General features: G+C 47.4%; 50 protein-coding genes and 2 tRNA genes (1 of these 52 running past the window's edge). 27 read left to right on the plus strand and 25 right to left on the minus strand.

The genetic code is table 11. The annotated features are described in order from the left end of the window. Positions 1-126: 126 nt before the first annotated feature. From rplT to thrS, 4 genes are all read right to left on the minus strand, one after another. Complete coding sequence (rplT, locus tag PY479_RS08685; protein ID WP_133039520.1) at positions 127-486, minus strand: 50S ribosomal protein L20; 360 nt, start codon at positions 484-486, stop codon at positions 127-129. Between the two features lie 15 nt (positions 487-501). Further along, the gene (gene rpmI, locus PY479_RS08690; protein WP_011759880.1) at positions 502-696 is read right to left on the minus strand and encodes a 50S ribosomal protein L35; all 195 of its coding nucleotides are present in this window, start codon (positions 694-696) and stop codon (positions 502-504) included. A gap of 77 nt (positions 697-773) precedes the next feature. Then, on the minus strand, positions 774-1,316 hold the full coding sequence (gene infC, locus PY479_RS08695) for a translation initiation factor IF-3 (RefSeq protein ID WP_212596584.1): 543 nt from the start codon (positions 1,314-1,316) through the stop codon (positions 774-776). Between the two features lie 3 nt (positions 1,317-1,319). Then, positions 1,320-3,248 (minus strand): threonine--tRNA ligase, encoded by a 1,929-nt coding sequence (gene thrS / locus PY479_RS08700; RefSeq protein WP_275483509.1) that lies wholly within the window; start codon positions 3,246-3,248, stop codon positions 1,320-1,322. Positions 3,249-3,643: 395 nt separating this feature from the next. Here thrS and PY479_RS08705 point away from each other — a divergent pair, with 395 nt between their 5' ends. Further along, positions 3,644-3,844: a CPXCG motif-containing cysteine-rich protein gene (locus tag PY479_RS08705; protein WP_212596454.1), complete on the plus strand. Its 201-nt coding sequence runs from the start codon at positions 3,644-3,646 to the stop codon at positions 3,842-3,844. Between the two features lie 11 nt (positions 3,845-3,855). Here the strand turns inward: PY479_RS08705 and PY479_RS08710 are convergent, their stop codons facing one another. Next, positions 3,856-4,476 (minus strand): riboflavin synthase subunit alpha, encoded by a 621-nt coding sequence (locus tag PY479_RS08710; protein ID WP_275483510.1) that lies wholly within the window; start codon positions 4,474-4,476, stop codon positions 3,856-3,858. A 28-nt stretch (positions 4,477-4,504) separates the two neighbouring features. On the opposite strand from PY479_RS08710, the gene PY479_RS08715 reads away from it, so the two are divergent. From PY479_RS08715 to PY479_RS08730, 4 genes are all read left to right on the plus strand, one after another. Next, positions 4,505-5,869 carry an MATE family efflux transporter gene (locus PY479_RS08715; protein WP_275483511.1) on the plus strand — a complete coding sequence of 455 codons (1,365 nt, stop codon included), beginning with the start codon at positions 4,505-4,507 and terminating at the stop codon, positions 5,867-5,869. Positions 5,870-6,027: 158 nt separating this feature from the next. Then, a tRNA-Val gene (locus tag PY479_RS08720) sits at positions 6,028-6,104 on the plus strand. Positions 6,105-6,122: 18 nt separating this feature from the next. Continuing rightward, positions 6,123-6,199: transfer RNA gene (locus tag PY479_RS08725), tRNA-Val, on the plus strand. A gap of 755 nt (positions 6,200-6,954) precedes the next feature. Continuing rightward, positions 6,955-9,645: a bifunctional acetate--CoA ligase family protein/GNAT family N-acetyltransferase gene (locus PY479_RS08730; protein ID WP_275483512.1), complete on the plus strand. Its 2,691-nt coding sequence runs from the start codon at positions 6,955-6,957 to the stop codon at positions 9,643-9,645. A gap of 60 nt (positions 9,646-9,705) precedes the next feature. On the opposite strand, the gene PY479_RS08735 is transcribed toward PY479_RS08730, so the two are convergent. From PY479_RS08735 to dmeF, 3 genes are all read right to left on the minus strand, one after another. Then, the gene (locus PY479_RS08735; protein WP_275483513.1) at positions 9,706-11,331 is read right to left on the minus strand and encodes a phosphoethanolamine--lipid A transferase; all 1,626 of its coding nucleotides are present in this window, start codon (positions 11,329-11,331) and stop codon (positions 9,706-9,708) included. Positions 11,332-11,472: 141 nt separating this feature from the next. After that, positions 11,473-11,901: a MarR family transcriptional regulator gene (locus PY479_RS08740; RefSeq protein ID WP_275483514.1), complete on the minus strand. Its 429-nt coding sequence runs from the start codon at positions 11,899-11,901 to the stop codon at positions 11,473-11,475. 18 nt (positions 11,902-11,919) lie between these two features. Continuing rightward, on the minus strand, positions 11,920-12,981 hold the full coding sequence (gene dmeF / locus PY479_RS08745; protein WP_275483515.1) for a CDF family Co(II)/Ni(II) efflux transporter DmeF: 1,062 nt from the start codon (positions 12,979-12,981) through the stop codon (positions 11,920-11,922). Between the two features lie 207 nt (positions 12,982-13,188). Here dmeF and PY479_RS08750 point away from each other — a divergent pair, with 207 nt between their 5' ends. Beyond that, on the plus strand, positions 13,189-13,884 hold the full coding sequence (locus PY479_RS08750) for a tRNA/rRNA methyltransferase (RefSeq protein WP_212596447.1): 696 nt from the start codon (positions 13,189-13,191) through the stop codon (positions 13,882-13,884). A gap of 4 nt (positions 13,885-13,888) precedes the next feature. On the opposite strand, the gene PY479_RS08755 is transcribed toward PY479_RS08750, so the two are convergent. Continuing rightward, entirely contained in the window at positions 13,889-14,692 is an 804-nt protein-coding gene (locus tag PY479_RS08755) for a tRNA-uridine aminocarboxypropyltransferase (protein ID WP_275483516.1), read from the minus strand. Between the two features lies 1 nt (position 14,693). Further along, positions 14,694-16,001: a CDP-diacylglycerol--serine O-phosphatidyltransferase gene (pssA, locus tag PY479_RS08760; RefSeq protein ID WP_275483517.1), complete on the minus strand. Its 1,308-nt coding sequence runs from the start codon at positions 15,999-16,001 to the stop codon at positions 14,694-14,696. Positions 16,002-16,322: 321 nt separating this feature from the next. Between pssA and PY479_RS08765 the strand changes: the two genes are divergently transcribed. Together PY479_RS08765 and dacB are read left to right on the plus strand one after the other, a co-directional pair. Next, positions 16,323-16,487 carry a hypothetical protein gene (locus PY479_RS08765; protein ID WP_212596444.1) on the plus strand — a complete coding sequence of 55 codons (165 nt, stop codon included), beginning with the start codon at positions 16,323-16,325 and terminating at the stop codon, positions 16,485-16,487. Further along, entirely contained in the window at positions 16,477-17,964 is a 1,488-nt protein-coding gene (dacB, locus tag PY479_RS08770; protein WP_275483518.1) for a D-alanyl-D-alanine carboxypeptidase/D-alanyl-D-alanine-endopeptidase, read from the plus strand. The genes PY479_RS08765 and dacB overlap by 11 nt, the downstream gene beginning before the upstream one ends. A 33-nt stretch (positions 17,965-17,997) precedes the next feature. Here dacB and PY479_RS08775 read toward each other — a convergent pair whose 3' ends face one another. From PY479_RS08775 to PY479_RS08795, 5 genes are all read right to left on the minus strand, one after another. Beyond that, complete coding sequence (locus PY479_RS08775; RefSeq protein ID WP_275483519.1) at positions 17,998-19,764, minus strand: acyl-CoA dehydrogenase C-terminal domain-containing protein; 1,767 nt, start codon at positions 19,762-19,764, stop codon at positions 17,998-18,000. 163 nt (positions 19,765-19,927) lie between these two features. Further along, positions 19,928-22,129 carry a glucans biosynthesis glucosyltransferase MdoH gene (mdoH, locus tag PY479_RS08780; RefSeq protein WP_275483520.1) on the minus strand — a complete coding sequence of 734 codons (2,202 nt, stop codon included), beginning with the start codon at positions 22,127-22,129 and terminating at the stop codon, positions 19,928-19,930. Positions 22,130-22,149: 20 nt separating this feature from the next. Next, on the minus strand, positions 22,150-23,814 hold the full coding sequence (locus PY479_RS08785) for a glucan biosynthesis protein G (RefSeq protein ID WP_275483521.1): 1,665 nt from the start codon (positions 23,812-23,814) through the stop codon (positions 22,150-22,152). 596 nt (positions 23,815-24,410) lie between these two features. Continuing rightward, the gene (locus PY479_RS08790) at positions 24,411-26,471 is read right to left on the minus strand and encodes a S9 family peptidase (protein WP_275483522.1); all 2,061 of its coding nucleotides are present in this window, start codon (positions 26,469-26,471) and stop codon (positions 24,411-24,413) included. Between the two features lie 82 nt (positions 26,472-26,553). Then, complete coding sequence (locus PY479_RS08795) at positions 26,554-28,074, minus strand: fumarate hydratase (RefSeq protein WP_275483523.1); 1,521 nt, start codon at positions 28,072-28,074, stop codon at positions 26,554-26,556. Between the two features lie 194 nt (positions 28,075-28,268). On the opposite strand from PY479_RS08795, the gene pabB reads away from it, so the two are divergent. Together pabB and PY479_RS08805 are read left to right on the plus strand one after the other, a co-directional pair. Beyond that, positions 28,269-29,672, plus strand: coding sequence for an aminodeoxychorismate synthase component I (pabB, locus tag PY479_RS08800; protein WP_275483524.1), 1,404 nt, complete (start codon positions 28,269-28,271; stop codon positions 29,670-29,672). Between the two features lie 3 nt (positions 29,673-29,675). Next, on the plus strand, positions 29,676-30,275 hold the full coding sequence (locus PY479_RS08805) for a CoA pyrophosphatase (protein WP_212596436.1): 600 nt from the start codon (positions 29,676-29,678) through the stop codon (positions 30,273-30,275). Here PY479_RS08805 and PY479_RS08810 read toward each other — a convergent pair. Continuing rightward, positions 30,251-30,589: a hypothetical protein gene (locus PY479_RS08810; RefSeq protein WP_212596435.1), complete on the minus strand. Its 339-nt coding sequence runs from the start codon at positions 30,587-30,589 to the stop codon at positions 30,251-30,253. The two genes, PY479_RS08805 and PY479_RS08810, sit on opposite strands and share 25 nt — an antisense overlap. Positions 30,590-30,793: 204 nt before the next feature. Here PY479_RS08810 and asnS point away from each other — a divergent pair, with 204 nt between their 5' ends. Together asnS and nikR are read left to right on the plus strand one after the other, a co-directional pair. Further along, a complete protein-coding gene (gene asnS, locus PY479_RS08815; RefSeq protein ID WP_212596434.1) occupies positions 30,794-32,194 on the plus strand; it encodes an asparagine--tRNA ligase in 1,401 nt (466 codons plus the stop codon). A 331-nt stretch (positions 32,195-32,525) separates the two neighbouring features. Next, the gene (nikR, locus tag PY479_RS08820; protein ID WP_212596433.1) at positions 32,526-32,939 is read left to right on the plus strand and encodes a nickel-responsive transcriptional regulator NikR; all 414 of its coding nucleotides are present in this window, start codon (positions 32,526-32,528) and stop codon (positions 32,937-32,939) included. Between the two features lie 7 nt (positions 32,940-32,946). Here the strand turns inward: nikR and PY479_RS08825 are convergent, their stop codons facing one another. Then, on the minus strand, positions 32,947-34,338 hold the full coding sequence (locus PY479_RS08825; RefSeq protein WP_275483525.1) for an ATP-binding protein: 1,392 nt from the start codon (positions 34,336-34,338) through the stop codon (positions 32,947-32,949). 3 nt (positions 34,339-34,341) lie between these two features. Continuing rightward, positions 34,342-35,001: a response regulator gene (locus PY479_RS08830; RefSeq protein ID WP_212596431.1), complete on the minus strand. Its 660-nt coding sequence runs from the start codon at positions 34,999-35,001 to the stop codon at positions 34,342-34,344. 388 nt (positions 35,002-35,389) lie between these two features. Here PY479_RS08830 and hyaA (PY479_RS08835) point away from each other — a divergent pair, with 388 nt between their 5' ends. The 14 genes from hyaA (PY479_RS08835) (at position 35,390) to hypA (ending at position 51,258) form a co-directional block, all read left to right on the plus strand. Next, positions 35,390-36,526: a hydrogenase small subunit gene (gene hyaA / locus PY479_RS08835; RefSeq protein ID WP_212596430.1), complete on the plus strand. Its 1,137-nt coding sequence runs from the start codon at positions 35,390-35,392 to the stop codon at positions 36,524-36,526. A 3-nt stretch (positions 36,527-36,529) separates the two neighbouring features. Beyond that, on the plus strand, positions 36,530-38,233 hold the full coding sequence (locus PY479_RS08840) for a nickel-dependent hydrogenase large subunit (RefSeq protein ID WP_275483526.1): 1,704 nt from the start codon (positions 36,530-36,532) through the stop codon (positions 38,231-38,233). A 12-nt stretch (positions 38,234-38,245) separates the two neighbouring features. After that, entirely contained in the window at positions 38,246-38,917 is a 672-nt protein-coding gene (cybH, locus tag PY479_RS08845; protein WP_212596428.1) for a Ni/Fe-hydrogenase, b-type cytochrome subunit, read from the plus strand. A 467-nt stretch (positions 38,918-39,384) separates the two neighbouring features. Beyond that, positions 39,385-40,524, plus strand: coding sequence for a hydrogenase small subunit (gene hyaA, locus PY479_RS08850; protein ID WP_212596427.1), 1,140 nt, complete (start codon positions 39,385-39,387; stop codon positions 40,522-40,524). A 3-nt stretch (positions 40,525-40,527) separates the two neighbouring features. Then, complete coding sequence (hyaB, locus tag PY479_RS08855; RefSeq protein WP_212596426.1) at positions 40,528-42,231, plus strand: nickel-dependent hydrogenase large subunit; 1,704 nt, start codon at positions 40,528-40,530, stop codon at positions 42,229-42,231. A gap of 12 nt (positions 42,232-42,243) precedes the next feature. Continuing rightward, on the plus strand, positions 42,244-42,912 hold the full coding sequence (cybH, locus tag PY479_RS08860) for a Ni/Fe-hydrogenase, b-type cytochrome subunit (RefSeq protein WP_275483527.1): 669 nt from the start codon (positions 42,244-42,246) through the stop codon (positions 42,910-42,912). Positions 42,913-42,928: 16 nt separating this feature from the next. Then, positions 42,929-43,528, plus strand: coding sequence for a HyaD/HybD family hydrogenase maturation endopeptidase (locus tag PY479_RS08865; protein WP_212596424.1), 600 nt, complete (start codon positions 42,929-42,931; stop codon positions 43,526-43,528). 2 nt (positions 43,529-43,530) lie between these two features. Beyond that, positions 43,531-45,327 carry a NiFe hydrogenase gene (locus PY479_RS08870; protein WP_275483528.1) on the plus strand — a complete coding sequence of 599 codons (1,797 nt, stop codon included), beginning with the start codon at positions 43,531-43,533 and terminating at the stop codon, positions 45,325-45,327. A gap of 3 nt (positions 45,328-45,330) precedes the next feature. Further along, entirely contained in the window at positions 45,331-47,727 is a 2,397-nt protein-coding gene (gene hypF, locus PY479_RS08875) for a carbamoyltransferase HypF (RefSeq protein WP_275483529.1), read from the plus strand. Positions 47,728-47,780: 53 nt separating this feature from the next. Beyond that, positions 47,781-48,542: a hydrogenase nickel incorporation protein HypB gene (hypB, locus tag PY479_RS08880; RefSeq protein ID WP_212596421.1), complete on the plus strand. Its 762-nt coding sequence runs from the start codon at positions 47,781-47,783 to the stop codon at positions 48,540-48,542. Continuing rightward, positions 48,542-48,784, plus strand: coding sequence for a HypC/HybG/HupF family hydrogenase formation chaperone (hypC, locus tag PY479_RS08885; RefSeq protein WP_275483530.1), 243 nt, complete (start codon positions 48,542-48,544; stop codon positions 48,782-48,784). The genes hypB and hypC overlap by 1 nt, the downstream gene beginning before the upstream one ends. Next, positions 48,777-49,901 carry a hydrogenase formation protein HypD gene (gene hypD, locus PY479_RS08890; protein WP_212596419.1) on the plus strand — a complete coding sequence of 375 codons (1,125 nt, stop codon included), beginning with the start codon at positions 48,777-48,779 and terminating at the stop codon, positions 49,899-49,901. Before hypC ends, hypD begins: the two co-directional genes overlap by 8 nt. Before the next feature lie 2 nt (positions 49,902-49,903). Then, the gene (gene hypE / locus PY479_RS08895; protein ID WP_275483531.1) at positions 49,904-50,911 is read left to right on the plus strand and encodes a hydrogenase expression/formation protein HypE; all 1,008 of its coding nucleotides are present in this window, start codon (positions 49,904-49,906) and stop codon (positions 50,909-50,911) included. Continuing rightward, positions 50,911-51,258, plus strand: a complete 348-nt coding sequence (gene hypA, locus PY479_RS08900; RefSeq protein ID WP_275483532.1) for a hydrogenase/urease nickel incorporation protein HypA — start codon at positions 50,911-50,913, stop codon at positions 51,256-51,258. Before hypE ends, hypA begins: the two co-directional genes overlap by 1 nt. A 163-nt stretch (positions 51,259-51,421) precedes the next feature. Here hypA and PY479_RS08905 read toward each other — a convergent pair whose 3' ends face one another. The 5 genes from PY479_RS08905 to PY479_RS08925 form a co-directional block, all read right to left on the minus strand. Further along, entirely contained in the window at positions 51,422-52,414 is a 993-nt protein-coding gene (locus PY479_RS08905; RefSeq protein ID WP_275483533.1) for a D-cysteine desulfhydrase, read from the minus strand. Positions 52,415-52,658: 244 nt separating this feature from the next. After that, positions 52,659-53,045 (minus strand): DUF302 domain-containing protein, encoded by a 387-nt coding sequence (locus PY479_RS08910; protein WP_275483534.1) that lies wholly within the window; start codon positions 53,043-53,045, stop codon positions 52,659-52,661. Positions 53,046-53,171: 126 nt separating this feature from the next. After that, on the minus strand, positions 53,172-53,747 hold the full coding sequence (locus PY479_RS08915) for a hypothetical protein (RefSeq protein WP_275483535.1): 576 nt from the start codon (positions 53,745-53,747) through the stop codon (positions 53,172-53,174). A 187-nt stretch (positions 53,748-53,934) separates the two neighbouring features. Next, a complete protein-coding gene (locus PY479_RS08920) occupies positions 53,935-55,617 on the minus strand; it encodes a VRR-NUC domain-containing protein (RefSeq protein ID WP_275483536.1) in 1,683 nt (560 codons plus the stop codon). Next, positions 55,617-55,895: a peptidylprolyl isomerase gene (locus tag PY479_RS08925; protein WP_212596412.1), complete on the minus strand. Its 279-nt coding sequence runs from the start codon at positions 55,893-55,895 to the stop codon at positions 55,617-55,619. Before PY479_RS08925 ends, PY479_RS08920 begins: the two co-directional genes overlap by 1 nt. A gap of 157 nt (positions 55,896-56,052) precedes the next feature. Here PY479_RS08925 and PY479_RS08930 point away from each other — a divergent pair, with 157 nt between their 5' ends. Then, on the plus strand, positions 56,053-56,472 hold the full coding sequence (locus PY479_RS08930; RefSeq protein ID WP_275483537.1) for a secondary thiamine-phosphate synthase enzyme YjbQ: 420 nt from the start codon (positions 56,053-56,055) through the stop codon (positions 56,470-56,472). On the opposite strand, the gene PY479_RS08935 is transcribed toward PY479_RS08930, so the two are convergent. Together PY479_RS08935 and PY479_RS08940 are read right to left on the minus strand one after the other, a co-directional pair. Beyond that, positions 56,469-57,122 (minus strand): LysE family translocator, encoded by a 654-nt coding sequence (locus tag PY479_RS08935; protein WP_275483538.1) that lies wholly within the window; start codon positions 57,120-57,122, stop codon positions 56,469-56,471. The two genes, PY479_RS08930 and PY479_RS08935, sit on opposite strands and share 4 nt — an antisense overlap. Positions 57,123-57,206: 84 nt before the next feature. After that, a protein-coding gene (locus PY479_RS08940; RefSeq protein ID WP_275483539.1) for an AraC family transcriptional regulator crosses the window boundary here: on the minus strand, positions 57,207-57,671 show its 3' portion. Its footprint extends 393 nt past the window's final position; 465 of the gene's 858 nt are visible here — the last part of the coding sequence; the start codon falls outside the window, past its right edge — the gene reads right to left on this strand; it ends in the stop codon at positions 57,207-57,209.

Raw genomic sequence — 57,671 nt, forward strand, 5'->3', positions numbered from 1 at the left:
GTAGATATACGGGCAAAGCCCTTTCATGAATGATAACCACCTACTGAAGTAGGTGGTTTTGGGCTGACAATAAAAAAGGGACCATATGGCCCCTTTTTAATGCAACAACAACTAATTATTGGTTAATTAGTTTGCCAGTGCTTCTTTTGCTTTTTCTACCAAAGTTGCAAATACAACTTTGTCGAATACAGCGATGTCTGCCAAAATCTTACGATCGATTTCGATAGACGCTTTCTTCAGACCGTTGATGAAACGGCTGTAAGACAGACCATTCTGACGTGAAGCCGCATTGATACGTGCAATCCACAGTTGACGGAATTGACGTTTTTTCTGGCGACGGTCACGATAAGCATACTGACCAGCTTTAGTTACTGCCTGTACCGCTACGCGATAAGTACGTGAACGGGCACCGTAGTAACCTTTGGCAAGTTTCAGAACTTTCTTGTGACGAGCACGTGCAGTTACACCACGCTTAACTCTTGGCATCTTTCAATCCTCCTACTAAGCGTATGGCAGTTGGCGTGCAATTGCTGGCACGTCTACTTTAGCAACTAAACACTTAGCGCGCAGGTGACGCTTACGCTTGGTGCTCTTCTTGGTCAGGATGTGACGCAGATGGGCTTGCTTGCGTTTGAAACCATTAGCGGTTTTCTTAAAACGCTTAGCCACACCGCGGTCAGTTTTCATTTTTGGCATTTAAAAACTCCGCATTGGGATAATTAATAAAACGTAAGGCGAGTTTGGGAATATCCCGCACTACTTTGATAGCCCTACTATTTTTTCTTCGGCGCTAGCACCATCACAGCTTGACGGCCTTCCATTTTCGGGAAAGCTTCAACCACTGCGACATCATCAAGATCGGCTTTGATACGGTTCATCAGTTCCATACCTAGCCCTTGATGCGCTAATTCGCGCCCGCGGAAACGCAACGTAACTTTCGCTTTGTCTCCGTCTTCCAGAAAACGAATCAGGTTGCGTAGTTTTACCTGATAGTCGTTTTCGTCAGTACCAGGGCGGAATTTAATTTCCTTTACCTGGACCTGTTTCTGCTTCTTCTTCTGTTCTTTCTGGGCTTTAGCCTTATCGAACAGAAACTTACCGTAGTCCATGATACGGCATACAGGCGGCTCGGCATTAGGACTGATCTCTACCAGGTCTAAACCTGCATCATCAGCCTGCTCTTGGGCTTGTCTGATACCAACAACCCCGATTGCCTCTCCTTCAACTCCTACCAAACGTACTTCAGATACGCCGGTAATTTCATCATTGATTCTATTAGGGGCCGCCTGACGGCCTGCTGTTTTTTTGATCTTTATGACCTATTCCTCCAACAATTCAAGACTACGGAGCGAAATCTGTTTAGTTACTTTGGCTGCAAAAGCATCGATGCTCATCTTGCCTAAGTCGACCCCGTCCCGGGTGCGTACTGCAACTTCCCTATTCTCCATTTCCTGATCGCCTACGACCAGCAAATAAGGAACCCGTTGCAATGTGTGCTCGCGTATTTTAAAGCCAATTTTCTCATTCCTCAAGTCCTTACACGCACGGATGCCTTGAGACTTGAAAAGACTGACGACTTCTTCAACATAATCAGACTGCTTATCGGTAATATTCATTACCACAACCTGAGATGGAGCCAGCCATACTGGGAATTTACCGGCGTATTCTTCAATCAAAATACCGATAAAGCGTTCTAACGAACCTAAAATTGCACGGTGGATCATCACCGGTACCTGTCGGCTGTTATCTTCAGCCACGTAGGTAGCACCTAAACGTCCAGGTAACGCATAATCCAATTGCACTGTGCCGCATTGCCAAGCACGGTCCAAACAGTCATGCAGTGTAAACTCAATCTTAGGCCCGTAGAAAGCACCTTCACCTGGTAAAATTTCGTATTCGATATTGTTATGAGTCAGCGCTTCTTTGAGTGCAGCTTCAGCACGATCCCACATGGCATCATCGCCAATACGTTTTTCAGGACGAGTGGACAACTTAACGACGATATTTTGAAAGCCAAAAGTTGAATAGATGTCATAAACCATCTTGATACAACTACTAACTTCTTGTTGAACCTGATCTTCCGCACAGAAAATATGTGCATCATCCTGAGTGAAACCACGAACACGCATCAGACCGTGCAAGGAGCCTGATGGTTCGTTACGGTGACAACTACCAAATTCAGCCATACGCAGCGGCAAATCACGATAGGATTTAAGCCCCTGGTTAAAGATCTGAACATGCCCAGGGCAGTTCATTGGCTTAATCGCATATTCACGGTTTTCGCTGGATGTGGTGAACATCGCTTCAGAATATTTATCCCAGTGACCTGAGCGTTCCCACAGTACCCGGTCCATCATGAACGGACCTTTCACTTCCTGATAGTCGTACGCATCTAACTTTGTGCGAACGAAACGTTCAAGTTCACGGAAAATACTCCAGCCATCATGATGCCAGAACACCATACCGGGTGCTTCTTCTTGCATATGGTAGAGATCGAGCTGCTTACCAATTTTTCGATGGTCACGTTTTGCGGCTTCTTCCAAGCGTTGCAGGTAGGCTTTAAGCGCTTTTTTATCACCCCAAGCCGTACCATAAATACGCTGCAACATCTTATTATCGGAGTTACCGCGCCAGTATGCGCCCGCAATATTCATCAGTTTGAAGTAGTGGCATAAGCGCATGTTAGGCACGTGTGGACCACGACACATGTCTGTATATTCTTGATGATGATAAAGTGCCGGATGATCATCCTTACTGATGTTTTCATCAAGGATTGCCATTTTGTATGGTTCACCGCGCTGTGCAAAAGCATCGCGCGCTTCCTGCCAACTGACGACACGTTTTACTACGTCGTAATCAGTCTTAGCCAGCTCTAACATCCGAGCTTCCAGTTTATCGAGATCTTCTTGTGTTAACTTATGTTCTAAATCAACATCGTAGTAGAAGCCATTATCGATCACTGGTCCGATCGCCATTTTGGTCTCTGGCCACAATTGCTTAATGGCATGTCCCAAAAGGTGGGCACAGGAGTGACGAATAATTTCCAGTCCTTCCTGATCTTTAGCGGTAATAATGGAGAGTTCGGCGTCTTCAGTGATCAGATCGCAAGCATCTTTCAACTGACCATTAACACGTCCGGCTACACAGGCTTTTGCGAGGCCTGGACCGATATCGGCGGCAACATCCAGAGTCGAGACAGGATTGGCAAATTCGCGTTTGCTTCCATCCGGCAGAGTAATAACAGGCATGAATAATCCTTAGTCCAGTGGTGACCCACACGCAGGGCCACTTGGCTGATTCAAATAAACAGAATTAAAAAACGTGTGCGTTTTACTGAGAAAGACAATACAAGAGCCTTGGCATCGGTAAAACGAGCTGACGATTTTAATGGATAAGCCTTTGTAGACGCAACCAAATCTAACACTAATTCACATTAATGTGATGCCTTCGTAAAGTTACCTTACACCTTTTGAAAATATCCTCTGAGAAAGACGTACTCGTAACATTTCATTGAAAAACATAAAGATTATTTCAGGTTATGGCGCAAGAAATTTATAACACTTAAATGAATTGAGCATTGATGCGGCTACAGCACATTAGATGCCGCTCATCTATACTCTAAGAGAGTTAATCAACCGAGGTAATGTCAATGAAACAGCAAACTATCTGCTGCCCATATTGTGGGCACCAACAGACACTGCAACTTGACTCCAGCGGTGGTGATCAAGAGTTTTACAGTGATTGCCGAATTTGCTGCAATCCTATCCACATCCGTATGCATATCGATCATCAGCATCAACGCATTGAATTGCATGTTGATGCTGACGATGAACAATTTTATTAGTGGATTACGGGTTAACGCTGGGCTACATCTTTTTGAGCCAATACTCGCTCAACGGTATCAACTATCGTTTGGGTTTGGTTATCGATCTCAATATTAAAAAACATACCCGGTTGATAACGACCAAGATTAGTGAGTCTTAAGGTTTCTGGAATAAGGTGCAGATCAAAACAATTGTTCTTTATATTTCCGATGGTTAGACTACATCCATTAATACCAATAAAGCCTTTGTAAAGCACATACTTCATCCAAACCGACGGCAGTTCTAACGTTAGATCATAGTGGGTATCGGTTTGATCAACGGTCACCAATTTCGCTTGGGTATGAATATGTCCAGATAGAATATGGCCACCGATCTCTTTGCCAAATTGCAATGAACGCTCAATATTCACGTCATCATGAACTTGTAAATTACCGAGATTAGTCAGGTTAAGCGTCTCTTCCATTACGTCAAAAAACGCCCTATCATGCCCCACTCGCGTAACTGTGAGACATACTCCGTTATTGGCTACACTGGCTCCCGTTTGCAATCCCTCCAGTAATTCTGGTGGTAACGCGATCTGCAACGTATGCAATCCTGGCTTTTTCTCAATTGCCAGCACTTTACAGCAGGCCTGAACAATACCTGTAAACATTCTCTACTCTCTGGTTCAAAGGACAGACATGGCGCAGTTAGCTTTTCATGCCAAACGTATTATTCAATTAGCCTTGCCAGTGTTGGTAGCTCAGGTTACGCAAACCATGATGGGGTTTATTGACACCATGATGGCCGGCCGCGTGAGTGCCAAAGATATGGCTGCCGTCGCTATCGGTACTAGTCTGTGGCTACCAGCAATACTGTTTGTTAATGGCTTATTGCTAACCTTTACGCCGATGATTGCACATCATTTTGGCGCCGGACACAGTGACAAGATCCGTCCCTTGGCTTATCAAGGGGTTTATATTGCCACATTTGGTGCCATCGGTGTGATGCTGTTTCTCAATTCTGCCAGTTTTGTTCTGGATCACATGAACTTAGATCCAGCGCTTTATGTCGTCACAGAAAATTATATTCACGGCATCTTGTGGGGCGCGCCAGCGTTTCTCATTTATCAAGTACTGCGCAGTTGTAGTGAAGGTATTTCTTACACGATGCCGGCAATGATCATCGGTTTTGTAGGACTCGCAGTAAATATTCCTGCAAATTATATATTTATCTATGGGCATTTGGGTTTACCCGCTATGGGGGGGGCAGGATGCGGTGTTGCTACCTCATTGGTCTTTTGGGCAATGTGTTTAAGTATGCTCATTTACATGCAATGGCATCCGAAATTTAAAGCGGCACGCTTACCCGACGAGTTTGTCCGGCCACAATGGCAAACAATACTGCAAATGAGCAAACTGGGGATGCCCGTAGCGCTCGCGTTGTTTTTTGAGGTGAGCTTATTTTCTATCATAGCGCTGCTGCTGGCACCGTTGGGCGCAAACGTAGTGGCGAGCCATCAAATAGCACTCAACTTTTCATCAATGGTGTTCATGGTGCCATTGTCTATTGGTATCGCCGTGTCGATTCGCGTCGGCTATTACTTGGGACGCAATGAACCAGAACAATCCGCAATTGTCAGCAAAACTGGATTACTTCTAGGGTTCTCGCTCGCGGCATGTACTGCACTACTGACGGTATTGTTAAGAGAAGATATCGCATTGCTCTACAACAAAAATCCTCAAGTGGTTGCATTAGCGTCTGGGTTGATGTTGATGGCAGCGCTTTATCAACTGTCAGATTCAGTGCAGGTAATTTCAGCGGGCGCATTGCGGGGGTACAAAGACACTCGCAGTGCTTTTTATATTACTCTTTTTGCCTATTGGGGGGTTGGCATGCCACTGGGATATCTGTTGGCATATACGGATTTAATCATACCCAAACTTGGCGCTTACGGCTTCTGGTGCGGTTTAATTGCCGGTTTAACTACTGCAGCAATGCTTTATGCAGTTCGTCTTAAAGTGATTCAACGCCGAATACGTCACAGTGATGTTATTGAAATCTGACACTATATTATCTATTGATTGATAAAACACCGGCAGTTGCACAGCAAATCACCATCCGACGTTAAAAAAAGGTTTTTTCACTTGCCAGGATCAGTGGCTGGACTTTAATATAGCGTCCGTTCCGTTGGTGAATAGTTTAGCCTTCGGAAGTTAAGTGTACACCCGTAGCTCAGCTGGTTAGAGCACTACCTTGACATGGTAGGGGTCGGTGGTTCGAGTCCACTCGGGTGTACCAATAAATTTGCCCTTCTATACACCCGTAGCTCAGCTGGTTAGAGCACTACCTTGACATGGTAGGGGTCGGTGGTTCGAGTCCACTCGGGTGTACCATTTGCAATTCATCTTTGGTTCTGTGGTTTTTTATTTACTGCATATCTCTGTTGATGCACATCGCATCGCATGCTCGGTAGGTTCGACATTGGATTCTTGAGTCGGACGAAAGCGGTAAAACATTTTCAAATGACAGACCCAGTTTCGAGATCTTATAACGATTGTCTGGATTTAAGCGCATTGCGTAATAATAATCAGTATTCCCATTTTGAGCGACAGCACCACAATCTCGAATCACAACAGGCTTGTATGATTTAATCTCAGCTGCTTTAAGCTCATATTTCATCCCTTAATTGCTGTAGATTGGAGCGGGTTTCGGCGTTAAGCGCGGGTGATAGCTTCAGCACGATTAAACGATACTTTTTTGTGTCTTATGCAAGATAAAGCCCTTCACGACACTCTCGGGCTAACGGTCTTATTACACGATAGTTACAGATAGACAATGCAGTGTCCAGATTAACTGCGCCCTAAAAGTTGAAACGAGATTCATCGCTTTTTGTTTAATAAGGTCGAAACCTAATCTTTATTTTAGGATGTGAGATTATGAGGCTAAGCACGCTACCCGAAGAAAGCAGCGACTGTTCAGACATGACATAACTAACGTGAAGTCGCTCATGCCGCATTTTTTATTTTCCTTGGGCTTTCAGTAGTCCTATTTAGCAAAAGATAACTTTTTGACTTTTGGTGTATTGTTAGTGTTTGGTAGCTATGAAATCATAGGCTCGAAACTCCCAAGCATACGGAGCTAACACTCTATGAGTCAGCGCAGCATCCGCAGTCTGTTTACCCCAAAATCTATTGCCGTTATTGGGGCGTCTAACTCGCCTGCCAGAGCCGGCTGCATCATGATGAAAAATTTGCTCAGTAGCGGCTTTGATGGCCCGATTATGCCGGTGAATCCGCATGCCACCTCCGTAATGGGGGTGCTGGCCTACCCCAATATTGAATCACTACCAGTCAAACCCGACTTAGCCATTATCTGTACCAAAGCCGAGCGAGTTCCTCAGATAGCAGAAACGTTAGCGCAATTTGGTTGCAAAACGGCGGTGATTATTGCATCGGGTATGAATCAATGTGTGGCAGACGACGGCCAAACCTTGGCGCAAAAGCTTACGGAAAGTGGTAAACGTTATGGCATGAGGATACTGGGTCCCAACAGTTTAGGAATGATCCTGCCCAACCTTGGTTTGAACGCCAGTTTGGCCCACACCAGCGCCCAGCCCGGGAAAATTGCCTTCGTTTCACAATCCGCGGCGGTATGCACCACAGTGCTCGATTGGGCCAATAACAAAGGTATTGGTTTTTCCTCTTTTATTTCACTGGGTGATGCCGGTGATATCGATTTTGATGAACTGCTGGATTACCTCGGACGTGATTCAAAAACCTCAGCCATCATGCTTTACATTGATTCCATCAATGAGCGATTACGGTTTCTTTCCGCTGCACGTGCAGCATCCAGACACAAACCCATACTGGTGATTAAATCCGGCCGCAGTGCTGAAGGCGGTAACGCTGCCCGCCATCATACCGGTGCTAGCTCAGGTAACGATGCTGTGTATGAAGCCGCGTTTCGACGTGCAGGTATGCTGCGAGTAAACGACTTAGTTGAACTATTTGCCGCTCTTGAAAGTCTGGCGCACCTTAATCCGCTGCATGGTGAGCGTTTATGTATTCTTAGTAATGGTGGTGGGCCGGCCGTACTCTCTGTGGACGAACTGATCATCAAAGGCGGTAAACTCGCCCAGCTATCAGAAGAGACTAAAAGCAAACTCGCTGCGGTATTGCCACCAACTTGGTCGAAGCAAAATCCGGTCGATATTATTGGCGATGCAGATGGCGAACGTTATGCCAATGCCCTAAACATTTTAATGGATAGTGATGAACTAGATGCCGTATTAGTACTGCACTCGCCTTCAGCGTTAGGCAATGGCAACAACATCGCGGATGCTGTCATTTCAGCCGTCAGCAAACATCCTCGAAAGCATCGCGTTAACGTGCTGACTAACTGGAGTGGTGAAGATTCCGCATATGAAGCTCGTCGACGCTTTTCTAAGGCGGGAATTCCAACATATCGTACCCCAGAAGGTGCTGTTCGCGCTTTTATGCATATGGTGGAATTTCGTCGAAACCAGAAACTGTTGCAGGAAGTACCGCAGTCGCTGACCAACAATTCAGATACTGCTACCGCACGGAGAATTCTGCAGCAAGCCTTACAAAGTGGCCGAAAGGTGCTCGAAACCCATGATGCACGGGCGGTTTTCAGTGCTTATGGGCTAAAGACTATCGATACCTGGTTTGCCAATGATGCGGACGAAGCGGTTGTCATCGCAGAACGTGCAGGCTATCCGGTCGCCCTTAAAATTCAGTCTCCCGATATTTTACATAAATCTGATGTTCACGGCGTTATGTTGAATTTGGCGGATGCCGAAGAGGTTCGCCATGCAGCCGCAGCCATTACTAGTCGCGTACGGGCGGCAAATCCGGACGCGCGCATTGAAGGGATGATCGTTCAAAAAATGGCACTGACGGCTGGCACGCAAGAGTTACGTGTAGCAGTGCTTAATGATCCGGTCTTCGGCCCTGCCATTATGCTCGGGGAAGGAGGCTCTGAATGGGAGCCAACTCGGGATGCGGCAGTGGCCCTACCCCCGCTCAATATGGCATTGTCCCGCTATATGGTGATTCAGGCACTAAAAACCGGAAAAATCCACGACAGACATTTGCCAAATGGCTTAGATATGGCAGCGATTTGCCGAATGTTAACGCAGATCTCCAGCTTAGTGATTGATTGTCCACAAATTGAAGGTCTTGATTTAAACCCCGTTTTGGCATCAGGGGACACTATCACCCTGCTGGATATTAATTTGCGGTTAACGGAAGATATCAAAGACAATAGCGCTCGATTATCCATCTTGCCCTACCCTAAAGATCTTGAAGAAACGGCGACATTGCGTAATGGTCTGCAAGTAATGTTACGCCCCATCTTACCCGAGGATGAACCCAAACACCTGGCCTTTGATAATTCATTATCAGATGAAGATCGGTATAAACGTTACTTCGGTGTACGCTCACAGATGACGCACGAAGAGATGGCAGTGCTTACGCAGATTGATTACGCCAGAGAAATGGCGTTTATTGCCACCATTAAAGATGATTCTGGTGACGATATCACCCTCGGTGCTGTGCGTGCCTCGATTGATCCTGATAATACAGAAGCCGAGTTTGCGATGGCGGTACGTAGTTCTCATCAGGGTATTGGTATCGGAAAATTGTTACTGGAAAAACTCATTCGTTATTTTCGCGCCGCAGGCACGCCGGTACTCACGGGATATACCATGTTTGAAAATCGTAATATGGCAAGTCTGGCGAAAAGCCTCGGGTTTGCAGTAACGTTTGATATGGAAGAGCGATTGATCCATATGCATATGGATCTCTCAAAATCGTAGACTGTCGATGACAACAAAAAAGGCTGCATTAGCAGCCTTTTCGATTCCGATCACAAAACCTTAAGTGCGACACTGCTTAAAGATGTCTTCTTTAGGTCGATAGACCTGTGTGCTGACGTTAAATAAGCCTAACAGCGTATCAAACAAGTTATCCTGCGAATAGCCGCTGCGCTGTTGCAACCCACTGAGGCAACTTTCGCTCAGGCCATTTTCCTGAGCATACCCAGCAGAAATCCAAGATAACCAAGGCACGGTAGTCTGTTCGGCTGGCGCGATACCATACGGTGTGCCATGCAAATACAGCCCTTTCTCACCCAGTGACTCTCCATGATCTGACAAATACATCATTGCTGGGGCATACATATGTTGCTGCTGCAGCCGTTTTACAATCTCCGACAAAATATAATCAGTATAGAGAATGGTATTGTCGTAGGTATTGACCAATTCATTGTGGCTACAATTCTGAATATCGCTACGCGGGCAGTCTGGAGTGAACTGCTTGTGATCGTCAGGATAACGTAAATAATAGGTCGGGCCGTGGCTACCAACAATGTGCAACACGATCAATCTATCTTGATTTTGTTGCTCTTTGGTCGTTAGCAATTCATCAAGTTTATCGACCATTACTTGATCTTTGCAAAATTCACCATCGCACAACTTCTTATCCATATTTACATCAATGGTGTAATTTGGTACGCGATCACAGACCCCTTTACAACCGCTGTCATTGTCTACCCAAAATACGTTGACACCGGCATGATGCAGTACATCCACAGCGGTATCCTGAGACCGCGCTTGACGAGCCTCATAGTCTTTACGATCCATACGAGAGAACATACATGGCAGCGATACCGCTGTTGCGGTTCCACATGACTGGACATTGTTAAATGCAATCAGGCCTAAATCTTTCGTATACTGATTTGTCGGTCGATTATAGCCGTAATACTGATAATTCATCGCCCGGGCAGTTTCACCAACGACTAACACCAATAATTTGGGTTTCTCTTCCTTCATTGCCGCAGGTTTGATGACTTTGGCATCCAGTCCCAGCTGTTGATAGGTGATGGGCGCTTGCAGGTAGTTCTGATAAATGTATTTAGATGCAGAACCAATGAAATAGGTTGGTACGATATAGTGTTTAATCTGATCATTATTGCGAACAAATGACGCATAATTCTGCATATAAACAAAGGCAATAGCCACCACTACCGTCAAATTAGCCAGCATAAATACTAGCTTTCTCAACATTTCTTTGGTGAACGGGCGGTACTCAATATCTGCCTTATACAGTAAAAATGCAGGTACCAACCCGGTTAAGGCAAAATTGGTAAACGATGCCCAGTTCACATAGGTTAAGGCTTCTGCGCTGTTAGTCTGAAAGGTGTTTTCAATCATTCCAGTATCAAATACAACACCGTATTTGTAAGCGGCAAAAAACACCCCAGAAGACAACAATATCAACGCAATAAAAAAGGGTTTTAGCAGATACTTAAAGCTAAAAAATGAAAACAGAAAGCCGAGTGCTGCAACCAAAAAGACTGGGATTGTGGCAACAAATACCGGATCAATGTGAGATTGATGTTCAAGTCCTTTTTTAACCACAGAAAAGAATGGAATATTGAAGATCATGACGAAAAACAGCGCCAACAAGAAAGTAACGCGGTTTACGGATAACGATTTAAGCACCTTGGCTCCCACAACGACGAGAAATTTGTCTTAATTTTCAGACAAGCAAGCTTACAGATATTAAGTGTAATTTATAACAATCACGACTTAAGAAATACTTAAGTGAGTTAGGATAACAACAAATGGCTATGGTTGTATGTTTCAGAATGTACCATTCAGGCGGGTCAAAAACGTCAATAACTGATGGCACTCTGTATCATCAAATACTGCGGTCATTTCACGGGTTAACTGCAAGTGCAGTTGGTCGTGCTCAGCAAACATTTGCTGGCCTTTTTCTGTCAGCAAAACCTCAACCGAGCGTCGATCCTTGGCAGAGGGTTGACGCTCAACTAGTCCGAGTTTTACTAGTCGATCAATCTGCACTGTCAACGTACCCGTAGTGATGCCGAGCTTATCGGCTAACTCTTTCATCCGCATAGAGCCATTGGCACCGAGTATCTCAACTGTGTGTACCTGCGCGAGCGACACCCCTTGATCCCTCACGACACTTTGTTCCCAAGATGACAAACGCTCGTAAAACTCAATAATGGCGTGGTTGATATCCTGATCCAGTTGGTACTCAGCGCTCATTAGTAGCTCCACTATGGGTTAATGATGATGGTGGTCATGGTCATGGTCATGGTCATGGTCATGGTCATGGTCATGGTCATGGTCATGGTCAGTAGCATGATGACAGCAACCACTACCGTTGCAACTATTACGAGGATGTTCTGCTTCGGTGCAATCATCGCAACGGTTAACCTCAATCGTCAAATGGTCAATCTGAGAAAAATCAGCCAGTAAATCATGATAATAGTCAGTATCTTTAGGCTTATGACTCACTAAGGAAATCATAGCGGCATGGTGGTCAGCGCTGACTTTCCAGAGATGAAGATCAGTGACTTTGTGGTCACCTTCTGCCTCGATACGTCTTACCAACTGCGAGGCGTAATCAGGTTCTGTACTGGCATCAAGTAAAATAGGGCTAGTTTGTTTAATTAATCCCCAAGCCCAACGGCTGATAATGACGGCACCGACGATTCCCATTACCGGGTCGAGCCAATTCGCCCCCATATATTTACCCGCTAATAGCGCCGCGATAGCCATCAGTGACGTCAGCGCATCGGCCAATACATGAAAATAAGCGGCTTTAAGATTGTGGTCATCGTGGTGATGGCTATGGCCGTGATCGTGCCCATGGTCATGTCCTTGGTGATCCTTTAACAAAAACACACTGACAATGTTCACTGTCAAGCCGATAACCGCCACCAATATTGCCTGATTAAAATGAATAGCCTCCGGCGCAAACAATCGATAAACCGATTCAATCACCATAACCAACGCGACCAATCCCAATGCAACAGCACTAGTAAAGCCTCCCAACACGCTTACTTTGCCAGTACCAAACGCAAATCTCGGATTAGTTGCATTTTTTCTGGCGTAGGTATACGCAAATAGGGTCAACATGAACGCCGCAGCGTGGGTTCCCATATGCCAGCCGTCAGCTAATAACGCCATCGAACCGTAAACCGTTCCGGCAATGATTTCCGCCAACATCGTCACCACAGTTAACGCTAATACCCATTTTGTACTGCGCTCGCCGCTTAGATTTTCTTTGTTAAAATCATGCGCTTGTTGCCAACGAGCCGTAGTGTGAAATTCGGCAGTCATAAAATTCGCCTATTAGTTTGATAATCAAATAACTTGATATACGAACTATCTTTTTTCTGGAGGCTAATTGCAAGCAATTGTTCGATTTGTTTGATAAAAGCCGGCATAACGCACATTTTGAGTTGTAGTCGTTTATGTTATCGAAAATGGGCTTAACCGCCCAAAAAGCGTATAATTATTCCTATCAGAAAACGACGGATTTAGCTGATGTACATCAGTTTTATATTAGTGTCCCCTGCCCGTGCAGCGAATATTGGCGCTGCCGCACGAGCTATCAAAACTCAGGGATTTAATGACTTAGTTGTCGTGCATTCATTGGCACACAGAGAAGATGAAGCTGGATGGGTCGCCTGTGGTGCAGTCGATATTCTAGAAAATATTCGAGAAGCGCCGTCATTAGCTTCAATTGCCGATGAGTTTGATCTGTTAATCGCGACCACCGCGCGGGAACGCGGTAATTTGCGGGAATATCTGACACCACAAAAAATGGTTAATGCATTAAGTCAGCAACAGCAATCGTTGACCAATGTCGGCATTGTTTTCGGCTGTGAGGCCAGCGGCTTAAGTAATAGTGATCTGGAACTCTGTGATCTATTGAGTTATATCCCGTTAGCACAGGAGTACCCTTCACTCAACCTGGCGCAAGCAGTCATGGTGTACGCTTATGAATTGGGGCAGGCATTTTTAACATCAAAAATTACGCCCGGAATACATCAGCACGATGCCGAGCAACCCCAGTTGAGTGCGCTTGTTGAAAAATCTGCACGATTATTCGCTCAGTTGCAGATAGAGGAAGATACCAAGCTGAAACGTTGGCTGGAGGAGACACTCTGTCAATTTGGTGATCGGGATATCAAGATGGCACATCAGCTATTTAGTGATATTTTGAAAAAATTAACCTAGCGAATTATTTGCTCGCAGTGAATAACTGATTGAATTCTTCAAGCAGCGTTTGTCTTCGCGCTAAACACTCAGGAGAACGAGCGCTGCGACTCCACATTGAAGATTCAACAAATACCCGAAACCACAATTGCATTGCCCGCGCATTGTTCGATTCGCCCCACACCTCTAAAACTAGTGACGCAACTTCCGCGGTGCCAAGTTGAAAGTCTCGTTGGCCTTTACGCAATTGATAGTCTGCCAATGTATCAGGATGAAATGACAATACTGGCAATTGCTGCAGATAAGGGCTTTTCCTGAACATTTTCACCGCTTCACGCCAGCAGCCATCAAGTAACACAAACAAAGGTTTTTTACCGTCAGGAAACGAATTTTTTAGTGAAGATGTCGTCGGCGATACTTCAATAACTTGCTGTCCAGGTAATGCATAATCGCCAGGAAAGACCACAAATGGCTGATACGTAGGATCCGTTAATAACTGTAACAGGTGACGGTCAGGCTGAGTCCGAGACCATAAAAATGCATGAGTGTCGGGGATCAGGTCCGCAATCAATCTACCGCTGTTGCTTGGCTTCAGTACTTCTGTGTCATACATTACTAGCGCAAACGCTGAATCAGTGGCCAGAAGCTTACGACTGGCACAGGTACACACCTCAGCAGGCAGCAGGCAGAACGGACAACGTTTCACTTTCATACCGCGTGAAGCATAAGGCTTAGTCGCAATCGCCTGCCGATAAGCATGCAGTCGGTGCACTGCGTGCATCGCTACTGCAGTCTCAGTTGGCACAGAGGCAAGTAACGATATCGTCATGTTACAGAATGCGTCTTAAGAAAAAGTCCGCACGTAAACGCCGAATACGTGTCAGGATTTTTTTTACTGCAGCCGGATAATTCTGCAGCGTTTCCAGTTGACTGTAATGCTTAATCTGGCGGGTGTATCGCAGTAGCTGTTGCTGTTCTTCCTGAAATTTTGACGCCAGAGTCTGCTGTTCATCATGCAGCAGCAAACCATTTTCCAGGTCGAGCGCCCATGCGCGTGGATTGAGATTACTTCCGGTCAGCAAGTGTTTGCGTTCATCCATGCTGATGCCTTTGAGGTGGAAGCTATTGCGCTCATGACTCCACAAATGAATCTTCAGCAATCCTTTATCAATCGCCCATTGCTGGCGCTTCGCAAACTTTCTCAATGATTGCTCATAGAGATAGGGTAATGCCCCAATGGTGGAGAACGGTTGATCATCTGGAATAAAAAAGTCGTTTGCCGTTTTATCGCCCACCACAATATCCAGACGCTTACCATCATGTAAATGTTTAGCGATGGCGCGCATCAATAGATACGGTGGATTGAAATATGGGGTACAAACAAACAATGAATGACGAGACTCTTTGACCATTTGTAACACAGTGTTATTCAACGGGTTTTGTTTACGCCCCAGACCAACCATCGGCGTAATACGTAATGGAGAATACTGTGCATTAAACCGATAATAGCCACTGGCAAGCTGCTGTTTAAAACTTCGCAGTTCATGGCGCTCAGGCACGCGATCATTATTGTCACTCAAACTTACCACAGCGCTATGCGACAAGATAAATTCGTCAATCATGTTACGCATACTGCAAGCGAGTTCTTTAGACTCAAGCAAGTAATAACGATCTAAACGGTAACGCTCATGTTGTTGCAGGTAGACATTATTGAGGCTGGCACCACTATAGATAACCGCGTCATCAATGACGAAACCTTTGAGATGCAGAACCCCAAGGAATTCTCGAGACTTTACCGGCACCCCATAAATTGTGAATGGTTGCGCTGCTTTACTCATCAACTGCCGGTATAGACGATAATTACCGCCATCGCCTTTATGGCCAATCAGGCCACGACGGGCACGGTGAAAATCAACCAATACCTTGATATCAAGTTGTGGACGACGTACCTTAGCAGTAAGTAACGCTTCTAACACCTCACGTCCGGCCTCATCATCTTCAAGATACAATGCTGCAATATAAATGACTTGCTGCGCAGCAAGGATTCTGTCAATAAGGGTATCCTTGAAATTTTTTGGGGTCATCAACCACTGAATATCATCAGCAGCTATGGCAATTCCACCCAGCTGATCCAGCAAGGCATCCTCCTACAACAATCTATCCCGAACCGTATGATCCCTTTACCTTTCAGGGAGACCACAATAAAAAAGCCGTTAATGTAACGACGGCGGATTTAAGGCAATAGAACTTACTCACTTGTGACCAACGGAGCAAGCGTTTTCTCCCGGAACGAGAAGCAGATGCGGCAGAATTGCTCCTGTTTTGTACAATTAGTGTGCGCTTGCGTTACAGATCACAGTAAAATGATTGCAACGAGGTCAAATCACACCAAAGATTCGCAGCTAGAGATTTGATTCTAGTTAAGCCATTATGTTTATAGCTGTAAAACAGGATTTATTATGAAGCGACAGATTTGGGTACCTCTTTTACTTACGTTAGTTGCCGCCTGGGGGATCTTTCATTTCAAAGATTGGCTCGGGCCTCTAGTGCTACCGCTCTATATCGCTTTAGTTATCTTTGTCACACTCAAATTTTATCGATTAATGGAAAAGGATGACTCTTAATAATCATCCAGCACGCCGCTGGCACTTCAAAGCGCTAGTATTGTGGTCGATTTTATCGGCCACAACCTTTAATACAGCCTTAGCCGCCCCGCTTTCAGCTTGGTTACAGCCATTACTTCCGAAAGACTCTCAGACAGCATTGTGGGTACAGGATACCCATAGCGGTGAAGTGCTGGTCAGTCATAATGCTGATGTGCTCATGCTGCCAGCAAGTACCCAAAAGTTGCTGACGGCGGTAACTGCCTGGCAAGTATTGGGGGAAGATTTCACCTTTCACACCACCCTATTGACAGATGGCAAGGTCGAAAAATCCGTCATTAAAGGGGATCTGTATCTCCGTTTTGAGGGCGACCCGAGGCTTACCCGTGCACAACTTGCGCAAATGGCACATCAGCTTGCTGCGTCCGGCATTAATGAAATTGACGGCAATGTTGTGCTGATCGGCAGTAATGACAGCCAATGGCAAGCGCCAGGTTGGGTCTGGGATGATTTGGGGATCTGTTACGCTGCGCCGGTATCCAGTTTTATCGTTGATCAAAACTGTATTAAGGCGATGTTGGTTCAGCAACCGGACGGTCTTACCAAGGTAAAACCGCTTCTGCCTGCGCCCATCACCGTTAGCTCCAATGCCCGTTTTGATGCGGACCATCAACAGTCATTTTGCCAGCTATCACTGGAACGACTACCCGATAACCATTACCTGTTAGGTGGTTGTTATGCCGGGACGGCCCCTGCTCCATTAGCAATAGCCGTTAATAACCCACTACAATATGCACGTGATGTCGTGACTGATATCTATACACACCAATTCAAGCTTACCGGGACGGTCAACGCTGCCGATAACGTTCCAGCAACCGCTACGTTATTGAGTGACCATCAATCCACGCCATTAAGTGAACTTATTAGTGAAATGCTATTGGATTCAGACAATCTGATTGCCGATACCCTGTTGAAACAAGTCGGGCAACAACGTTTTGGCAAACACGCCGGTTTTGCGGCGGGTACTCGAGTCGTAAAGGAAACCCTGGCGCAATTAGATGTCGTGTTAGACAGCAGTAGTATTGCCGACGGTTCAGGGTTATCGCGTTACAACCTCTTAAGTGCCAGACAGTTAGCCAGCTTACTGATACAAATCAAAACTCGGCCATCTTTGCAATGGTTGACAGAGGTGTTACCTAAAGCCGGGATCAGCGGTACATTGCAATATAAACGCCCATTCACCCAAAAGCCTTTACGCGGTGCCGTGGTGGCCAAAACTGGCAGTATGAGTGGTGTACAAAATCTTGCCGGATTTTTATCGGGTGATGCACCACAGGATAAAAATCGCTATCTGATTGTGGTTATGGAAAACGGCCTCAGCCCAAAAGAAGAAAAGGCCAAACACAATTTTATTACCGTGGTGATGCCTTCCCTTCAGCACCAGATTATTGAAGATGGAGTGCACACCTCCATGGGGCAACAAAGTAGTGCTCGCTGATGCAAGCACCACCTATTGTATAATCTTGTGCGGTTAGAAATCGTCAGCGCTGAGCTGCATTATGGTCTCATCCCCGGCAGTCACTACATCCAGATGTAGTGAAACTCGTGGCAGTAATTTTGCGAAGTAATACTGCATCAGTTGTTGCTTGCGTTGCACGAAGGCAACAGGCAATTGAGCTGCCGCTTTTAGTGACTTATCCGCCATCATCAACCAGAAATGACCATAGAGCAGATAACCGAAAGCATCTAAGGCATCCACGGCTACCGCATTAATCAGTGCAGGTTGATCATGTTTCTGTTGATTAACTGCGGCGATAACATCTACAAAACGTTGCTGTAATTGTTGCAATTGTTGTTTTTGACTGGCAAACACCTCGTCACAGGATTGCTGCTGTTGCAGCCAACTGAAAAACTCGGTTACCGTGGCTAAGTTATCACCTACCAGCTTTCTTCCCAGAAAATCTATCGCCTGAATGCCATTGGTGCCTTCATATATCTGCGCGATCCGAGTGTCTCGTACTAATTGCTCGATGCCAGTTTCACCAATATAACCATGACCGCCAAATACCTGCTGAGCGGTAACGCATGCGTCAAAACCTCTATCACTTAAAAAAGCTTTTGCGACTGGAGTTAACAGTGCGGCAAAGCGGGTTGCTTGCTGCTGCTCTTCGCTATCTGCCGCATATTTTGCTTTATCCAGTTGCATTCCCGTCATGACAGCAAGTGCGCGTCCGGCATCCGTTAATGCTCTTATATTCAGTAGCATACGACGAACATCACCATGAACTATGATGGGGTCAGCTTTAGCGCCAGTTGGCGAACCACCCGCGGCTAATCCCTGCAAGCGCTCTTTGGCATAGCTGGCTGATAGTTGATAAGCCATCTGTGCACTTCCCAAGCCCTGAATACCAATAGACAGACGTTCGTAGTTCATCATGGTGAACATACAAACTAATCCCCGGTTCGCACGGCCTATGAGATACCCTTCTGCATCGTCATAATTCATAACACAGGTAGCAGAACCTTTAAGGCCCATCTTGTGTTCAACCGCACCGACAGTTACGCCATTGGCATCGCCAATCTCTCCGTCTGCAGTTACTTTGAATTTGGGCACCAGAAACAGGGAGATCCCGTCGCTTCCTTGAATTTTTGCGAGTACCAAATGGATTACGTTGCTGGTTAGATCATGATCACCGCCGGTAATAAACATCTTACTACCACTGATCCGATAACTGCCGTCAGACTGCGGCACTGCGCGAGTAGCAATTGTACGCAGATCAGAACCGGATTGAGGTTCTGTCATATCCATCGCCCCGGCCCACTCTCCAGAATACAATTTAGGAAGGTAGAGCGCTTTAAGTGCTTCCGAGCCATGGGCATGAATACACAATGCCGCACCAGCGGTGAGTGCGGCATACAAGGTAAAAGCGTTACTGGCGCTATAGCCCATTTCATCTAGCAGAACGCCAAGCATTTTAGGCATTCCCATGCCACCATATTCGGGCTCGCCGCAAAGCCCTACCCAACCGCCTTCAGCGTACTGACGGAATACCGCTGCATAACCGTCTGGGGTTTTTACACTTGAACCATTAAAGCTTACGCCCTGCGTATCACCGGGTTGATTCAGCGGCTGGATCTGCTCAGCACAAAACTTAGCCCCTTCTTCTAAAATGGCGGTGGCCGTGTCGAGATCCAATAATTCGGCGATAGCAGGCAACCCCTGCCAAACTGCTGCAGCATCAAAAACTTGTCGCAACAAAAAGTTCATTTCTTCGGTAGGGGCTTGAAATGGGATCATCGTTCTACGGCCTGTATTAAAATTTAAACAAGTGTTTTAATTTATCCTGAACTCTTGGATTTGGCAAACAGCAACGATAAAAACAACAAGGTTGCTCACAAACAGAACAGTCACTCCGATAACAAAAAGCCGGCAATATGCCGGCTCTTTGAAATTTTTCTATTTAGCAAATGCTGACAAGGTCACTTTCAGTAATAGATTTAGGCAAGCGTTGCATCGTCTGCAGTAGCAATGGATTACCCAAAATATAACCCATCTCCTTGTTATCCAGATTGGCTAACAGCGCATCCTGAGTTTGTGCTTCTTGCACTTTTACGCGGGCTATCGCGTCCATGGATTCAATCTTCCCACCTGGGACATGAGTTGGCAGCTTATCCATAATTTGCATGTGCAACTCCATCAGTTCTGGTTTATCGAGTAACATCCTGACATTCCAGATTTCTTTCAGAGAAGCCTCATACTCATCGCGGGCGTTTGCCGCCGCTAATAGGATCTTCGGCGGCTCAACCTCTTCAGGTGTGGCTAACAGATGTTTAGCCATAAACCATTTACCGACTTTTTGTGAGGCGGTAAATGCTGATAATGGAATGGCAATCCATAACCCGATAAGCGCTGGTGACATCCATGCCAACAGTGTCCAGGAATCAAGATATGCGGCATAACCCAGTAAGATCCCTGCCAGCACATGATATCGGTGACGATAAATCACATCAGACCAGGGCAAGCTGCCATCATCACGACGTTGCGGTGCCCAGCCACTGTCTTTCCCGGAAATAATGGCAAACACTGCCCCACAATGGATAAACATCATAATGGGGGCAATTAATGCTGACACCAGAATTTCCAATAGGATGCTGGTCATAATGCGTAATCGGCCACCCAAAACGCTGACATATTGACGATCGGTCAGCAATAACAAGGTACCAAAGATTTTTGGCCCAAACAGAATACCCATGGTGATATAAAACAAGCGTAATGCGCGGTCTGAGTCCATCACTGGCCATTTAGGGAACAATGAGAACTGGTCGGTAAAATATTCCGGACGGATATAGTGTGCCTGCAAGGCCAGCAATAACCCAGAAAGGATCAGTAACAACCAAAATGGTGACGATAAATAGGACATTATCCCGGTCACCAAATGTAACCGACTGATCCAGTGCAGTCCTTTAGCGGGCAACACTCGCGTATGTTGCAAGTTCCCCTGGCACCAACGACGGTCTCGTACTGCCATATCGATAATCGAAGGCGGACATTCTTCAAAGGAACCAGGCAGATCGGCGGCAATTTTAACGCTCCAGCCAGCACGTCTGATTAACGCTGCCTCAACAAAATCGTGGCTGAGGATATGGCCACCAAACGGTGGTTTACCTTTTAACACGGGCAAGCCAGCCGCCTGCATAAAGGCTTCAGTACGGATGATAGCGTTGTGGCCCCAGAAGTTGCCCTCTTTCTGCACCCACCAGGCGAGCCCGGTACCAATCACCGGGCCGTAGAAACGTGCAGCAAACTGTTGCAGACGCGCTAGCAGCGTTACCCCTTTTACTAAATAGGGAATGGTCTGGATGAGTCCGGCATCGGGATCGGCTTGCATCCGCCGTCCCAGTTCCACAATACATTGACTTTGCATCAAGCTGTCGGCATCTAGCACCAACAGACTGGTGTATGCGCTGCCCCACCGTGTACAAAAATCTTCAACATTTCCTGATTTACGCGCGGTATTTTTGCGGCGCCGACGATAGTAAACGTTCGCGCGGCCATCAAGTCTTTTCCGGAGTAACCAAAAGGCCTGTTCCTCTGCAAGTGCAATCGTAGGATCCGTAGTATCAGAAAGAATAAACCACGAAAAGCACTGAAACTCCTGAGTGTCTTTCGTATATTCGCGGAGATCCAACGCCATTGTTTCAACAGCAGAAAACACGCGATCAGGCTGTTCGTTATAGGTCGGCATTAAGATAGCGACATTATCGGTGAGCACTTTTACAGACTGAGTTTTTGCTTTAACAAAACGTCGTTTAATCAATGCTACAAAACCAGCCACACCACTACAGAAAGCTAAAGCGATCCAACAGAAATTGATGGCAAACAGCAGCAGTACCAAGTATTCCAGCGGTGTCACTGCCGCGACGCTGAATACTTGCAACATTTCATATATCGCAAAAGTTGACAGCAATAATGCAGAACCTACAACCATGACTCGCCGCGACACTTTTGAGGTCACACCGCCAGCAGTGGTGCATTGCCGCGGGAAACCGACGGACAATGATTTCAGACTCTGCTCTGGCATAGGAGCCGGTCTTTCCGGTGGCATTGCACTGTCCCCCTGCAACTTGGGGGCAGTTTCGGTCAGCAAATTATCCTGCAACATCTTTTGATCCATGGTATCCATTAACGAGACCACCGGTACAACCAGGTTTCAGTCTTTCCAGAAGTCACGGCTTCAGCGCCAGCGACTGCATCGAATTGAAGTTCGGCTCTAAGCTCAGCGACTTGAGCATCTTTAGGGTCGAATTGGAAGGTCAAGCGGTAACCACCGTTATGCGGGTTCTCGCGGATCACCACATTATCGATACTGCCACTTGAGGCTTGCACTTTAGGATCAGGCATAGTGGCAGGACGTTGCCCACCATTAAGTTGATAATCGATAACAAACAACCGTTTTGCCGTCGGTTTTGAAATATCAGCGCGACCACTGGCGGTACGGGCAACTGTGATAGTGCCTGGTTTTACCGATGGCTCATCGCCCCAGCTCAGACGATAGGCAAATCGGTATTCGCTTCCAGCACGAATGGGGTCCATCGGACGCCAGAACACCACAATATTATCGTGAATTTCCGATTGTGTTGGGATCTCCGTCAGGATCACTGACCCCTGCCCCCAGTTGCCAACTGGTTCAACCCATAAACTAGGATGTGTTTCAAATTGGGCGCGCAGATCCTGATAGGCACCATAATTACGTTGGCGTTGGATCAGACCAAATCCTTGGGGCGCATTATCCATGAAAGCACTAATCTGCAATGTTTTAGGATTTGCCAAGGGGCGCCACAAACGTTCACTTCTCCCATTAAGCATCAATAACCCATCTGAGTCATGAACTTCTGGTCGAAAATCATCGACGTTCTGACGGCCATTGAGTGAATGCATATACATGCTGGTGCCAGGTGCCAGACCGACTTTATCAAGGTCAACACGAGGGAACAGTGTAGCTTCTACATCCATCTGAGTATTGTCACCAGGGCGTACAGAAAAGCGGTAAGCGCCAGTTACACTCGGGCTGTCTAACAGCGCATGAATGACCAGCAGATTAGAATCCGCATGAGGTTCTTCAATCCAAAAAGCCTTAAAAAATGGAAACTCCTCGCCCATCGGATCAGCAGTTCTCAGCGCCAGTCCCCGAGCAGAAACCCCATAATTGTCACCCTTGCCCAGCGCTTTAAAATAGGTGGCCCCCTGAAATACCAGCAACTCATCATAATAATCTTTACGATTAATCGGGTAATGCAATCGGAAGCCGGAGTAGCCTATATCGTTTTTCGGCAACGCTTGGTTGAAAGCCGTGCCAGTTTCAAAATAGTCTGAGTTATAGGCAAGATGTGATGCCTGATTACCACGAACCAATGCCAGTTCGACCAACTGTTTAAAATAAAACCCGCGATGAAATAGTTGTAATTGGTACGGTAAATTCTGGTTTTTCCAGATCGCCGCATCCTGACGAAAATGAATATCTTGATATTGTTCCTGCGTCAGATTTTTCAGGGAATCGGGCAATGCTTCATCGGGAGCAACATAGGGTTTACTCGCAAGTTGTTTAGCCAGCTTAATCACAGTGTCTTGATCGAAAATGCCACTTGTCGCATATTTCGCATTGCTCACAGCGAAAGCGGCATCCGCGGTCTTTGCCGGTGCAGGAGTATTCTTATCGGATAATAACGCTTCAACCTTGTTCTCTTGGTTGAGAGGTGTCTTAGGATCAGCCCACACCACTGTTGATTGCAACAATACAACGACCAACAACACTGTTAGGCTAAGCGTTTTTCCAAATCGACTAAGCATGTAGAAACAACCTTATTAATCATTAAATCAAGAAAAGCAGGGTTTGTAATTCAAATCTGAGTGCCGCTATATAAAACGTCTCTGGTGGGCTAGCTTGTAGAATGCGGGCAATAAATTACTCCTAATTTCAGGACAAAGAAAGCCACCCGGTCTACTGTTTTTGCTGCCATTGTTAGCTGTATCTCGTCTCGAATGAAAACTGCTCACTAGTCCCCCTAAACACCGCTAGATAATCAAAACCTGGGTTGCTTTCGGAAAAAATAACCGCTAATCACCGAGACGTTCAGATAACTCCACACAACTGGGCTTCAGATTAATGAAAGTAACTCACGCTGCTATGGAAATTATAATACAAAGCATACGGTTACTTGTGAATTCTGGCAAAGATATACGTTAGTTTGAAAGCTACTTTATAAAACTAAACCTTAATGAAACTTTAATGACGTCTTGGCAAAGGCTGATACGGTAACGCTCTCGGGGCCTTTAAGTACTAGGATAGCTTTTATAAGTGATTATAAATCAGAAAATTATCTAAGATTTGGCGATAAAAAAAACCGGCAACACTGTGCCGGCTTTCTCATGAACGATGAATCACGCTATTGACGGCTTTTACCTGTCCAACGATCCATCCAACCTAACACTTTGCCATACCATTGCTGCAAATTATCAGGATTCAGGATCCAGTGGTTCTCATCTGGGAACACCAGCAATTCTGAAGGAATATTATTGCGCTGCATATAGGAAAATGCCGCTAAGCCCTGATCGTATGGCACTCGAAAGTCCCTCTCGCCATGGATCACCAGCATTGGCGTTTTCCAATTTTGCACGTAGTTAGCAGGATTGAACTTTTCATAAAGATCTTTGGCCTGCTCATAGGTACCGCCAAACTCATGTTCCGGGAACCACAGTTCTTCGGTAACATGATACATAGAGCGCAAATCAAACAGACCAGCATGGTCAACCAAGCACTTAAAGCCATCATTCCAGTTACCCTGGATCCAGTTCATCATGTAGCCGCCATAGGAACCCCCTAAAGCACAGGCATTTGACGCATCAATCCAAGGCTGCTGTTTCGCTACAGCGTCCAGACCTTTTTGTAAGTCCTCTAATGGCTTTCCACCCCAATCCATGCTGATGGAATCAGTGAACGCCTGACCGTAACCTGTAGAACCATGGAAATCGACCATCACCACTGCATAACCTGCCCCCGCCCACAGTTCTGGGTTCCAACGGAAGCTGAAAGCGTTGCCAAATGAACCCTGTGGGCCACCATGTACCAGAAAGGCCACAGGATACTTTTTGCCTTCTTCATAGTTTGCCGGTTTTAACCAATAGCCAAAAACTTCTTCATTATTCCAGCCTTTGAAGCTGAACTGTTGAAAGTCACCAAATTTAATCGTATCCAGTTTGGCGCGGTTAATATCGGTCAGGCGCTGCAGATCCTGACCATCGGTATTCATAGACCAAAGGTCGCCAGGTTCAACCAACGATGCGTGTTTAACAATCAGTCGATCCCCGGCGAGGCCGACTAAACTGTTGCTGCCATCGTTGTAAAGTGTACGAACATCACCGAATTGTGTGTTGACCGCAAATACGGAAACCTGTCCAACATCCTGTGCTGTTACATAAAGGGTGTTGTTATCTTTACCAAAGCTCAAGGAGGAAGGACTACGATCCCATAATGGCGCTACTTCTTTAGTCTGACCGGTAACCGTATCACGTAACATAATGCGGAAACGGTCTGCTTCAAATCCTGGCTTTTTCATCGCTAGATACGCGAGATAACGGCCATCTGCAGAAAACACGGGCTGACCGTCCCACGCTTTGTTTTCAGCGGTCAAATTAACAGTATCACCGCCGCTTACCGGCACCTGCCACAAGTCAAAATTTGTGGTCCATGCTTGGTCTTTTGCCGGCGCTTTGGCACTGTATACCACATACTTGCCATCTGGCGTAAAGGTCACTTCTTCCATGCCGGAAAATGGCTTCGGTGGTGTTTCGGTATCCAAACCTTTTGTGACGTCGACAGTCTTGCCTAATTGCCCGTTTTCGATTGGTGCGACAATCAGGTGATTACGTGCATGATCAAACCAGGTATCCCAATGGCGGATCATCAGTTGGGTATAATCCCGTCCAGTACTTTTACGCGCCTTTTCGGCGTCAAACTTGTCTTTGGAGCATGCTAAGGTGTCACATTCCGGGAATACCCGAATGCTCATGACGACCTGCTTACCATCAGCAGATAATTTATAGCCATCAATATCTAACGGCAGATGAGACACTTGCTGCGCCTCGCCGCCGCTAAGGGGCAGCCGGTACAATTGACTGCTACCATCGCGCGCGGCGATGAAGTAGATACTGCTATCATCGGCACTAAAAGTAACGTCGTGTTCAGTCCCTTTAGCCGTGGTTAACTGTAATGGCTTGGCATCTTTATTCGACAAATCCAACAGGTATAGATCTGAATCAGCTTTACCATCTGCACCAACGGTTTTTAGTCCATACACCAATTTGGTGCCGTCATTTGATACTGCCGCAGAATGCAATTTGTTGAGCTTCACCAGATCTTGCACCGTAAAAGGCTGCTTTTCAGCGGCGATTGCTGGCAATGCAATACCGGTGGCTAACAACGCCATACATAATGTATTCATTTTCATGGGTAGATCTTCTTAGTTATTGTTCGATGGTTCAGGATTTAAACGTCAAAAAGGGCCATTTAGGCCCCTTTTTCATTTACGCTCACGCTTCTTTTGCTTGCTGGATCTTCACTTTCCAGATAGCCGGTCCAGTTTCGTGGGCGTTCACCCCTTTGGAGTCAACCGCTACAGTAACAGGCATGTCCTTAACTTCAAACTCATAAATTGCTTCCATGCCCAAATCTTCGAATGCGATCACTCGCGCCTTTTTAATGGCCTTAGAAACCAGATAGGCCGCACCGCCGACAGCCATCAAATACACTGCTTTATGTTGCTTGATAGATTCGACCGCTGCCGGACCACGTTCGGCCTTACCAATCATGCCCATCAAGCCAGTCTTTTCCAGCATCATATCGGTGAACTTATCCATACGAGTGGAAGTTGTTGGACCGGCTGGCCCCACGACTTCATCCCGGACAGGATCAACTGGGCCAACGTAGTAAATAAATTTCCCTTTGAAATCAACGCCAGCTGGTAATCCTTCACCACTTTCCAGCAAGCTCTGGATACGCTTATGGGCAGCATCACGCCCAGTCAGCATCTTGCCTGACAATAACAAGGTGTCACCACTATTCCAGGTTTCAATTTCTGCCTGAGTCACGGTGTCCAGATTCACCCGATGGGTATTTTCACCTACTTCACGGGTAATTTCTGGCCAGTCGTCCAATGATGGTGGGGTTAAATCCGCTGGACCGGTTCCATCAAGATGGAAATGCACGTGGCGAGTGGCGGCGCAATTGGGGATCATCACCACGGGTTTAGACGCCGCATGTGTTGGCGCTGTTTTAATTTTCACGTCCAGTACCGTCGTCAGGCCACCTAACCCCTGAGCACCGATTCCGAGATTATTCGCACGTTCGAAGATATCCAGACGCAGTTTTTCTTCCGCAGTTTCAGCACCGCGAGCCATCAACTCATGGATATCGACACTGTCCATCAAAGCTTCTTTTGCCATCACTGCAGCTTTCTCGGCAGTTCCCCCAATACCGATACCGAGCATCCCAGGTGGACACCACCCGGCGCCCATAGTCGGCAAGGTCTTTTCGACCCAGGCAGCGATATCATCAGAGGGATTAAGCATGACCATCTTGGATTTGTTTTCTGAGCCGCCGCCTTTTGCCGCAATGGCAACATCCACTTTATCCCCTGGCACAGAGACGATATGCACCACAGCCGGGCTGTTATCACGGGTGTTCTTACGAGCACCGGCAGGGTCTGCCACAATCGATGCCCGCAAGGTATTATCATGATTGGTGTACGCCCGGCGGGTACCTTCATCAACCATCTGTTGGATGGTCATATCGGTCTTATCCCACTGCACGCCCATCCCGACATAAACGAAACAGGTGACAATGCCGGTGTCCTGACACAAAGGACGGTGCCCTTCGGCCGACATACGGGAGTTAATCAGGATTTGCGCGATGGCATCTTTGGCGGCCGGACTTTGTTCACGCGCATAGGCTTCTGCCATAGCGTCTACAAAATCTTTTGGGTGATAATAAGAGATGTACTGCAAAGCATCTGCAATACTATCGATAAAATCAGCTTGCTTGATTACGGACATGTTTGCGCTCCAATTGCTCCCTGTCCTCGCTGTGGTGTTGCCACAGTGTCAGTGCCCCCAGTCGCACTGCAGTAAAGCCGCCATACCGCACGATTTCACCTAAGGTCAGGCTGTTATGGTCATTTTTGGTGGCGATTATGATAACCTCTCTCAGCTTTTTGGGCTACATCACATTTTTTGGATTTTAAAGTTAGATGCACACCACAAACAGCAATGCTATCGCTGAATGCCAATTGCCCTGGCAATATTCAGTTTGTGACGTATTTTCAATGCTTTCAGCACTGCCTTGGGCGGTGTTATTGGATTCTGCGGCGGCTAAGCATCCGGATGCCCGTTATGATGTGATCAGTGCATGGCCAGTGGCCACAGTGACGACTACCGGTAATTGCACGCAGATTCACGATGCCAATGGACAGCTTATAGGGTCATCCACTGGCGATCCTTTTAAGCAATTACAACACGTTCTGGCGCAGTACTTTCCAACAGTCAAAACGACAAACCTTCCGTTCGCTGGTGGCGCAATCGGCTGCTTTGGTTATGACTTAGGTCGCAGCGTTGAGCAGGTCCCCGATTGCGCTGCGGACGACATTGCGTTTCCGCAAATGGCTGTTGGTCTATATGATTGGGCATTAATTCACGACAATAAAACACAGGTCTGGCACTTGGTTCATTACGCGGGTCAAACCGCCTTAACTGAGTTACTACCGCGGTTGCTGTCATTGCGTGAAAATTCCACCGGGATCGAATCGCCTTCATTCACCATGACTAGCGGCTGGAAAGCGCAAATAACTCAGGCAGATTACCTTGCAAAATTTGAACAAGTTCAACGCTATTTGCACAGCGGTGATTGTTATCAAATCAATCTGACACAACGCTTTTCCGCTACTTATCGCGGTAATGAATGGCAAGCTTATTGTGCTTTGAGACAAGCTAACGCCGCGCCCTTTTCTGCCTTTATGCGGCTGCCCCAGGGCTGTGCTTTGTCAATTTCACCAGAGCGATTTATTGCCATCTCGGCTGAGGGGAAAATCCAGACCAAACCGATCAAAGGGACAGCACCAAGAAGCAACAATCCTGATGAAGATCGACAGTTAGCTGAAGCATTACTGCAATCAGAGAAAAACCGCGCTGAAAATCTGATGATTGTCGATTTACTGCGCAATGATATTGGCAAGGTTGCCACCTCAGGTAGCGTCAAAGTGCCCGAATTATTTGCGTTAGAAAGCTTTCCCGCCGTACATCATTTGGTGAGTACGGTGACAGGACAACTGCCACCTGAAGTCCACGCTTTAACATTGTTGCGCGCTGCCTTTCCAGGAGGGTCTATCACCGGCGCGCCGAAAGTGCGTGCCATGGAAATCATTGAATCGCTGGAGCCTTCGAGACGAAACCTCTATTGTGGTGCGATGGGTTATATCAGCCAACACGGCGTAATGGATACCAATATTGCGATAAGAACACTGGTGGCGGCTAACGGACAATTGCATTGTTGGGCCGGTGGCGGCATCGTGGCAGATTCTGATGGCGCTGCGGAATATCAGGAATGTTATGACAAGGTCAGCCGTATCTTGCCAGTTCTGACTGACTTCAAGGAGTAAACCGTGGATCTTACTGAGCTGCGTTGGCGTTTTGGATTAGGTATAGCCGCGCCATTACGCCAACCTCCGGGAATACCTCTAAAATTACGAAATGCCGCCGTACTAATGGCGTTTCAGACCGGCCCCAAAGGGGTTGAATTACTATTAACGCAGCGCCCCAGACATCTGAAAGCACATCCAGGACAAGTCAGTTTTCCCGGAGGCAAACAGGAACGACAAGATAAAAGTTTACTGGAAACGGCATTAAGAGAAGCGGAAGAAGAGATTGGACTGCCCGCTAATAATGTTGAACTGCTGGGCACCCTGCCCCAACATCACACAATTACGGGTTTTAATATCACACCAGTCGTCGGCATTGTTCAACGCCCCTTCAATATTTGTCTTAATCCAGGCGAGGTCAGCGCATTATTTACGGTACCGCTGGATTATCTGTTGCAACCGAATAATCGCCATGTGATGTTGATTCAGCGTCGGCAACAACCCCATCCGGTGACATTTATTCCGTATGGCGATAGGCTCATTTGGGGCGCGACAGCCGCTATCATCGATACGTTTTGCGCCATCGTCAGTCATGACATTCAAAGGATCACGAAACGTAAATAAAGCCCGGCGGTCACAGAACTCAAGAGTAACAACGGAATATTGAACCAATACCCCATGCGGTAATGACTTGCCAGATACCAGTTCAATGCCATACTGGTGAAGCTCAGTCCGGCACACACCCAGATAATGTGCTCCAGCAACGTCGTTTCTTTGAGATCCCAGTAAAGCCGCACTGGCACCCCATGACTGAAAAAATACCCTACAGCACGGTCCGGCCTGGCATCATGAAAAACTGTCAGGGCATATACGGCCAATGCCCACCCTGCGATCGACATAATTGCTAAAATTATCTGTAAAAAACGCAGTTTTTTCATTTTCCTGCCACCTTTACGAAGCCGAAAATGGAGAATGATTCCAGAATACCTTTTTCAACTTGAGAAAAGCCACCAGCAAGGTAATATAAACGTCCAATTTTTCTGTCCGATCAACAGTGTCTGCCTTACGTTGGCCGACAAATAACCGTTACCGACGGTCTTGGATAACGGTAAAAAGACGTTTCACTGGAGAACATAGCAATAATGAGCATTGCATCAGTCGCATCTGTATTTAAAGGCGAATATGCGGTCGGTTCTGAAGTTACCGTCCGCGGCTGGGTCAGAACCCGCCGGGATTCCAAAGCCGGCATCTCGTTCCTTGCCATCTATGACGGTTCCTGTTTTGACCCTATTCAAGGCGTTGTGCCTAATAATCTGCCAAATTATGACGATGAAGTGCTCAAACTGACCACTGGCTGTTCTGTAATTGTAACGGGTGAAGTGGTAGAAAGCCCGGGATCTGGCCAAGATTACGAATTGCAGGTCACCAAAGTTGAAGTGACCGGTTGGGTAGAAGACCCAGATACCTATCCGATGGCGGCAAAACGACATTCAGTCGAGCATCTGCGGGAATTGGCTCACTTACGTCCTCGCACCAACCTGATTGGTGCTGTTGCGCGAGTTCGTAACTGTCTATCTCAGGCAATCCACCGTTTCTATCATGAAAACGGCTTTGTCTGGGTATCTACACCGTTGATCACTGCCTCAGATACTGAAGGCGCTGGCGAAATGTTCCGCGTTTCCACCCTGGATCTGGAAAACCTGCCACGTACTGAAGCAGGTAACGTCGACTATGACAAAGATTTCTTTGGTAAAGAGGCTTTCTTAACCGTATCGGGCCAGTTAAACGGTGAAACCTACGCCTGTGCGTTATCTAAGATTTATACCTTTGGGCCGACCTTCCGCGCTGAAAACTCAAATACCAGCCGTCATTTGGCCGAATTCTGGATGGTCGAACCGGAAGTGGCGTTTGCAGATCTCAACGACATTGCGGGGCTGGCTGAATCTATGCTCAAGTACGCCTTTAAAGCGGTACTGGAAGAACGCATGGATGATATGCAGTTCTTTGCACAACGCGTTGATAGCACCGTCATCGATCGGTTGCAACGTTTTGTCAGCAGTGACTTTGCCCAGGTTGATTACACCGATGCGGTTGAAATCCTCAAAAACTGCGATAAAGAGTTCGAGTTCCCTGTGGAATGGGGAACTGACTTGCAATCTGAACATGAACGCTATCTGGCAGAAGAACACTTTAATTCGCCAGTCGTGGTAAAAAACTATCCAAAAGATATCAAAGCCTTCTACATGCGTCTGAACCAAGACGGTAAAACTGTAGCGGCAATGGATGTATTAGCTCCCGGCATTGGTGAGATCATCGGCGGCTCACAGCGTGAAGAGCGTTTGGATGTGTTGGATCAACGCATGGATGAAATGGGTCTGGTTAAGGAAGATTACTGGTGGTATCGCGATCTGCGTCGTTATGGCACTGTCCCACACTCAGGTTTCGGTCTGGGCTTTGAACGTCTGGTATCCTATGTGACAGGTGTGTCTAACATCCGTGACGTTATTCCGTTCCCACGTTCACCACGCTCTGCCAACTTCTAACGTCAGGCGTTACAACATTCCCAAAAACGCGCTGCATTAGCGCGTTTTTTCTTTGGATTAGGCGCAAAAAAATGGGAGTGGACGCAATGCCATCTCCCATTAAATGCCGGTGTTAAGCATGACGATACCGGCCCCCACTTTCATAGACACAAACACAAGAAACAGGTCAATCCTCCCTGTATGATTAACCATAGATGATATAAAATCCGACAAGCAATAAAATCTGTAAAACCTGCGGTGGATCACGCCCAGATGTCCTCACATGGACAATTTGTAACAGGTTAATGTATAAGAACATTTATTTTTTGTAATTGCCTACTGAGGTCGCATCATGAGTAATGATGAAACTCTGCGTTTTACCGTTTCCCTGCCACAATCCCTGTTTGAAGAAATTGAAACGGATATTGAGACCCGAGGCTATCAATCGCGCTCAGAATACATTCGTGATCTGTTTCGAGACCGTATTGTTGATAAGCAATGGAACAGCAGTGTTGAAGACGTTGTCGGGGTACTGACGTTGATTTTCGATCATCATCAGCGCGGCCTGTCAGAAAAGCTGATCGAAATTCAACATGACCATATGGTGCACATTTTATGTAGTACACATGTGCATATTGACCATCATCGCTGTCTCGAAACCATCATCCTCAAGGGGCAGGCATCTCAAGTAAATCAGCTGGTAAACAAAATCGCCGCGTTAAAAGGGGTTAATTTAGCTCGTTTGAGCCGCGCCGGAATTGTCTAATCGTCACTTAACGTTGCTTAACCGGTTTGGGCAAAATGACTCTGACATCCAGCCCGTCAGGTACCCCCGGCTTAATTGTCAATTTTCCCTTATGTAGCCCAACAATCTGCGCGCAAATTGACAATCCCAGCCCTGAACCTGCAACGTTTTCGTTGGCCACACGAAAGAAGCGTTCAGTGATCTGTCGACAACTTTCCTCATCAAGCCCGGGACCTGAATCCTGGATTTGCAAAACTGCAGTGCCATGCTGTTTGTCTTCCCAGGCATTAATTTTAATGGGGCCAGCTTTATCTGAATATTTACAGGCATTATCTATCAGGTTCTTCAATACCAATTTAAGATAAAACGGATCGGCTATGACCATGATCTTTTCAGGCAGATGAAGCTCCCATTGATAGTCAGCAATGATCGGCAGCATATCGTTCAGAACTTGCTGCACCAACTCACTTATTCCGACCTCGGTTACATTCAACTGTTCCAGCGATTCAACACGCGATAACAGCAGCATTTGCTCTACCGTGTGTGCGATCTGCTCAATCCCTTTGTCTATTGCCTGATGGTGTAACAACAGCTCTTCGGGATTATCAGATTCCAGTAACCCCTGATGATGCAATTTGATCACGGCCAACGGGGTTTTTAGCTCATGAGCAGCATCACCACTGAACTTGCGCTCGCGACTCATAGCGGCAGCGACCCTCGCAATATAAGCATTCATGGCATCACGGACTGTGACTAATTCCGACGGTAAGCGCATGTGCAACGGTGTTAAATCACTGGGATCGCGCCGTTTTAATTTATCCGCTAACGTCTGTAACGGTTCCAGCAGCAGATAAGACAGAAAAATCATTAACAATGACACCAGCGGGAATACAATTGCAGGGGCAATCAAGCTGTTACCCATGATCTGGTCTACCAGTTCCTTTCGCACATCATCGCGCTGACCCGCAATAATCCAGACATTGTTACGCGGCGAAAAATAACTGTACATGTGCCACAACGAGCCCATGTACATCTTGCGATGGTAGCCCACCACAAATTCTGCCATGGGTTGCTCAGCGGTATTTGCAGAACGGACCAACAGCTGGCCTTCAGGTGTCCAAATTTGAAACGCCAGCTTTTGTTCGTAAGCCAATTGCTGCGCATTGGCGTCTTCATTAAAGGTTTCAACTTTTGTCGGTTTTATTGACAACAGTAACGGATGATTTACCAGCGAATCCTGTCCGATTAGGGTCTGCGATCCATAAAACATTTCGAGTATTTTGGCACTTTGTAGCATCTGGGCATCAAATAACTCTTCAATTTGCCGGTGAGAATCATGGGTACTCAACCAACTGGAGATCCCAATAGAAAGTGAGATGCCCAACAGCATCACCCCCATCATCAACACCCGTAATGACATGAGTTACTCCACTTCTGCAAGCGTGTAACCAATGCCACGCACCGTTTTAATCAATTCAGGTGAGGTTTTGCGACGCAAGTGATGAATATGCACTTCAATGGAATTGCTGCCGACTTCGTCCCAACCATAGGTGAGCTGTTCCAATTGACCGCGGGTAAGCACTCGCCCGTTGGATTGCGCTAACTCCAGCAATAGCTGAAATTCCCGCCGTGATAAGTTCACCGGTTCGCCACGAAAACTAACCTCATGCACATTCAAATCCATGGTGAGCGCCCCTACCACCAGCAAATTCTGATTCAGTCCATGGTGACGGCGCACAATGGCTTTTAGTCTGGCAACGAGTTCCCTGACATCAAACGGTTTGGCAAGATAGTCATCCGCGCCGAGATCCAGACAAGCAAGCTTAGTATCAAAATCGGTGTTAGCCGTCAGCACAATAGTCGGAATGTCGATGCCGCGTTGACGCCACTGCTGCAATAAACTACGACCATTGCCATCAGGTAAGCCCAAATCTAATACAATGGCACTAATGGCTTCATTATGAATTGCAGCCTCAGCCTGTTTCACGGTGGTAACGTGATCGACCTGAATATCCAGTTTGCCGAGGCTGAGCATTATGCCCTGAGCCAGAAGATCATTATCTTCAATTAAAAGTATGCGCATATCGATATCAATTCTTCAGACAGCTGATGAAATTCAGATTCAGTAGTGTGAGATAACCACGGGATCTTAAATCACTTTTCCCGATAATAACGTGTCTTTACATGAACCCGCCAGTGTTCTGACAATACGCTGCTGTTTGCAGTTCCCTGTGTCACTAAATCATTGAGCTTTAACATTATCAATGATCAATTTTTGTTCGCTCGCTGTCATATATTGATTTAGATCAATTTTATCGTCATTTATCTGCGTGCTAGCGCGCATATTTGAATGTTTAATGACGTGCGTCAATTTTTTAGTGATTTTAAGCACCAGCGCACATTCCTAACGGTGGTGACTCATCACTGGCGTGTTCCAACGTTTATTCCATTAAGAACAACAAGGTGAATCAATGGATACTCATTCAGCTCTTTATCAACAGGGACGGGAGCGGCTGGCCGCTTTGCGCCAATTACCGCCACGCCAAGATCAATCTTTGCTAGAACGCATGCAGGAATATGGTATTAGTCGCCGTGACTTTATGAAGTGGAGTGCCTCTGTCACGGCCCTTCTGGCCTTACCCTTACCCTTTAGCAACCTTGTGGCAGAAGCTGCAGAACTCGCAGACAGAGTGCCACTGGTTTGGTTACACATGGCGGAATGTACCGGTTGTTCCGAGTCCCTTACCCGTGCTGATACCCCGGACCTTGACACCCTGATTTTCGACCACATTTCGCTGGAATATCATGAAACGCTGATGGCAGCGGCCGGTTGGCAAGCCGACGAGAACCTGGAACACGCATTAGAACATTATAAAGGCAATTACCTGCTCGCGATTGAAGGCGCCGTGCCTACAGCAAACAATGGCGCATTTTTAACCGTTGGTTGTAAAGGCCACACCGGCTTGCAATCTGTGCGTGAAGCCGCAGAAGGCGCGGCGGCCATCATTTCGGTTGGCACCTGTGCTTCATTCGGTGGGGTTCAGGCCGCAGCGCCTAACCCTACTGGTGCTAAGGGCGTCCATGAAGTGATTGATAGAACGGTTATCAATCTGGGGGGCTGTCCTCCGAGTGAAAAGAACATTGTTGGTACGCTGATGTACTTTGTTATGTTTGGCCGCTTGCCAGCACTGGACATGTATAACCGGCCGAAATGGGCCTACGGCGCTCGTGTTCATGATAACTGCGAACGCCGTGGTCACTTTGATTCTGGCGAGTTTGTTGAACAATTCAGTGACGATAACGCCAAGAATGGCTATTGCCTCTATAAAATGGGCTGTAAAGGTCCCTACACCTATAACAATTGCCCTACCGAACGGTTCAACAGCCACACCAGCTGGCCGGTACTGGCGGGGCACGGCTGTATTGGCTGCTCTGAACCGAACTTCTGGGATGATATGGCGGATTTTGAAAAACCTCTTGGCCGTCAATTACTGCATGGGCTTGATGCCACCGCCGATACCGTCGGTGCAGTGATTCTTGGCGCCGCTGCTATTGGCATTGGTGCGCATGCGGTTGCCAGTCTGTTTGCCGGTTCCAAGGAGGAGTAATCCATGAACCAACGTGTTGTTATTGATCCTATTACCCGTATTGAAGGCCATCTACGTATCGAAGTGGAGGTAGATGAGCAGAATGTGATCCAGAAAGCCTGGGCATCGTCTACCTTATGGCGTGGCATTGAAGTCATCCTGAAAGGTCGCACACCAATGGATGTCGGGTTGCTGGTACAGCGTATCTGTGGCGTCTGCACATTCTCTCATTATCGTTGTGGCACCGAAGCCGTTGAAAAAGCACTGGGCGTAAAGATCCCACTCAATGCGCAATATTTGCGGTCACTGATGATGACCGCGTTACATTACCACGACCATATCGTGCATTTTTATCACCTGCACGCGCTAGACTGGGTCGACGTTGTCTCAGCCTTGAGTGCCGATCCGGCCAAAGCTGCCCAAGTCGCGATGAAATATAGCGACAAACCATTGGCAGCCGGTGAAGGTGATCTTCGTGCTGTGCAGGAACGCGTCCAGGGGTTTGTTAATAAGGGAAAACTTGGGCCGTTTGCCAATGCCTATTGGGGCAACAAGACTTACCGATTCTCGCCAGAGCAGAACCTCATCGCCCTGTCGCATTATCTAAAAGCTCTGGAAGTACAGCGGGTGGCCGCCGAAATGATGGCGATTTTCGGCGGAAAACAACCGCATCCCCAGTCCGTCGTAGTTGGGGGGATGACGTCCGTACGCGATCTGATCAACCCGGCCCGGTTACAGGAGTGGCAAGCCAAACATGACATTGTGGCTGACTTTGTAGAACGTGCGTATAAAGCCGACATCATCATGGCGGCGGATGCCTTTGGTGCCGAAGCCTCTGTGCTCGGTGGCGTCAATGTCCATAACTTTATCTGCTGTGATGAATTTGTTGGCGCTGACGGTCAACATATCTTTAAACAGGGCGTGATCCTGAATGGCGATCTGAAAAACGTCAGCGATATCAATCCGGACCTCATTGCTGAAGATGTCACCCACTCCTGGTATAAAGCAGAAAAGCCACAACATCCTTATGATGGCACCACGATTCCTGAATATACCGGTTTCATCGAACGTGATACCGTTTACGGTAAATTGCCTACTGTTGATGGCGATAACAAATACAGCTGGGTGAAATCGCCGCGTTACAACAGTCACCCGATGGAAGTTGGCCCGCTAGCATGTTTACTCGTGAACTACGCCAAGGGGAATCCACTGGTCGTCGAAGCCGTCGATGATTTTCTCAAACGTACCGGATTGCCACTCGATGCGTTATATACCACTCTCGGTCGCACTGCTGCGCGCATGATTCAAACGTCCATCGTTGCCAAGGAAAGTAATAAAATCTTCGATGCGCTGGTAACTAACCTGAAAAGCGATGAATCGCTGTACCGCAAGCCTGAAATCGACCCGGATAAAGAATATGTGGGCCACGCTATTATTGAGGCGCCTCGCGGTATGCTGAGTCACTGGATAAGAATCAAAGCCGGCTTAGTGGAAAACTATCAGGCGGTGGTTCCTACGACCTGGAACGCCGGGCCAATGGATGCCAACGGTAAGATTGGTCCCTATGAAGCCTCATTAGTAGGACTAAAGCTGGAAGATCCAACTAAGCCCCTGGAGGTTCTGCGAATTATTCACTCTTTCGATCCTTGTATGGCTTGCTCCGTACATATGATTGATTACAAAGGTCAGTCATTGGGTGAATTCCGCGTAGGCCCCACAGCCTGTTAAGGAGGGAAAACGATGACAACTACAAACGTGGCGTATAAGCAGGAAAAAATCTTTAGTGCCGCAATCCGTGTATTTCACTGGTTAAGAGCGTTGTCTATCGTGGCGCTGGTAGCAACCGGATTTTATATCGCTTGGCCCTATGTCATTGGTGCCGACTCAACGGACGTATTGGTACAAGGCTGGATCCGTTTTGGGCACTTGATTTTCGGTTTTACCTTGTGTGCGATAACCGGTTCACGAGCTTATCTGTTCTTTTTCAGTAAAAGTGACATTGAACGGCGTTCGTTTAAGGATGTGATGAGTCCAAAAAGCTGGCTCGCCCAGATCAAATCCTATTTATGGATGGGACATCTGGACAAAGCCGGAGTCTATGGACCATTACAGTTTATGACATACTTTGCGGTTTCAGTGTTAGCCGCGTTTATGTGCATCACTGGTCTGGTGCTTTACGCCAACGTTTATCACCAGGGACTAGGTGGCGCATTATGGAGTACTGCCAGTTGGATTACGGAAGCTATGGGTGGTTTGGCTATGGTGCGCATCTGGCATCATGACATCACCTGGTGTTTCATTATTTTTCTAGTAATCCACATCTACATGGCGGTTTGGTACGGCATCCGTTTCAAACATAATGCGGTAGACGCCATCGTCTCTGGATATGATTATCACCCAGAGAAAAATTGACCCATCGCGGGTGCTTACTAGTGCTCAATAGTACTCAATAGTGCTAGCAAGTACCCGACTTTTGTGACTTTCATCTACTTTTACACCATATCAATTCTGCATATTGCTCATATTTTTTGCTACGTGAGTCAATTGTTAATATCTAAAGCAACCCAAACCCACAAATACGTTAAAAGTTATGCCACCAGGTTAAAACATTAACAAAATTCAAGCTTTCAAAACCGTTATAATTACCTAAAATCGGTTTCAATTAGAAAAAACAGGTCAATTAGACAATTTGTCTCATTAAGAAATCCAATATTTGATCAACATCATATTGTGAAAAACTAATTAACTCATGCGTCTCATCTTTCATAGAAAATTGATGCACCTCAAGATTTTACCTTCTTTATCTCCCTACTATAACGCTGTTAACTGTGTGAGCTTTAACGCAAATCGCCTTTTAAAAACAACATTAAGGTAAACCCATGGACACACATTCAGCCCTCTATGAACAGGGACGGAAACGGTTGGAGGAACTGCGCCAACTTCCCCCCCGTCAGGAAAAATCACTGCAGGAACGCATGTTGGAACTCGGGATCTCCCGTCGTGACTTCATGAAGTGGAGCGCTTCAGTTACTGCATTGCTGGCATTACCACTGCCATTCAGCAATCTGGTTGCAGAAGCTGCTGAGCTGGCTGACCGGGTACCACTGATTTGGTTGCACCTGGCCGAATGTACCGGCTGTTCCGAGTCTCTGGTTCGGGCCGATACCCCTAATCTCGATTCACTGATCTTTGATCATATTTCTCTGGAATATCATGAAACCCTGATGGCCGCTGCTGGCTGGCAGGCAGAAGAAAATCTGGAACACGCGCTGGAAGCTTACAAAGGTAAGTATCTGCTGGCAGTTGAAGGCGGTGTGCCTACTGCTAACAACGGTGCATTTTTGACTGTTGGCTGTAAAGGCCACACTGGTCTGCAAATTGTTAAAGAAGCTGCTGAAGGTGCTGCCGCCATCATTTCGGTTGGTACTTGTGCTTCCTTCGGTGGTATTCAGGCTGCTGCGCCTAACCCAACCGGCGCCAAAGGCGTCTACGAAGTGGTAGATAAAGCCGTAGTTAACTTAGGTGGCTGCCCACCAAGTGAAAAAAATATTGTTGGTACATTGATGTACTTCATCATGTTCGGTCGCTTGCCCGCACTGGATATGTATAACCGTCCGAAATGGGCCTATGGTGCACGTGTACACGATAACTGCGAACGTCGTGGTCGTTTTGACTCTGGTGAATTCGTTGAACAGTTTGGTGATGAAGGTGCTAAACAGGGCTATTGCCTTTACAAAGTGGGTTGTAAAGGCCCATACACCTATAACAACTGCCCCACTGAACGTTTCAACCATCATGTAAGCTGGCCAGTTTTGGCAGGTCATGGCTGCATGGGTTGCTCTGAACCCAACTTCTGGGACGATATGGCTGACTTTGAAAAACCTCTTGGCCGCCAGTTATTGCATGGTCTGGATGCCACCGCTGACACCATCGGTGCTGTTATTCTCGGTGCCACTGTCGTAGGTATCGGTGCCCACGCTGTCGCTAGTCTGTTTGCCGGTTCTTCCAAGGAGGACTAATCAATGAACCAACGTGTCGTTATCGATCCCATTACCCGTATTGAGGGTCACCTCCGCATTGAGGTGGAAGTGGATGAAAACAATGTAGTTAAAAAAGCCTGGTCAGCCTCCACACTGTGGCGCGGTATCGAAGTGATCCTGAAAGGCCGGACCCCAATGGATGTAGGTTTGATCGTGCAACGTATCTGCGGTGTATGTACCTATTCCCATTACCGCTGTGGTACTGAAGCAGTAGAAAATGCCTTGGGGATCAAAATCCCATTAAATGCCCGTTATCTGCGTTCATTGATGCACACTTCTCTGTTCATGCATGACCACGTCGTACATTTCTATCACCTGCATGGGATGGATTGGGTAGACGTAGTATCCGCATTGAGCGCCGATCCAGCAAAAGCAGCGCAAGTTGCACTGAAATACACTGACGCTCCAATTGCGGCGGGTGAAGGTGAGCTGCGTGCAGTGCAAGAGCGTGTGAAAGGTTTTGTCGCAACCGGTAAACTTGGTCCATTCGCTAATGCTTACTGGGGCAATGGTACTTATAAGTTCACTCCTGAGCAGAACCTGATCGCCCTGTCTCACTACCTGAAAGCATTGGAAATTCAGCGTATTGCCGCAGAAATGCTAGCGATCTTCGGTGGTAAACAACCGCATCCACAATCATTGGTTGTAGGCGGTGTTACTTCCGTACGCGATATGCTGAGCCCTGCCCGTCTGCAGGAATGGAAACAGAAACACGATATCGTGGCTGATTTCATTGAACGTGGGTATAAAGCTGACGTTATTATGGCCGCCGAAGCCTTCGGTGGTGAAGCGTCGGTTTTAGGTGGCGTTAACGTACCAAACTTCCTGGCAACCAACGATTTTGCGACTGCTGATGGCGAGTACATCTTCCAGCAGGGTGTCATCATGAACGGTGACCTGAAGAATGTTACCGATATCAATCCGGACCTGATCGCAGAAGACGTCACCCATGCTTGGTATAAAGCGGATAAACCACAGCATCCTTACGATGGCACAACAATCCCTGATTACACCGGCATGGTTGAACGTGACACCGTATATGGCAAGCTGCCAACACTGGATGGCGACAACAAATATAGCTGGGTGAAGTCACCACGTTACAATGGCGAACCAGTTGAAGTAGGTCCATTGTCCTGCTTGTTGGTGAACTATGCCAAAGGCAATAAAGTGGTAGTTGAAGCTGTTGATGGTCTGCTGAAACGCACTGGCCTGCCAATTCAAGCATTGTTTACTACCTTGGGCCGTACTGCAGCACGTATGCTACAGACTTCTATCGTAGCCCAGGAAGGTGTTAAGACCTTCAATGCTTTGCTGACTAACATGCTGAGTGACGAATCCACTTACGTAAAACCTGTTGTTGACCCTAACAAAGAATACGTAGGTCACGGCATGATTGAAGCGCCTCGCGGCATGTTGAGCCACTGGATCCGCATTAAAGGCGGTCTGGTAGAAAACTATCAGGCAGTAGTTCCAACCACTTGGAACGCCGGTCCTGTTGATGCCAATGGCAAAGTCGGTCCGTACGAAGCATCACTGGTGGGTCTGAAACTGGAAGACCCAACTAAACCGCTGGAAGTCATCCGTATTATCCACTCATTTGACCCATGTATGGCCTGTGCTGTACATGTGATGGATTACAAAGGTCAATCACTGGGTGAATTTCGCGTTGACGCTAACAGCCTGTAAGGAGGAAGTGTTATGGCAGCAAGTATTGCCTATAAACAGGTAAAGATCTTTAGTGCCGCAATACGTATCTTTCACTGGCTCAGAGCGCTGGCGATTGTAATGCTGGTGGCAACCGGTCTTTACATCTCCTGGCCTTATGTTGTAGGTGCTGATTCTACAGACGTATTGGTTCAGGGGTGGATCCGCTTTGCTCATCTGATTTTCGGATTTGTGTTATGTGCGGTAACGCTGGCACGGGCCTATCTGTTCTTCTTTGGCAAAAGCGACATTGAAAGACGGTCTTTCAAGGACGTGATGAGCTTTAGAAGCTGGATAGCTCAAATCAAGTCCTATTTATGGATGGGCCATCTGGATAAAGCCGGGATATACGGACCTTTGCAGTTTATGACCTATTTTGCGATTTCCATCGTAGCTGCTTTGATCTGTGTTACTGGACTGATATTGTATGCCAACGTTTATCACGAAGGTTTAGGTGGTGCGCTTTGGAGCACTGCATCCTGGCTGACTGAAGCATTGGGTGGCCTGGCCATGGTGCGTATTTGGCACCACTATATGACCTGGGTATTCATTATCTTCGTGGTGATTCACGTGTACATGGCAGTATGGTACGGCATTCGCTTCAAGCACAATGCTGTTGATGCGATAGTATCAGGATACGATTACCGTCCAGAAAAACACTAGGAGTCCAATGCGCCCAATGAAACTACTGTTATTGGGAATTGGCAATGTACTGTACGCCGATGAGGGTATCGGCGTACATTTTGTCAATTATATTCATGAGAACTACCATTTCTCTCATCCCGAACATGAGCTGGTTATGCTTGATGGCGGTACCTTAGCCCAAGGCCTCACACCTATCATCAGTCAATATGATTCATTGATAGTAGTGGACACCATCAATGCCGCTGGTTGTGGTCCGGGCGAAGTTTACTTTTTTGATTTTGATCAGGCTCCGCCTGAAGTTGACTGGCAAGGCAGCGCCCATGAAGTGGAGATGCTGCAAACACTAACAATGATGGAAATGCTGGGCGACCGTCCACACACTATGGTGCTTGGCGTTACCCCTACCGTTATTGAACCCATGACTCTGGGATTGACCGAGCGTATTGCCGCCGCCGTACCTTTGATGGAAAAAACTCTCATCAACCATCTTGAATCTCTGGGATGGCAAACTGAGCGTATTTCCCATACCGACATCGCTGATCTTATCCCGCAATCCTACAAACCCCGTCTGTCCATGGGCGACAGAACCAGCGGCCACGCCCCGCGCCGACAGGAAACGCAGGACACCGATTAATAATGAAATTGCTGAGATTCGAGTTTGACTGTTCTAAACAGGTACCTTGGTATGGTTACTTATGCAATCAATACCTTAATTACCAGAAGCTGAATTTAACAGTGGGTTTGTTGGCCATTCGCCACCAGGCCAATGAACATTTGGAACAACAGAAAAAACCGGTTGTGACCTGGCGCTATCTGCTGGAAGCAGAAGGTGAACAGGCGGAACTAGAATGCTTGGCAGAACAAGTTGCTGCTGACTTTCTGCTGAGTGTCCATTTGCTGGACTCTCGTATGTTGCTGGCGACAGACCGTCAGGGTGATAAAAAGCCGATTGAGGTCAGTGCTGCGAACGTGCCCTTCTGCCAGCATTGTCAGCCACGTTTTGGTGACAACCAACATGGGGAGTTTGCCAATCTGGTACTTGCCTGTGACCACTGTCATGGCGAACAAGCGATATTAACCCTGGACACAGTTGCTGCATTGCAACGACAGGATTTACAGCAGTTGGCGGTAAGGCTGCTGGAAGGTGAAACCCTGTTCCTTGACGATGTGTCCGGTAAACTGGTACTGAGCCGGCAGCCTATTGGTCAGGGACGTCAGCAAATGCTGGTATGTAACCCTAATAATCTCAATAGTCTGTTTCAAGTGACTGACAACGAGGTGCTGGCATTATCTTCCATTGAAAAGCCACTATTGCGGCTGCAACCGGTGACTGACAGTAAATTAACCGCGCCATTATATGAAGTCGGTTTTGCCGCCTCACGTCTGCAGCTGGTGCTGGCTGAATATCTGCGTGTTAAAGGGATTGATGCCATCTATTGTCATCGGGAACATCAGCAGGCGGTATTTGCCCATACTCTAGGCATAGATGTGCCAGTCGCTGTTTCAACAGTGCAATTAGATAACCTATTGCTCGGTCAAGCGTTACCAGAAACCCTGCATGAAAGTGCTCGATTTGGTGCATACGTTGCCAAGGCAACAGGTAAGCGCAAACAACAGCAGATTGTTTCATCGCTTGCTAATGATGCAGACGTTTGGGATTCCACCGACGCCACGAGTGCCGCGCAATGTGCACTGTTGGGTATTGCGGCGGAAGTTGGCAGTGCCAGCAATCTCGGTATGCTGTATTTCAGCGATCGTTATGTCAGTCAGTTAATGACATCGAATGACGATGGCGATATCAAATGCTTTATGCAAGTACCAGAACTGCCCGCAACAGGTGCCGATATCATCAGCCAACTGCAATCTAGCCCACAACAAGATGTGTTTGCTAAATTCACCGAGCAATATCCGGCACTGTATCAACGACTACAAAAGTTGGACCTCAGCGGTTGTCCAAAGCAGAGTTTGAAATCTTTGTGGATAGTTGCTGCGGTAATCATCGGTATTGAGGCTGATAGCAACGAACAGCTTGCCGATGCCTTTGTGGCTGCCGCCATGAGCAACACCAGTGCGAATTCTCCTCGTATCGATTACCCATTGATTTCAGGTGAATACGCAACTTTTGATTGGTGTAAAACCTTCGGCACACTCATTAGCTTCCGGCTTGCTGGCGACGATGATGCGGCCAAGTTGGCCTTCGCCATGAATGATTCACTGGCAGATTTTATCGCTAACTGGATTGAACGGTTGGATCTTAATACCGGCATCCGTCGTGTCTATCTGGCCGGCAGTAGCTTTGCCAATCCGGTGCTTGGCCGCCGTATTGCGTTGCGCCTGGGCAAGAATTTCCCGCTCGGCGTCAGCCAGATGCAGGATCTTGATGGTGCATTGCTAGCTACCGGTGCGCTTTACTTGCGCCAACGCCGGAGATAATGCATGAGCGAAGCTGTCACCTTTGCACCGCAACATTGCGCCAGCAGTAAATTGCAGGCTCGGTGCTACCATGTGACAGGGATAGTCCAGGGCGTGGGATTCCGCCCCTGGATCTATCAGCTTGCCAAGCGCTATCAACTTTGTGGTCATGTGCTGAACAACGGCGAAGGCGTCACCATTGTTGTTCAAGCCAATTTGGCTATGCTGCAAGCTTTTGATAATGCACTGTATACCGAGCAACCGCCACTGGCACGTATCGACAGTCTGTGTTACGAAATCGTGCCCGAGGATGCCACACTTAAAGATTTCAGCATTCATAAGAGTCGCAGTAGCCATCAGGCATTAGTGGCTGTGGGTACCGATAAAAGCAGTTGCCCGGAGTGTTTGCAAGAGATCCGCGATCCCAATAATCGCCATTATCATTACCCTTTTACCAACTGCACTCACTGCGGTCCACGTTACACCATTATCAATAACCTGCCCTACGACCGTCATAATACTTCGATGGCGACGTTTGCGATGTGTGATGATTGTCGTAAGGCCTATGAAGATCCTATGGATCGTCGTTATCACGCGCAGCCGGTGAGTTGTCCAAAATGCGGGCCGCATCTGCGCTATGTGGACAATCAGGGCCATGAATTAGCGTCGCGGGATCAGGCGTTCTCATTAGCTGTAGCCGCCCTTCTCGCCGGTAAGATTCTTGCCATTAAAGGATTAGGCGGCTTTCATCTGGTTTGTGACGCCACTAACCATCAAGCTGTCACTAGATTGCGGCTACGCAAGCAACGGCCCGCTAAGCCGTTGGCGGTGATGGTGGCAGATTTAGAGATGGCGCAGCAATATGCGGTGGCGAGTAACGCCGAGTGGCAACTGCTGTGTAGTCAGGAACGGCCGATTGTACTGCTACAAAAATCTGCCGCAGCTGACATTCCACTAAGTGCCGCAGTGGCACCGAATATCGACCGTATTGGGTTGTTTATGCCCTATACTCCGCTGCACACGTTATTGCTGGATGCCGTGCAAAAGCCGTTAGTGGCCACCAGTGCCAATCTTTCCGGCGAACCCATTATTACCGATGGTGAGACTATCTTGGCACAGCTTGCCAACGAGCACTTTATGGTGATCGATGCCATGCTGGACCACAATCGCCCGATCCTCAATGGTTGCGATGATTCGGTGGTGCAAATGTGTGGTGGTGAATTGCAGGTCATGCGCTTGGCTCGCGGTTATGCACCACTGAGCCTGCCAAGCAAGTTATTAGCCAAGCCAACACTGCCATCCGTGTTGGCGGTAGGCCCACAACAAAAGAACACGTTGGCACTGAATATCGGCAATACGCTATATCTTAGTCCTCATATTGGTGACCTTTTTAGCCTGGGAGCGGAAGGTTATTTCCAGCGTACGCTTGCCAGCTTTAAACGGATGTACCACTTCAATGCAGACTCGATTGTGCGCGATCTACACCCTGATTATGCGTCGAGTCGATGGGCTATGGAGCAATCTCAGCCGATAACTGCCGTACAACACCATTACGCCCATGTTCTGGCAACGCTCGCGGCCAACGATTATGACGGCAAAGTGTTGGGCTTCAGCTTTGATGGCACCGGCCTTGGTGACGATGGCGAATTATGGGGCGGTGAGTTGTTGCTGGCTGACAGCAATAGTTACGAGCGACTTGCCAGTATCCGCTCATTCTCATTGCTTGGTAGCGAACTTGCCATCAAATCACCGTTTCGCTTAACTCTAGCGTTATTACTACGGCAATTCAGTATCAATGATATCGTCGCGATGAACTTGCCGGCGTTTCGCTATTACTCGCCCTCGTTACTGCGTAATCTGGCAAAGATTTTTGCCGCAGACAAAATGCCAAAGTCCCACTCAGTTGGCAGACTTTTCGATGCACTGGCGGTATTGTTGGACGAAATGCAGGACACCCAGTATGAAGGTCAGGCGGGAATTATCATTGAAACCCTGGCTCGGCGTGCTGAAGCTGCCGGGAAAACGACTGAGGCACTAGCGCTTAAATTGCAGTTACCACTGCGGCCATACGCCGGATTATTACTAGGACAATGGGATACCGCGACCTTGTTTAATCAGTTGTTACAGGCCACGCTGCAGCAAATTGATAAAGACGTTATTGCGATGGCGTTTATACAGGCGCTCGGAGATGCGATTTGCCACAGCGCGGTAGCAGCGCAGCAAAAATTAGGCAACCACCTGCCTGTCGTGTTAACGGGTGGGGTCTTCCAGAATCGATTTTTAGCAGAGTACTGCTATCAACAACTGCATAATCGCGGCATCCAGCGTTTGCCGCAGCGGCTAGTGCCTGTTAACGATGGCGGTATTGCGTTAGGACAGTTGTGGTATGGCCTGCGACAGGCCACCCACCTGTCTGACTAAATTTAAACCGGCTGACGCTGATATGTCAGCCCACAGTCAAACCGGAGTTTGCTATGTGTAAAGATTGCGGTTGTTCTATTGCAGGACATGATCACAGCCATGATCACCATCATCACGAGCTGTCAACCAATCCACAACTCAACGATAAGAAGACCTTGTCAGTGATCCATAAAATACTCGACAAGAACGATGTTGAAGCCGCCCATAACCGTGAACACTTTGAAGAACACGGGGTAATGGCATTCAATCTAATGAGCAGCCCAGGTTCAGGTAAAACCACCCTGCTGGAACATCTCGGTGACTATACCAACAAAAAATTCTGTGTCATTGAAGGCGACTTGGAAACTTCTCGCGATGCCGATCGGCTAAAAGCCAAAGGCATCAGTGCAGTACAGATCCAGACCGGTAGTGCCTGCCATCTGGATGCTTTTATGGTGCATGGTGCGCTGCATCAGCAGCCATTGGATAACATGGATATCTGCTTTGTGGAAAATGTGGGCAATTTGGTCTGCCCAGCCAGCTATGATGTCGGAGCCCACAAAAACGTAGTGTTGGTTTCCGTCCCGGAAGGTGAAGACAAAATTGAAAAATATCCTGTCATGTTCCGTAAAGCGGATGTGGTTTTAATCACTAAATGTGACCTGCTGCCCTACTTCGATTTTGATACCGAAGTCGCCAAAAGCCATGTACTCAAACTAAATCCAAATGCCAAAGTGATCTGTGTTTCTGTGAAAGAAAAAGAAAGCATGTTGGAAGTAGCACATTGGTTTGAAAATGAACTCGCCACCTTCAACACTACTGCGGAGGCTGTCTGATGTGTCTCTCTATTCCTTCACAAGTTGTTGAACTACTTCCAGAAATACAAAGCGTTACGGTTGACACCTTAGGTGTAAAGCGCACTGTCAGTTGTCATCTTATGGAAGAACCTTTGGCTGTCGGTGATTATGTGTTAATCCACATCGGTTTTGTGATGAATAAAATCGATGCTGCATCGGCGGCTGAAAGTTTGGCGCTATATAAAGAAATCGTCGACAAGATGGAGGCCGCTGATGCCTGAGTTGCAACTCAAGCAGCTCTATGATGGTTTTCGCGACCCCCGTACCGTTGCAGAGCTGGCATCACAAATCAAGCAGCTAGCGGCCAAGCTGGACGAGCCAGTAAATGTCATGGAAGTGTGTGGCGGGCATACGCATACCATCATGAAATATGGCCTGTTACAGCTGCTGCCCGATAATATCGAATTTATACACGGTCCTGGATGCCCGGTATGTATCATGCCGAAGGAGCGTATCGATCAAGCGGCAGCATTGGCACAAATACCGGATGTGATTCTGGTGACTTTAGGTGACATGATCCGGGTGCCGGGTTCTGAAGGGTCGCTGGCGCAGTTCCGCGCCAAAGGCTGTGATATTCGCCCGATCTATATGCCACTGGATGCATTGAAAATCGCGCAGGAAAATCCCGATAAAACCGTCGTTTATTTCGCTATCGGTTTTGAAACTTCAACGCCGATGACTGCCGTACTGTTAGAACAGGCTGAAAAGCTCGGCATTCCCAACCTGTTATTCCACATCAACCATGTGCTGGTACCGCCAGCAATAGATGCGGTTATGGCCGATCCTGACACGCGGGTAAATGCCTTTATCGGCCCGTCACATGTCAGTGTGATCACTGGCAGCCAGATTTATCAACCCACGGTTGATAACTATCACACTCCGGTGGTGGTCTCCGGGTTTGAGCCCGTGGATGTGATGCAATCAATCCTGTCGATTGTGAAACAGAAAGTGGAGGGTCGTTGCGCGCTGGAAAACCAGTACGAACGTGCCGTGAGCTACAAAGGTAATGAAGCCGCACAGCAAAAAGTGAATCACTTTTTTACAGTTCGCCCCAGCTTCCGCTGGCGTGGCCTGGGACCGATCCCCAACTCAGCCTTGATGCTCAAACCGGAATACCGCCACCGCGATGCTGAACTTAAATATGGCGAACGGTTACCGGTAAAAGAGATTGACGATCACAAAGCCTGCCAGTGTGGCGATATTCTTAGAGGCAAAGCCAAACCACAAGACTGCAAAGTGTTTGGCCGTGGCTGTACCCCACAAACGCCACTTGGCAGCTGCATGGTAAGTTCCGAAGGCGCGTGTAACGCCTACTACCGTTACGCAGGAGTAAAATAAACATGTCTACCCCGAAACAGATCCAGCTCAGTCATGGTGGTGGTGGCCGCGAAATGGCTGAGTTAATTGGCAAACTGTTCTTTGAAGCGTTTGATAACCAAATCCTACGTCAGGAAGAAGACGCTGCCTGTCTTAATATGACGGGCCCAATTGCGTTCACCACAGATTCTTTTGTGGTTTCTCCATTGTTTTTCAAAGGCGGCAATATTGGCAAGCTGGCAATTGCCGGCACAGTAAACGACTTGGCAATGATGGGCGCGGCACCGCAGTACCTGAGTTGTGGTTTTATCATTGAAGAAGGCTTTGAAATCGCCAAACTCAAAGAGATTGTAGAGACCATGGCCGCAGAGCTGCATAAAAGCGGAGCCAAAATTGTCTGTGGCGATACCAAGGTCGTGCCCAAAGGCTGCGCTGATGGGGTGTTTATCAACACCTCCGGCGTTGGTCGCATTATCAAGCCGGGGATCTCAGTGCACTCAGTACGCCCAGGCGATGCCATCATTCTGTCTCGTGACATTGGATGCCATGGCGCCGCAATTCTGGCAGCCCGTGAAGGACTGGAATTGGAAACTGAGCTGCAATCCGATTGTGCCACGCTGTGGCCGATGGTAGAGCAGCTGATCGCGGCCAACCTTGAACTGCATGCCATGCGCGATGCCACACGAGGCGGGATTGCTGCAGTGTTGAACGAATGGGCCAAAGCGGCAAATGTTGGTATTGAACTCAGCGAGGAAGCGATCCCGGTGCGTGATGAAGTACGCGGTGTCTGTGAACTTTACGGTTTTGAGCCCTGGGACTTGGCTAACGAAGGCACCTTTGTGATTGCCCTGCCACAGGAAATCGCGGCCGATGCCATCACCGTCATGCATCAATTCTGCAATTGCGATCAGGCGCGAATTGTCGGTACTGTCACCGACACCAACACCGGCAAGGTTATTCTGCATTCCCCATGGGGCAGCAAACGCTATCTGGAACTGCCAGCGGGTGAATTGTTACCGAGGATCTGCTGATGCATGAATTTTCCATTGTCAGCGCCTTAATCGATCAATGTGAGCAGCTTGCTATTGAACATCAGGCCAAAGGCATCGCCAGAGTTGCAGTTAAAATCGGAGCACTTAGTGGCGTCGAACCGCAACTGGTGAAGACTGCTTTTGATACCTTCCGCGAAGATGGTATGTGTAAAGATGCAGAATTGGAGATGGACGTTGCACCACTAGCGCTGGACTGTAAAGCTTGTGGCGCCCACTCGATCCCCGATGAAATTGCCTACCTCTGCCCGGTTTGCAATAGCCGTGATATCAAAGTCAGCGGTGGCGAAGAGATGCTGCTGATGCAGCTGGAATTGATTTTTGATTGACGTCATACGACGTTGAAACAGCTAAAAATCCCGCCAACAGTGGCTGTAGACACCCGTCTACAGCCCGTTAGTAGATGTCGCCGAACCACGGGGCTATTTAAAATACCAATTTGCTGTTACTTAGGTGAATTATCAAGTTGTCGACGCCATCACTTGATTGCACTTAAAACGTTTCGCGGTAAGCAAATAATCCCTGGCTGCCGCCGGTATGCAGAAATAGCGGCTTACTGCCGTTCTTTATCACTCCTTTAGCAAGCAAATCGATTAGCCCCGACATTGCTTTACCGGTGTATACCGGATCGAGTAGCAGCCCTTCAAGCTGTGCACAACGCGTTACCGCGCTGATCATTGCCGCGGTGGGGATACCATACCCCTCACCATAGTAGTTGCCGTTGGTAACCACTCTGCCCTTGGCTAGGTTTGGGTCCAGGCCAAGATAAGACAGGACCTCTTTGAGTAGCTTTTCAACCAGTATTGTCTGCTCTTCTGTTGAACGACTCACCGCAATGCCCAGGACGGAAATATCTGATTTCGCGGCGATCAGACCTGCTAATAATCCTGCCTGGGTGCCAGCACTACCGGTCGCAACTACAATTTGATCGATGTTAAGTTGTTGATTTTCAATTTGAGCCAATAGCTCATAAGCACAACGTACGTACCCCAAACTGCCAATCACGTTTGAACCACCCATTGGCACAAAATATGGTTTACGTCCTTGCTCGACGAGCTTGGCCACTAACGCTTGTGCATATTCATGACAGTTTTCGTGCTGTTTGAGTGAATGAACATTGGCACCAAGGAGATGATCCAGCAGCATATTGCCGTTGTTGTAATAGTCGGTCTTCGGGGTGCCGTTGACATCCTCCAGCACCAATTCACAATCGAAACCGAACTTAGCGGCTGCCGCTGCGGTTTGCCTGGCATGATTGGACTGGAATCCGCCGACAGTGACAATCACATCGGCATGTTTTTGTTGTGCATCAGCAATCAGATATTCAAGCTTACGCGCTTTATTTCCACCACCGGCTAAGCCAGTACAATCATCACGCTTTATGTATAAATCACAACCCAACGCCTGCGATAGTCGGGGCAGAAACTCTAATGGTGTAGGGGTGTGGCTAATTTGCACGCGAGGGATTAATTTGAAATTTTCCATGTCTTTTATTCAGTTAACTCAATACATTGCATCATTGATTAGGTGCCGGTTTTAAGATGTTTATTGACTTATTCGGAGTGACTTCCACGTATAAACACTCTGCAACATTCCCCAAATTTGGTCAACAAGGAAGCACTAAATGGTTGGTTTAACTCACTATGTTAAACAGTCCGAGCGACACAACAAGTGCCAACTCATCACTAAACTAAGGGCTAATTATTCATGACAACCACAATGGCTATGATTAAGCTATGGCTGCATTCAAGATATTGATCATCGCCGATTCCACTTCCCTTGCAATGTTAACCAATGCGGCATCGTTAGATAATGCGCTCAGCATTTCAACGGGTTTGATATAACTAACTTTCACTTTCCCGCCCTCGGTGTAAACGGATATTCGACAAGGCAAGGCCATGTTCAGACGCACGTCAATGGCCAAAACTTTAGATGCTTGTTGCGGATTACAAACCTCAAAGACTTTACATTCCTCTGCATAATCAATCCCTTTGCTTCGAAGAGTTGCACCTAGATTATGAATATGCAACACGCCAAACCCATTTTTCTTCACTGACGCTTCAAGCGCGTTAGCGGTAACATCAAATGGCTTAGTACTTTCAACGATGCTATACATAAATCCTCCCCTTGTTTCCATTTATCACCTGATCTTAGCGGTACTTGCCAAGCGCTAATCTGGCAAAAAAAGCATTTATCAACCATGAGCAAAGGTGAGGGACTGAGATGCCCTCACCTGCAATGACTAATCCACCAACAGATCGACCAGCGTTAAAATCATAAAAGTCGTCGGATCATAAACCACGGTATAGCCTTGGTAATAACCGACATCACATCCTTTCGGAACATCATTTAAACGTTGTATCAGCGAACTCGGGGCCGGTGTGATATAGGGACGATACCTGTCGGGGATCACCTCGCCCCGTTCCCATTTGGGACGACGGTTGCGATCCACCTTGCTCAATATGCGTTGATAATGTTGTTTTATCACATGTTTGTTATGGGTAGAGATCGCATAAGCTGCATTGGAATTTGGACTTGAACGTTCGATGCCCATTGGTTGATGAGCACTACCGCCAGCACTACCATGACGGCTTTGCTGTGATTGATTTTGATGAGACTGCTGATTTTTATCCTGATGCTTCATCTGGGTAGATTTTGCATTGGCATTAGATTTTGATGCCTTGTTTTTTTCAGCATTATTCGCTTTGTTTGGCTGCTCCTGCTTCTGAGGAGGCTGGGGTTCTGCATTTGCCACATTGATGTAGTAGCCATTTAACATCAACGCCGTAATAGCTGTGCACAATAATGATTTTTTCACTGTCAATCCCTCGTATATGCCTTTCAGCGTTCAGACAACATGAAGGTTTATCGACCCTATTGCAAGTTATGCTGTGTAAAGTGGTGAATAGCAAGTCGCTTAGAACCATTATGAACGGCATCAGGGATGCATCGTTAAATAGTGCTCTGCAACTTCAGAGCGGCAACGACAAACTCCGGCAGATGCGTTAATCCTGCCAAGTTACGTAGCAAACTTTTGCAGGATAAAAGTCAGCCAAAAAACGCAGCCAATAAATTTGGTGATCGGCCAGCTTATCACCTGGCCCTTTGACCTCAACAAAATGCGGCGCACCATCAGCGTCAAACAACAACAGATCCGGGTGTCCACTGCGGTAATGGGCAGGATCACGCAAGATACGTTGAAATACTGCCAGCAGAAAAGCTGAGGAAAAGGACGCCATACAACGTTTGAATAACGGCTCAGTGAAAATCTGCCAATTCACCCAATCATTCACCAGTCCCTGTTTGTTAATGAAGTGCTGGTGCAGCATGCTACGGTCACCGCTGGCCAATTGTGCCATTCGCCTGGCGATCAATGTTTGACGCTGCGAACTAAAACCTGGCTGATACATGTCACGTGGAGCGCGCTGGTAAGGGTTATCAAATACGCCGACAACAGGGGCAAAGATGATGTCCCAGAAAGCCAGTCCGAACAGTCCGCACAGCACGCTGTTTTCGCTATACCAAGCATCAAAACCTTGTGCCGAATAATAATCCCTAGTGACAAGCTCTACCCGCAGATTCGATGTTTGCGGCAATTTCAGCCTGAGTTCAGCGGGCTTAAATGGCTTTAACATATCGAATGGGGCCGAGTCCGGGAGCAAAGGCGCCTGAACAGTGAAATGCTTGGTTAACTGTTTATAAATCCTGATAACCGTTTGTTGCTGTGCTTCGTTTTGCGCGTGTTGTCCAAGTGCGGTTACGGCGCTAAGCGCCTTCGGCTGCTTGAGCTTTATCAGACAGCGGCATAACCGCTCGGAAGCGGTCCAGTCCTGACATTGCGGATAGAGCGAAATGGCTAGCACCAGTTGTTGCTGACGTTCAGCTTCTCTAGCCAATTTCAACAGTAACTTCTGTCGTCGTCGCTCAACAATGGGGTTGTGTTGTGGTGACGGGATCTGTGCCAACCACTCGGCTACATTGATTGGCAATTTTTGTTGGGTTAGTTGCTCCCACCTATCCGCCAACGTCGCCAACGACAAGACGGTTTGTAATTCTGATGAGGAATGATAAGCGCGTCCTTCTCGAGCTAACGGATAACACTCAAACCGTTGTAACCCCATATCGCTCAGTACAAACTGGCTGAGATCCTGATAGCGATTGCCAAAGTACAGCAGTAATAGCAACTCCAATAAAGGCTGACAATGGAGTTGTAACCAGCAAAATCCTTGATGTTGCTGCCACAGAGATAGCTCTGGTTGCGACGGCAGCATGTTTCGCAGCAGGGTCCACAATTGTTGTTTGCTGAGGTCGCGTTTAAACCAAGGAACGCTAATCTCATCAAACAGCGTTTTTAGTTCGGGCAACGTGACTGAGGTAAACCAGATCTCTAGCGGTGGTAGTGCCTGTTGTAATAATTCGCTCTGCAGCAGCGGCTGCATCGCTGCATTGATATCGCCAATTTCTTGATAGTGCAGTTTATCCAGACGGAACCACTCACCTTTGCGGGATAACAGTCTCACTAACAGCATTTTACTGTTGTCCGGTAACGATTGGTAACGCTGTAATGCCAGTTGTTGCTCAGCTGGGAAAATATCCAGGTAGCGCGTTGTCACACTTGCCAACATCTGCTCGAAGTTATGCAGATAATAGTCTGCAGGTAACGACGGAGTGGCAGCTGTTTCAGTCATCAGTTGCGATAAAGGGTCTGGATCAGATGAAACCCAAATCGAGTTTTCACCGGACCGTGTATAGTGAGCAAAGGCTTTTTAAAAACAACATCATCAAAGGCTTTGACCATCTGCCCTGGACCAAACTCGCCCAGATCACCCCCACGTTTTTTTGAGGGACATTCAGAATATTTTTTCGCTAATACCGCAAAATCCTCGCCTTTTTCCAAACGCTGTTTCAATTTTTCCGCTTCTTCTCGGGTCTTTACCAAAATATGGCGAGCACAAGCACGAGCCATGATATTTCCTCTTTAAATCAGTCGAAACCGACATGGTGCAGTTTACCACAGAAGAGTGATCTTCCCTTGAGCATTCGGTTATGAGAAGTCAGCTTGACGTTTGGGGTTAACTAATGGCCTCGATATAATTGCAACAAAGACAAAGCGGAGAAGCTATATGTGGCAACAACAGCAGATACAATTACGAGCCAAAGCTCGCGGTTTTCATCTGATCACCGCAGAGATTGAAGCTGCATTGGCGCAGTTTACCCCGGTAAGCATCGGTTTATTGCATCTGCAACTGCAGCATACCTCAGCATCACTGACACTCAACGAAAATGCTGACCCAACGGTGCGCATGGATTTTGAAGCGTGGTTTAACCATAGCGTCGCGGAAGATACCTATTATTTTCGCCATACCTATGAAGGAACCGATGATATGCCAGCACACATTAAATCGAGCTTGCTCGGCACTAGTTTGCTGTTGCCCATACAAAATAGGCAACTGGCTCTAGGTACATGGCAAGGTATTTACCTTGGTGAACACCGAAATCAGGGAGGTAATCGTCGAATTTTGTTGACGTTACAAGGCGATTAACCTAACAACCGTTGATAGCCCTGTAGCAATAATAACAGCGCAAACAGCAGCAAAATCATGCCACTAAACACCAATATCCCGCGATTATTACGCTGCAACCATTTGCTGAAGCGTGGAATATTTAATGCCCACCCAAGAAATGCGAACCACAATAATGCCAGACTAAAAAACAACGTGACTAATGCTAACTTGAATTGCAATGGACTTTGCAACGGCAGCATCCCGGCAATGACACTGAAAAAATACACATAGGCTTTGGGATTAAGCGCATTAGTGGCAAATCCGGTCCACCAGCCGTGACGACGAGAATATACACGCGGCTTTTGCACCGTTTCATTACTTTTACCGGCTGGGGAAGCCGCAAATGCGCCCTGTAAACAGCCATATCCCAGATAACCCAACCACAGCGCGGCACACCAAGGCAACCATAACATCAGTCCCGGCAACCAACGTTGTAATAAGGCGGCGGCAAAAGTCACCGTAATGGTATGTAACATAATGGCGGACGCCAGACCTAACGCCAAAAAAAACGCGTAGCGGCGGCCCCCGACTACACTGGCACGCAACATCAGAGCAAAATCAGGACCTGGTGCAACCAGTGCCGCAATATGTACAGTTCCCAAGGTAAGTAACAGTGATATCCAGGACATAAAGTGCTTTTAAAAACTCAATTAATCTAAGACCAGTGCCAATGTATCGAAACCGCACAACTCAAGTATTGGAAAAAATTGCAGTTATCCCGCCAGCTGGCGCCGATACGCCGCCGGTGTCAGATTGTAGCGCCGTTTAAAGCAATGATGCAGATGGCTTTGATCATAAAATCCGACGGTAGTTGCCGCAGTGACCACATCCTTACCCGCGGCCAGTAACTGGCGGGCAAGATCTACTCGTAATGCTAAGATATAAGCATGTGGAGTCATGCCAAAACTGCGACGAAACCTGCGTAAAAACTGGTATTCATTGAGCTGAAACAGTTGCGCCAAGGTCTGTAATCTATGATTTTCCGCTATATCGGCGTATAGAAAATCCTTCAACTGAGTTAGCTGACTTATCGTTAGTCCACCTTCAGCTGTCATTGACTGTACCTCACCGTCACCATAGCGTTGTATAAGTACTGCCATAAGAGCCAGCAGCAAGCTATCAACAGCCAATGGCGACAAACGCGACTGATTTGCCATCTGGTGCAGTTGTAATAAACC

This window comes from Shewanella sp. A32 (genome assembly GCF_029167175.1).
GTDB classification, from domain to species: Bacteria; Pseudomonadota; Gammaproteobacteria; order Enterobacterales; family Shewanellaceae; genus Shewanella; species Shewanella yunxiaonensis.

Bases quoted from the DNA above. Each gene is read 5' to 3' on its own strand.
- rplT (WP_133039520.1), bottom strand. From the start codon at position 486: ATGCCAAGAGTTAAGCGTGGTGTAACTGCACGTGCTCGTCACAAGAAA.
- rpmI (WP_011759880.1), bottom strand. From the start codon at position 696: ATGCCAAAAATGAAAACTGACCGCGGTGTGGCTAAGCGTTTTAAGAAA.
- thrS (WP_275483509.1), bottom strand. From the start codon at position 3,248: ATGCCTGTTATTACTCTGCCGGATGGAAGCAAACGCGAATTTGCCAAT.
- PY479_RS08705 (WP_212596454.1), top strand. From the start codon at position 3,644: ATGTCAATGAAACAGCAAACTATCTGCTGCCCATATTGTGGGCACCAA.
- PY479_RS08710 (WP_275483510.1), bottom strand. From the start codon at position 4,476: ATGTTTACAGGTATTGTTCAGGCCTGCTGTAAAGTGCTGGCAATTGAG.
- PY479_RS08715 (WP_275483511.1), top strand. From the start codon at position 4,505: ATGGCGCAGTTAGCTTTTCATGCCAAACGTATTATTCAATTAGCCTTG.
- PY479_RS08730 (WP_275483512.1), top strand. From the start codon at position 6,955: ATGAGTCAGCGCAGCATCCGCAGTCTGTTTACCCCAAAATCTATTGCC.
- PY479_RS08740 (WP_275483514.1), bottom strand. From the start codon at position 11,901: ATGAGCGCTGAGTACCAACTGGATCAGGATATCAACCACGCCATTATT.
- dmeF (WP_275483515.1), bottom strand. From the start codon at position 12,981: ATGACTGCCGAATTTCACACTACGGCTCGTTGGCAACAAGCGCATGAT.
- PY479_RS08750 (WP_212596447.1), top strand. From the start codon at position 13,189: ATGTACATCAGTTTTATATTAGTGTCCCCTGCCCGTGCAGCGAATATT.
- PY479_RS08755 (WP_275483516.1), bottom strand. From the start codon at position 14,692: ATGACGATATCGTTACTTGCCTCTGTGCCAACTGAGACTGCAGTAGCG.
- PY479_RS08765 (WP_212596444.1), top strand. From the start codon at position 16,323: ATGAAGCGACAGATTTGGGTACCTCTTTTACTTACGTTAGTTGCCGCC.
- dacB (WP_275483518.1), top strand. From the start codon at position 16,477: ATGACTCTTAATAATCATCCAGCACGCCGCTGGCACTTCAAAGCGCTA.
- PY479_RS08775 (WP_275483519.1), bottom strand. From the start codon at position 19,764: ATGATCCCATTTCAAGCCCCTACCGAAGAAATGAACTTTTTGTTGCGA.
- mdoH (WP_275483520.1), bottom strand. From the start codon at position 22,129: ATGTTGCAGGATAATTTGCTGACCGAAACTGCCCCCAAGTTGCAGGGG.
- PY479_RS08785 (WP_275483521.1), bottom strand. From the start codon at position 23,814: ATGCTTAGTCGATTTGGAAAAACGCTTAGCCTAACAGTGTTGTTGGTC.
- PY479_RS08790 (WP_275483522.1), bottom strand. From the start codon at position 26,471: ATGAAAATGAATACATTATGTATGGCGTTGTTAGCCACCGGTATTGCA.
- PY479_RS08795 (WP_275483523.1), bottom strand. From the start codon at position 28,074: ATGTCCGTAATCAAGCAAGCTGATTTTATCGATAGTATTGCAGATGCT.
- pabB (WP_275483524.1), top strand. From the start codon at position 28,269: ATGCACACCACAAACAGCAATGCTATCGCTGAATGCCAATTGCCCTGG.
- PY479_RS08810 (WP_212596435.1), bottom strand. From the start codon at position 30,589: ATGAAAAAACTGCGTTTTTTACAGATAATTTTAGCAATTATGTCGATC.
- asnS (WP_212596434.1), top strand. From the start codon at position 30,794: ATGAGCATTGCATCAGTCGCATCTGTATTTAAAGGCGAATATGCGGTC.
- nikR (WP_212596433.1), top strand. From the start codon at position 32,526: ATGAGTAATGATGAAACTCTGCGTTTTACCGTTTCCCTGCCACAATCC.
- PY479_RS08825 (WP_275483525.1), bottom strand. From the start codon at position 34,338: ATGTCATTACGGGTGTTGATGATGGGGGTGATGCTGTTGGGCATCTCA.
- PY479_RS08830 (WP_212596431.1), bottom strand. From the start codon at position 35,001: ATGCGCATACTTTTAATTGAAGATAATGATCTTCTGGCTCAGGGCATA.
- hyaA (WP_212596430.1), top strand. From the start codon at position 35,390: ATGGATACTCATTCAGCTCTTTATCAACAGGGACGGGAGCGGCTGGCC.
- PY479_RS08840 (WP_275483526.1), top strand. From the start codon at position 36,530: ATGAACCAACGTGTTGTTATTGATCCTATTACCCGTATTGAAGGCCAT.
- cybH (WP_212596428.1), top strand. From the start codon at position 38,246: ATGACAACTACAAACGTGGCGTATAAGCAGGAAAAAATCTTTAGTGCC.
- hyaA (WP_212596427.1), top strand. From the start codon at position 39,385: ATGGACACACATTCAGCCCTCTATGAACAGGGACGGAAACGGTTGGAG.
- hyaB (WP_212596426.1), top strand. From the start codon at position 40,528: ATGAACCAACGTGTCGTTATCGATCCCATTACCCGTATTGAGGGTCAC.
- cybH (WP_275483527.1), top strand. From the start codon at position 42,244: ATGGCAGCAAGTATTGCCTATAAACAGGTAAAGATCTTTAGTGCCGCA.
- PY479_RS08865 (WP_212596424.1), top strand. From the start codon at position 42,929: ATGAAACTACTGTTATTGGGAATTGGCAATGTACTGTACGCCGATGAG.
- PY479_RS08870 (WP_275483528.1), top strand. From the start codon at position 43,531: ATGAAATTGCTGAGATTCGAGTTTGACTGTTCTAAACAGGTACCTTGG.
- hypF (WP_275483529.1), top strand. From the start codon at position 45,331: ATGAGCGAAGCTGTCACCTTTGCACCGCAACATTGCGCCAGCAGTAAA.
- hypB (WP_212596421.1), top strand. From the start codon at position 47,781: ATGTGTAAAGATTGCGGTTGTTCTATTGCAGGACATGATCACAGCCAT.
- hypC (WP_275483530.1), top strand. From the start codon at position 48,542: ATGTGTCTCTCTATTCCTTCACAAGTTGTTGAACTACTTCCAGAAATA.
- hypD (WP_212596419.1), top strand. From the start codon at position 48,777: ATGCCTGAGTTGCAACTCAAGCAGCTCTATGATGGTTTTCGCGACCCC.
- hypE (WP_275483531.1), top strand. From the start codon at position 49,904: ATGTCTACCCCGAAACAGATCCAGCTCAGTCATGGTGGTGGTGGCCGC.
- hypA (WP_275483532.1), top strand. From the start codon at position 50,911: ATGCATGAATTTTCCATTGTCAGCGCCTTAATCGATCAATGTGAGCAG.
- PY479_RS08905 (WP_275483533.1), bottom strand. From the start codon at position 52,414: ATGGAAAATTTCAAATTAATCCCTCGCGTGCAAATTAGCCACACCCCT.
- PY479_RS08910 (WP_275483534.1), bottom strand. From the start codon at position 53,045: ATGTATAGCATCGTTGAAAGTACTAAGCCATTTGATGTTACCGCTAAC.
- PY479_RS08920 (WP_275483536.1), bottom strand. From the start codon at position 55,617: ATGACTGAAACAGCTGCCACTCCGTCGTTACCTGCAGACTATTATCTG.
- PY479_RS08925 (WP_212596412.1), bottom strand. From the start codon at position 55,895: ATGGCTCGTGCTTGTGCTCGCCATATTTTGGTAAAGACCCGAGAAGAA.
- PY479_RS08930 (WP_275483537.1), top strand. From the start codon at position 56,053: ATGTGGCAACAACAGCAGATACAATTACGAGCCAAAGCTCGCGGTTTT.
- PY479_RS08935 (WP_275483538.1), bottom strand. From the start codon at position 57,122: ATGTCCTGGATATCACTGTTACTTACCTTGGGAACTGTACATATTGCG.